The organism is Psychrobium sp. 1_MG-2023 (genome assembly GCF_030689115.1).
In the GTDB taxonomy this organism is placed as follows: domain Bacteria; phylum Pseudomonadota; class Gammaproteobacteria; order Enterobacterales; family Psychrobiaceae; genus Psychrobium.
In genome coordinates, this window is the sequence record NZ_JAUYVJ010000004.1 from 115,344 (window position 1) to 173,014 (window position 57,671).

General features: G+C 41.7%; 49 protein-coding genes (2 of these 49 cut by a window edge). 19 read left to right on the forward strand and 30 right to left on the reverse strand.

Translation table 11 applies throughout. The features are described from left to right. The 3 genes in view from Q8W26_RS03445 to Q8W26_RS03455 are tightly spaced (at most 21 nt apart) and all read right to left on the reverse strand, a layout consistent with a single transcriptional unit that may run on beyond the window. On the reverse strand, positions 1-369 hold the start of the coding sequence (locus tag Q8W26_RS03445) for a hypothetical protein (protein ID WP_101214104.1). The gene continues 915 nt to the left of window position 1, outside the view; 369 of the gene's 1,284 nt are visible here — the first part of the coding sequence; the start codon lies at positions 367-369; its stop codon lies off the left edge, out of view. 2 nt (positions 370-371) lie between these two features. Further along, positions 372-1,181 (reverse strand): outer membrane lipoprotein-sorting protein, encoded by an 810-nt coding sequence (locus tag Q8W26_RS03450; RefSeq protein WP_101214105.1) that lies wholly within the window; start codon positions 1,179-1,181, stop codon positions 372-374. Positions 1,182-1,202: 21 nt separating this feature from the next. Next, on the reverse strand, positions 1,203-3,716 hold the full coding sequence (locus Q8W26_RS03455) for an RND family transporter (protein ID WP_305472291.1): 2,514 nt from the start codon (positions 3,714-3,716) through the stop codon (positions 1,203-1,205). 261 nt (positions 3,717-3,977) lie between these two features. On the opposite strand from Q8W26_RS03455, the gene sohB reads away from it, so the two are divergent. Next, entirely contained in the window at positions 3,978-4,988 is a 1,011-nt protein-coding gene (sohB, locus tag Q8W26_RS03460) for a protease SohB (protein ID WP_101214107.1), read from the forward strand. 121 nt (positions 4,989-5,109) lie between these two features. Here the strand turns inward: sohB and Q8W26_RS03465 are convergent, their stop codons facing one another. Further along, positions 5,110-6,399, reverse strand: coding sequence for a dicarboxylate/amino acid:cation symporter (locus Q8W26_RS03465; protein ID WP_101214108.1), 1,290 nt, complete (start codon positions 6,397-6,399; stop codon positions 5,110-5,112). Between the two features lie 222 nt (positions 6,400-6,621). Between Q8W26_RS03465 and Q8W26_RS03470 the strand changes: the two genes are divergently transcribed. Both Q8W26_RS03470 and topA read left to right on the forward strand, forming a co-directional pair. Then, positions 6,622-10,146: a hypothetical protein gene (locus tag Q8W26_RS03470; RefSeq protein ID WP_101214109.1), complete on the forward strand. Its 3,525-nt coding sequence runs from the start codon at positions 6,622-6,624 to the stop codon at positions 10,144-10,146. A gap of 189 nt (positions 10,147-10,335) precedes the next feature. After that, positions 10,336-12,990 carry a type I DNA topoisomerase gene (topA, locus tag Q8W26_RS03475; protein ID WP_101214110.1) on the forward strand — a complete coding sequence of 885 codons (2,655 nt, stop codon included), beginning with the start codon at positions 10,336-10,338 and terminating at the stop codon, positions 12,988-12,990. A 426-nt stretch (positions 12,991-13,416) separates the two neighbouring features. Here the strand turns inward: topA and Q8W26_RS03480 are convergent, their stop codons facing one another. Continuing rightward, entirely contained in the window at positions 13,417-14,181 is a 765-nt protein-coding gene (locus Q8W26_RS03480; RefSeq protein WP_101214111.1) for a hypothetical protein, read from the reverse strand. Positions 14,182-14,200: 19 nt separating this feature from the next. After that, positions 14,201-14,902, reverse strand: coding sequence for a sensor histidine kinase KdpD (locus tag Q8W26_RS03485; protein WP_101214112.1), 702 nt, complete (start codon positions 14,900-14,902; stop codon positions 14,201-14,203). 272 nt (positions 14,903-15,174) lie between these two features. Here Q8W26_RS03485 and cysB point away from each other — a divergent pair, with 272 nt between their 5' ends. Next, the gene (gene cysB, locus Q8W26_RS03490; protein WP_101214113.1) at positions 15,175-16,158 is read left to right on the forward strand and encodes an HTH-type transcriptional regulator CysB; all 984 of its coding nucleotides are present in this window, start codon (positions 15,175-15,177) and stop codon (positions 16,156-16,158) included. A gap of 75 nt (positions 16,159-16,233) precedes the next feature. On the opposite strand, the gene Q8W26_RS03495 is transcribed toward cysB, so the two are convergent. Then, on the reverse strand, positions 16,234-17,607 hold the full coding sequence (locus tag Q8W26_RS03495) for an L-serine ammonia-lyase (RefSeq protein ID WP_101214114.1): 1,374 nt from the start codon (positions 17,605-17,607) through the stop codon (positions 16,234-16,236). 151 nt (positions 17,608-17,758) lie between these two features. Here Q8W26_RS03495 and nagZ point away from each other — a divergent pair, with 151 nt between their 5' ends. Beyond that, positions 17,759-18,787 carry a beta-N-acetylhexosaminidase gene (nagZ, locus tag Q8W26_RS03500; protein ID WP_305472296.1) on the forward strand — a complete coding sequence of 343 codons (1,029 nt, stop codon included), beginning with the start codon at positions 17,759-17,761 and terminating at the stop codon, positions 18,785-18,787. Positions 18,788-18,831: 44 nt separating this feature from the next. Here nagZ and Q8W26_RS03505 read toward each other — a convergent pair whose 3' ends face one another. The 3 genes from Q8W26_RS03505 to purU all read right to left on the reverse strand — a co-directional run bounded on the left by Q8W26_RS03505 (position 18,832) and on the right by purU (position 22,225). Then, positions 18,832-20,451, reverse strand: coding sequence for a LysM peptidoglycan-binding domain-containing protein (locus Q8W26_RS03505; RefSeq protein ID WP_101214116.1), 1,620 nt, complete (start codon positions 20,449-20,451; stop codon positions 18,832-18,834). Positions 20,452-20,559: 108 nt separating this feature from the next. Further along, positions 20,560-21,357 carry a hydroxyacylglutathione hydrolase gene (gene gloB / locus Q8W26_RS03510; RefSeq protein WP_305472298.1) on the reverse strand — a complete coding sequence of 266 codons (798 nt, stop codon included), beginning with the start codon at positions 21,355-21,357 and terminating at the stop codon, positions 20,560-20,562. 16 nt (positions 21,358-21,373) lie between these two features. After that, on the reverse strand, positions 21,374-22,225 hold the full coding sequence (gene purU / locus Q8W26_RS03515) for a formyltetrahydrofolate deformylase (protein ID WP_101214118.1): 852 nt from the start codon (positions 22,223-22,225) through the stop codon (positions 21,374-21,376). Between the two features lie 324 nt (positions 22,226-22,549). Between purU and Q8W26_RS03520 the strand changes: the two genes are divergently transcribed. Next, positions 22,550-22,816, forward strand: coding sequence for a DUF1289 domain-containing protein (locus Q8W26_RS03520; protein WP_101214119.1), 267 nt, complete (start codon positions 22,550-22,552; stop codon positions 22,814-22,816). 23 nt (positions 22,817-22,839) lie between these two features. Here Q8W26_RS03520 and Q8W26_RS03525 read toward each other — a convergent pair whose 3' ends face one another. After that, the gene (locus Q8W26_RS03525; RefSeq protein WP_101214120.1) at positions 22,840-23,583 is read right to left on the reverse strand and encodes a YciK family oxidoreductase; all 744 of its coding nucleotides are present in this window, start codon (positions 23,581-23,583) and stop codon (positions 22,840-22,842) included. A gap of 410 nt (positions 23,584-23,993) precedes the next feature. On the opposite strand from Q8W26_RS03525, the gene Q8W26_RS03530 reads away from it, so the two are divergent. Then, positions 23,994-26,540, forward strand: coding sequence for a VolA/Pla-1 family phospholipase (locus Q8W26_RS03530; protein WP_101214121.1), 2,547 nt, complete (start codon positions 23,994-23,996; stop codon positions 26,538-26,540). A gap of 436 nt (positions 26,541-26,976) precedes the next feature. Here Q8W26_RS03530 and Q8W26_RS03535 read toward each other — a convergent pair whose 3' ends face one another. From Q8W26_RS03535 to Q8W26_RS03550, 4 genes are all read right to left on the reverse strand, one after another. Continuing rightward, the gene (locus tag Q8W26_RS03535) at positions 26,977-28,815 is read right to left on the reverse strand and encodes a methyl-accepting chemotaxis protein (protein WP_101214122.1); all 1,839 of its coding nucleotides are present in this window, start codon (positions 28,813-28,815) and stop codon (positions 26,977-26,979) included. 241 nt (positions 28,816-29,056) lie between these two features. Continuing rightward, complete coding sequence (locus Q8W26_RS03540) at positions 29,057-29,491, reverse strand: hypothetical protein (RefSeq protein ID WP_101214123.1); 435 nt, start codon at positions 29,489-29,491, stop codon at positions 29,057-29,059. Next, positions 29,484-31,634 carry a phosphate acetyltransferase gene (pta, locus tag Q8W26_RS03545; RefSeq protein WP_101214124.1) on the reverse strand — a complete coding sequence of 717 codons (2,151 nt, stop codon included), beginning with the start codon at positions 31,632-31,634 and terminating at the stop codon, positions 29,484-29,486. Before pta ends, Q8W26_RS03540 begins: the two co-directional genes overlap by 8 nt. Before the next feature lie 3 nt (positions 31,635-31,637). Further along, complete coding sequence (locus Q8W26_RS03550) at positions 31,638-32,837, reverse strand: acetate kinase (RefSeq protein WP_101214224.1); 1,200 nt, start codon at positions 32,835-32,837, stop codon at positions 31,638-31,640. Between the two features lie 278 nt (positions 32,838-33,115). Between Q8W26_RS03550 and yfbV the strand changes: the two genes are divergently transcribed. The 3 genes from yfbV (at position 33,116) to Q8W26_RS03565 (ending at position 35,571) form a co-directional block, all read left to right on the forward strand. Further along, positions 33,116-33,553: a terminus macrodomain insulation protein YfbV gene (yfbV, locus tag Q8W26_RS03555; protein ID WP_101214125.1), complete on the forward strand. Its 438-nt coding sequence runs from the start codon at positions 33,116-33,118 to the stop codon at positions 33,551-33,553. Between the two features lie 6 nt (positions 33,554-33,559). After that, on the forward strand, positions 33,560-34,627 hold the full coding sequence (locus Q8W26_RS03560) for a hypothetical protein (protein ID WP_101214126.1): 1,068 nt from the start codon (positions 33,560-33,562) through the stop codon (positions 34,625-34,627). Positions 34,628-34,695: 68 nt separating this feature from the next. Beyond that, positions 34,696-35,571 (forward strand): SMP-30/gluconolactonase/LRE family protein, encoded by an 876-nt coding sequence (locus Q8W26_RS03565; RefSeq protein ID WP_101214127.1) that lies wholly within the window; start codon positions 34,696-34,698, stop codon positions 35,569-35,571. 83 nt (positions 35,572-35,654) lie between these two features. Here Q8W26_RS03565 and rlmA read toward each other — a convergent pair whose 3' ends face one another. From rlmA to Q8W26_RS03625, 12 genes are all read right to left on the reverse strand, one after another. After that, on the reverse strand, positions 35,655-36,461 hold the full coding sequence (gene rlmA / locus Q8W26_RS03570; protein WP_101214128.1) for a 23S rRNA (guanine(745)-N(1))-methyltransferase: 807 nt from the start codon (positions 36,459-36,461) through the stop codon (positions 35,655-35,657). A gap of 61 nt (positions 36,462-36,522) precedes the next feature. After that, positions 36,523-37,020 (reverse strand): GNAT family N-acetyltransferase, encoded by a 498-nt coding sequence (locus Q8W26_RS03575; protein ID WP_101214129.1) that lies wholly within the window; start codon positions 37,018-37,020, stop codon positions 36,523-36,525. A gap of 112 nt (positions 37,021-37,132) precedes the next feature. Further along, positions 37,133-37,942, reverse strand: coding sequence for an exodeoxyribonuclease III (gene xthA, locus Q8W26_RS03580; protein ID WP_101214130.1), 810 nt, complete (start codon positions 37,940-37,942; stop codon positions 37,133-37,135). Between the two features lie 59 nt (positions 37,943-38,001). Continuing rightward, entirely contained in the window at positions 38,002-39,261 is a 1,260-nt protein-coding gene (locus Q8W26_RS03585) for a DUF3391 domain-containing protein (RefSeq protein ID WP_101214131.1), read from the reverse strand. Positions 39,262-39,264: 3 nt separating this feature from the next. Further along, a complete protein-coding gene (locus tag Q8W26_RS03590; RefSeq protein ID WP_101214132.1) occupies positions 39,265-39,564 on the reverse strand; it encodes a YciI family protein in 300 nt (99 codons plus the stop codon). A 1-nt stretch (position 39,565) separates the two neighbouring features. Then, positions 39,566-40,120: a septation protein A gene (locus tag Q8W26_RS03595; RefSeq protein ID WP_101214133.1), complete on the reverse strand. Its 555-nt coding sequence runs from the start codon at positions 40,118-40,120 to the stop codon at positions 39,566-39,568. 139 nt (positions 40,121-40,259) lie between these two features. Continuing rightward, positions 40,260-41,069, reverse strand: a complete 810-nt coding sequence (gene trpA, locus Q8W26_RS03600; protein WP_101214134.1) for a tryptophan synthase subunit alpha — start codon at positions 41,067-41,069, stop codon at positions 40,260-40,262. Beyond that, on the reverse strand, positions 41,069-42,274 hold the full coding sequence (gene trpB / locus Q8W26_RS03605; protein ID WP_101214135.1) for a tryptophan synthase subunit beta: 1,206 nt from the start codon (positions 42,272-42,274) through the stop codon (positions 41,069-41,071). The genes trpA and trpB overlap by 1 nt, the downstream gene beginning before the upstream one ends. A 72-nt stretch (positions 42,275-42,346) precedes the next feature. Beyond that, positions 42,347-43,765, reverse strand: a complete 1,419-nt coding sequence (trpCF, locus tag Q8W26_RS03610) for a bifunctional indole-3-glycerol-phosphate synthase TrpC/phosphoribosylanthranilate isomerase TrpF (protein WP_101214136.1) — start codon at positions 43,763-43,765, stop codon at positions 42,347-42,349. Beyond that, a complete protein-coding gene (trpD, locus tag Q8W26_RS03615) occupies positions 43,765-44,784 on the reverse strand; it encodes an anthranilate phosphoribosyltransferase (protein WP_101214137.1) in 1,020 nt (339 codons plus the stop codon). Before trpD ends, trpCF begins: the two co-directional genes overlap by 1 nt. Then, the gene (locus Q8W26_RS03620; RefSeq protein ID WP_101214138.1) at positions 44,781-45,392 is read right to left on the reverse strand and encodes an aminodeoxychorismate/anthranilate synthase component II; all 612 of its coding nucleotides are present in this window, start codon (positions 45,390-45,392) and stop codon (positions 44,781-44,783) included. Before Q8W26_RS03620 ends, trpD begins: the two co-directional genes overlap by 4 nt. Beyond that, positions 45,385-46,920 carry an anthranilate synthase component 1 gene (locus Q8W26_RS03625; protein WP_101214139.1) on the reverse strand — a complete coding sequence of 512 codons (1,536 nt, stop codon included), beginning with the start codon at positions 46,918-46,920 and terminating at the stop codon, positions 45,385-45,387. The genes Q8W26_RS03620 and Q8W26_RS03625 overlap by 8 nt, the downstream gene beginning before the upstream one ends. A gap of 360 nt (positions 46,921-47,280) precedes the next feature. Here Q8W26_RS03625 and Q8W26_RS03630 point away from each other — a divergent pair, with 360 nt between their 5' ends. From Q8W26_RS03630 to Q8W26_RS03655, 6 genes are all read left to right on the forward strand, one after another. Continuing rightward, positions 47,281-48,147: a PHP domain-containing protein gene (locus Q8W26_RS03630; RefSeq protein WP_101214140.1), complete on the forward strand. Its 867-nt coding sequence runs from the start codon at positions 47,281-47,283 to the stop codon at positions 48,145-48,147. Positions 48,148-48,156: 9 nt separating this feature from the next. Further along, positions 48,157-48,777: an L-threonylcarbamoyladenylate synthase gene (locus tag Q8W26_RS03635; RefSeq protein ID WP_101214141.1), complete on the forward strand. Its 621-nt coding sequence runs from the start codon at positions 48,157-48,159 to the stop codon at positions 48,775-48,777. Between the two features lie 24 nt (positions 48,778-48,801). Beyond that, positions 48,802-49,647, forward strand: coding sequence for a ScpA family protein (locus Q8W26_RS03640; protein ID WP_101214142.1), 846 nt, complete (start codon positions 48,802-48,804; stop codon positions 49,645-49,647). A 9-nt stretch (positions 49,648-49,656) separates the two neighbouring features. Next, entirely contained in the window at positions 49,657-50,208 is a 552-nt protein-coding gene (gene scpB, locus Q8W26_RS03645) for an SMC-Scp complex subunit ScpB (protein ID WP_101214143.1), read from the forward strand. Between the two features lie 8 nt (positions 50,209-50,216). After that, the gene (gene rluB / locus Q8W26_RS03650; RefSeq protein ID WP_101214144.1) at positions 50,217-51,128 is read left to right on the forward strand and encodes a 23S rRNA pseudouridine(2605) synthase RluB; all 912 of its coding nucleotides are present in this window, start codon (positions 50,217-50,219) and stop codon (positions 51,126-51,128) included. Positions 51,129-51,272: 144 nt separating this feature from the next. Next, the gene (locus Q8W26_RS03655; protein WP_101214145.1) at positions 51,273-51,698 is read left to right on the forward strand and encodes a GNAT family N-acetyltransferase; all 426 of its coding nucleotides are present in this window, start codon (positions 51,273-51,275) and stop codon (positions 51,696-51,698) included. 58 nt (positions 51,699-51,756) lie between these two features. Here the strand turns inward: Q8W26_RS03655 and Q8W26_RS03660 are convergent, their stop codons facing one another. From Q8W26_RS03660 to cmoA, 3 genes are all read right to left on the reverse strand, one after another. Beyond that, entirely contained in the window at positions 51,757-52,779 is a 1,023-nt protein-coding gene (locus Q8W26_RS03660; protein ID WP_101214146.1) for a hypothetical protein, read from the reverse strand. 259 nt (positions 52,780-53,038) lie between these two features. Next, positions 53,039-54,040, reverse strand: a complete 1,002-nt coding sequence (gene cmoB / locus Q8W26_RS03665; RefSeq protein WP_101214147.1) for a tRNA 5-methoxyuridine(34)/uridine 5-oxyacetic acid(34) synthase CmoB — start codon at positions 54,038-54,040, stop codon at positions 53,039-53,041. 35 nt (positions 54,041-54,075) lie between these two features. After that, complete coding sequence (gene cmoA / locus Q8W26_RS03670; RefSeq protein WP_101214148.1) at positions 54,076-54,810, reverse strand: carboxy-S-adenosyl-L-methionine synthase CmoA; 735 nt, start codon at positions 54,808-54,810, stop codon at positions 54,076-54,078. Between the two features lie 246 nt (positions 54,811-55,056). On the opposite strand from cmoA, the gene aspS reads away from it, so the two are divergent. The 3 genes from aspS to ruvA all read left to right on the forward strand — a co-directional run. Beyond that, positions 55,057-56,844, forward strand: coding sequence for an aspartate--tRNA ligase (gene aspS, locus Q8W26_RS03675; RefSeq protein ID WP_101214149.1), 1,788 nt, complete (start codon positions 55,057-55,059; stop codon positions 56,842-56,844). 135 nt (positions 56,845-56,979) lie between these two features. Then, entirely contained in the window at positions 56,980-57,534 is a 555-nt protein-coding gene (ruvC, locus tag Q8W26_RS03680; RefSeq protein WP_101214150.1) for a crossover junction endodeoxyribonuclease RuvC, read from the forward strand. Continuing rightward, positions 57,531-57,671, forward strand: the start of a protein-coding gene (gene ruvA / locus Q8W26_RS03685; RefSeq protein ID WP_101214151.1) for a Holliday junction branch migration protein RuvA. The gene runs 486 nt beyond the window's last position; 141 of the gene's 627 nt are visible here — the first part of the coding sequence; the start codon lies at positions 57,531-57,533; its stop codon lies off the right edge, out of view. Before ruvC ends, ruvA begins: the two co-directional genes overlap by 4 nt.

Genomic DNA, 57,671 nt, shown 5'->3' on the forward strand with positions numbered 1-57,671 from the left:
TGATTCATTGGCAAACGTCAATTCATTGAGGTTAAACGAGGCGGTCAACTGCCTGATAGAAACATCACTCGACTGACGATTGATGTTATAGCTAACATCGAGCTTGCCTTCTAACTGGCCAAAGTCATAATCGACATGGCTTTCTGAGCGAACGATTGCTGCCGAAGGAGCTCGTTGCTGCGGTTTTTTTGTATTAGAACGACTCAACCAAGGTGTGATGTATAAACGCGCAAAGCCATTAATAGTTTGCCATGCAGTACTTTGCTCCTGCCATTCATCTTCCCATTCATCTTGTGATTGTGAAAACCCAGTGGCAGGTAGTGTAGTTAGCAATAGTACAACGGTAGAGTATGTTAGATATTTAAACATGGCTATTTCAACCAACGTGTTGGAGGAGCTTTAAAGCTACGTTCGCTAAAAACATGGTTTGGAATATCGTTATTGTAACTAATCCGTCGAAATTGCATTAGGGTGTAGCCGCCAGTCAGTAAGTCTGACACTTTTGAACTCGTGACTGTGGCAATATCATCGACATATTGAATTTTTAGCGCCTCAATACGTCGATATAGTTTGTGTTGTTTATTAGTATATTCAATCATGGTTGGCACAAATGTATCTTTGGCAATGGTGATTTGATAGTGGTCAAATTCAACTAAATCAGGCTCTTTCGGACTTGCTTTAATGATGTAGGCTGTCGATGTTGAATCGATAATTTCAAAGTTATCTAAGGCTATATTTCTGCCAGATATGTCTTCATAGAAAAAATGAGAGCCGATGAAGCTCGTTCGTTTATCACTTGCTGCAATTCGTTTAACCAAATCTAAGGCTGGTAAGAATAACCAACGGTCATCATCAGCAGATACATGCTTAGCAACACGAAACATCATGCCTTTGACGTCATTTGGTTTGCTAAAGCGAATAAGAAAGTGTTGATCCTGGCTTTGAGCAACATTCTGACGAATAATAGAAAATAAGCGTGTTTGGTTTCGACTTTGTGCATCGACAATTTTCATTCTAACTTGAGCTTTGGCATCCTTCCCTTGATAAAAAGCAGCATGGTTGGCTTTTTCGATAATTTGTTCGACTGTCAGTGTCTGCGCAGCGGCTACTTTCCCGAATATGCCAATTGCTAACGCTAATGGTATAGTGATGACTAAAATTTTTTTTATGAATGTTGGCATTACATTATCCTCACTATTCGCTTAGTGGTTAAGGTTGAGTGTCTTGATTAGTGTTGGTAGCAATATGAGTGTCGCTATGGCTGATAACACCATAATGCTTGCTAGAAAGGCACCGACAGTGACGTATGGCACTAATGGTGCAAATAATAACGGCGTGAACCCGAGCGCAATCACACTCGCATTACGTGAAATCGCCCGAGCTGGTTCTTGGTACATTGCCTCAATTGCAGCGGCTATTGTCTGCCCTTGCTTCCTTAATGAACGAAAGCGCTCAATAAAGTGGATCGCAAAGTCAACGGATAGGCCAAGGGTCAATGAAGATAATACAGCAATTGGCATATCATAATCTTTACCAGTCCAACCAATTACACCGTAAATTGCTGCAATAGTCAGTGTTAGTGGCAGCATAGCGAGCACACCATAGCTAAAAGATCGAAATAACAGCACCATCATAATAAACACTATGACGAATGCACTGATAAGTGATTCAAGCATGCCTGCCACCATTTGCTGCTGCCAAATATAGTTAATATAAGCTTTACCTGCCCAATTAACACTGACCCCATTAGGTAGGGGAGATTGGCTAAGATAATTGTTGGTAGCCTGGAGTACTTGTTCCATGGTTTGATTATCGCCACTGCTTAATTGTAACCATAACAAGGTGGAGCGTTTATCTGGTGTAACAAAATGGCTAAGATCCTGTGGTCGGTGAGATGACTGGTATTGCATGAGTACTTGTGCAACGCCATCGCTAGAAATTGGCATGGTAAAGTCAGCGTCATCGCCACTAATTAATTCCCTATTGACAGTTTTAATAATGTCAGTAAGGCCATTGACCTTTCCAACTTGCGGCTGTAAACGGAGGTGCTCCATGAGTAGCTCAATACGTGATAGCAGTTGAGGTTGATAAAAATGTAAGTCATCTTTTGTAAATTGATGCGTCAATTCTTCGGTTACTTGTTCAAGGAATTCTTGCTGTTGAGTAGTCAAGTCAAGGTCAAATAGCATTTGCTCAACATCATCGCTCCATTGGGTAAGGATATGGGGGATTGACTGTTGAGCTAATAATAAGTCTTGATTAATTTTTGGTAGGCTCAGTGATAAGTTATGTGCTCGTTGTTGTGCTTTATCTAATGCTACATTTAATAGGTCTATCGATGATGCATATGTCGCCTTAGTGTGAACTGACTGTTCAATATCTAAGATTAAATAGGCATTGTAAGTTCCTGAGAAATGTTTGTTTAATGTACGATCCGCAATGCTTACCTCATGGTCTGATTTGAACCAGCGAACAGGGTTATCATTAATAGAAATGCGTTCAATCCCGATAACACTAATAATCGCGATGACAATAAATATCGCTAAAATGGATTTAGTATTGCGGGTAGTCAATTGGGGCATTTTGACTAACACGTGATCGAGTTTATTCGTACGGTGCTTACAGCTAATGACCTGCTCAATTGTTGCTATTGGAATTCTTGATAAATAGGCGGGTAATACAGTCATGGTTAATATAAAAGCGGCAAAGATCCCGAAACCCACAAATGCACCAAATATCTGTACTGGGGGGATGGGCGTTAACATTAATGATAAAAAACCAATCGCTGATGTACATGTCGTAAATAGCATAGGTTCAAACAACTCATCGATGACCTCACGAATAAGCTGTTTAATTTGTTGCTGATTGATTGCGGCTTTGTGTGATTGCTTGAGCTTGTCATTAAAAGCAGACAGAATATGTATCGAGTCGACGACAGCGATTGGCATTAAAAAAATCGCAATCATTGATGATAGAATATGAACAGAATAGCCGAATGTCACTAGCAGTCCCATGGTAATGACAACCGTTGCCATTGCAACAATCATTGCCCCCATGACGAGTTTAACCTGCCTAAAGAACCACCACATAATCACAAATATCATTAAGCCTGCAAGCGGTGCGCTAATGGCCATTTGTACAAACATTTCACTGCCAAATTGATCTTCAGCGATTGGTAAGCCAGTGATGTAGTAATTGTGGCTTTGTGGCAGAGTATCAATAAAGCTACGGATTTGCTCGGCAACCTCATAACTGACGGTTTTGTTAACTAGCGGCACATAAATAGCGATGGCGTGTTTATCGCCTGACACCAAGGTATTATTGAGTAGCGGTAATCGTTGAATTGCAGCCCCAATAGCAACAGCCTCTTGCTCGGTATTCGGGACCTGTGCCATTAGCCAAGAAAAGGCCAAGGTTCCTTGGCCTTGGTTGGTGATATTATCGACCGTAGTCGGAGCAATAACTTCGTTGGCAACCACATCATCCAGACTAACGATAAAATCTGTTAGTGAGTTAATGATGGTTAAACTCTCAATATTGAAAATACTCTCATGATGGACCACGCCGAGGACCATTGCGTCATGTAATAAAAATTGCTGTTTGATCTGTTGATGATAGAGACGAGCTGGGTCATCTTTACTGAGCATATTTTCAGGATCTGTATCGATGGTCATTCGTGGTATTTGCGAAAGTAGTGCAATAACTATAATAGACACTATAAGGTAAAGCCTTACAGGGAAATTAAGTGACGCATTAAGTAAAGGTTGTAACAGATGGCTTTTGATCATGACGGCTCAATAGTTATATAGCGGACTCTCTCGAAAACGCTATATTAGTAATTTCTAATGTATGTATTGTATATCGAATTAAACGAATATTCAAGTGGCCGTACTAAAGTGTGACAAATTGATGTAAAAAATTATCAACTTGCTAGAATTAAGTTTTTGATATTTCATTTGATACTAATAGGATAAATTTTGGAATTTTTATATCAGTACGGCTTGTTTTTAGCAGAGATTGTAACCATCGTTGTAGCGATTATTATCGTGGTAGTAGCGGTCATAGCTGCAGCGAGCAAAGGAAAAAGCGAAACTGGCACCCTTGAAATCATAAATTTGAGTGAAGGATTAACACAGTCTAGTGACATGTTGCGTAGTGAAATCATGAATAAGGATGACTATAAAGCCTTTACTAAAGAACAAAAAAAGCAAAAAAAATCAGGCCAAGTGTTGCAAGGGAATACTTACGTGATTGACTTTAAAGGGAGTATGGACGCCCATCAGGTGGACTCATTACGCCGTGAGATAACCGCCATTGTTCAAGTGGCGACAAAAAATGATGAGGTACTATTACGTTTAGAAAGCCCAGGAGGGGTCGTTCATGGCTATGGTTTAGCGGCGAGTCAGTTACTACGTATAACACAGCGAGAGATCCCGTTAACGGTTACGGTCGATAAAGTAGCAGCAAGTGGTGGCTATATGATGGCTTGTATCGCTAATCGCATTGTCGCTGCACCATTTTCAATTATCGGTTCGATTGGTGTTATCGCTCAAATACCTAACTTTAATAAAGTTTTGAAGAAAAATGATATAGACTTTGAACAAGTGACTGCGGGCGAGTATAAACGCACGTTAACAATGTTTGGTGAAAATACGGACCAGGACAGAGAGAAGTTTCAAAGTGAAATAGATGATGTTCACGGCCTATTTAAGCAACATGTTAATCGAAATCGCCCACAGCTAGATATCGATAAGGTGGCAACAGGAGAAACTTGGTTTGGTGAGCAGGCTATTGGCCTTGGCCTAATCGATGAGCTATCGACCAGTGATGATTACTTATTGGCACGGGCTAAAGAAAAGAATGTATATCAAATTAAATATGTTTTACCAAAAACATTATCTGAAAAGCTAGGTAAAGCAGCCTCCGTATCACTTGAGAGTAGTTTATATAACGTTTGGCAGCGATTAAGCCAATGGCGTAGTTTTTGATGCTAAAGAAACGTTAACGGCCTTAAATTTAAATAAAAGGCACTGATTACGTAAACGTCGAGTTATAAAAAAACCGCACCATGACTACCATGGTGCGGTTTTTTATTGGATTTAGGGTTAGTTAGAGAGTCTCTGTAGTCTTACCTGCAGCTGGGTTATTGAAAGTGTCGACATCAACTTCTTTCTCTGATTTACCGACGATTAATGTCACCATACTATCACCTGTCACGTTCACCGCTGTACGTGTCATGTCTAATAAGCGATCAACACCAATAATCAACGCGATACCTTCAACTGGGAGACCGACCTGCTGTAGAACCATTGCTAACATTATTAAGCCAACACCAGGAACACCTGCAGTACCAACCGATGCTAAAGTGGCCGTTAAGATAACCATTAGGTAGTCGGTTATGCCAAGCTCAACGCCAAATACTTGGGCAATAAATACCGTGGCCACACCTTGCATAATAGCGGTGCCATCCATATTAATCGTTGCGCCTAATGGAACGGTAAATGATGCCACATTGTTATTAACCCCTAGTTTTTGAGTTGCTGTTTCCAGCGTGACAGGGATTGTTGCGTTAGAGCTGGCAGTACTAAAAGCAAAAAGCGCTGCATCACGCATCTTTTTAATAAAAGTGACAGGGTTTAAACCCGTCAGTAGTTTAAGTAACAGAGGATATGTAATTAAAGCATGTATTCCTAAGGCAAATAAAACGACTAAAAAGTACTTACCTAGACTAAATATAGTGGTTACAGACACTTCACTAAATAATTTAGCCATTAAGAAAAAGACACCGTAAGGAGCTAAGTTCATTAAAATGACCACAAGCTTCATTACAACTTCGTTCAGGTCATTAAAAAGGCTAGCCACACGTTTACCACTTTCACCAGAAAGAGAGATTGCTACCCCAAGAAGTAAGGCAAATAAGATAATTTGCAGCATGTTACCCTGTGCCATTGCTTCGATTGGGTTGCTTGGCACAATATTAATTAACACCTGAGATAGTGAAGGGGCTTGTTTCGCGTCAAATGTTGCTTCTGAAGTTAACGGTTCACCGTCGGTAACACCGGGTGAAACAACCAGGGCTAGCGAAATGGCTAGTGTGATCGCTATAGCCGTGGTGCTTAGGTAAAGTAAAATAGACTTTCCCCCTAAGCGACCGAGCTTACTTGGATCGGATAATGAGCACGTACCACATATAAGTGAAATAAAAACTAGTGGAACTACGAGCATTTTCAAACTGTTTACAAAGATCTTACCACCGACCAAAAATAGGCCTTCAACGATATACTCTTTTACAAAAGCGTTGTCTGCTAGGGTAAATTGAATTAGGGCGCCGATTACAATGCCGAGCAGCATACCGATGACGATACGCATGGTTAGGCTCATTGGCTTTTTATCACTCATGAATTTCCTTAATTATTGTTTTTAATGTTCATGTGGGGTTGGCACAAAATCTTTATATTAAAAATTTGTACTATTTAGAATGCTAAATCTTATCAAAATCATCAGGAGTTTAAAATAATGTGTTGAAATTTCGATAAGATCTTTTGCATCTTGTGTTTAAATTATCTAACATCAAGACTTAATATAGTTTTAATGCATTAATTTTGGCAGGGAGAATGCCCAATGCGTCAGTCGTATCAATATTTTTATATCTTTATTTCGTGTCTGTTCCTCATGGCTTGTGGAAGTGGTAACGAACTTTCCGATGGTTCTGGCGGCGGTGGTACGGATCCAAACCCTTCTGCTGTTGTGTTATCTATTGCTCTGGTTGATGATAGTGGCAATACCATTAGTAATGTTGATGGTCAATCACCAGGTAACATAGTGGTCTCTGCTACTTTAAATGATGAACCAGTACAGGGTAAGAAAGTTAATTTGCAACTGACTGATGAAATAGGTGAGTTACTCATTACCAGTGCATTAACTGATAGTAGTGGAGTCGCTACAGTAAAATTATATGCAGGACAAACTGCAGGAGCCGGTACGGTGACTGCAACAGCTGATGATGTTTCAACTTCCCTAGATTTCTCTACCTCTAATCCTGATTCCGTTGTTGTTAGTCCATTAAAACTAACTTTGTCTTTACAGGACAAAACGACAGGTGCGGTAGTAACCAATGTTGATGGCAAAGAGGCGGTCAGTTTAACAGCGACGTTTTTAGACAATGATCAACCTGTAACAGGAACGAAAGTAAGCTTTAGTTTATTGGATAACGTTGGTTCATTAACAGTGACCACGGCATTAACAGACAGTAATGGTGTTGCACAGGTTGATCTATTCGCTGGTCTTAACGCTGGTGCCGGAACAGTTAGCGCAACAATCAATGAAACGACTGCAACATTAGACTTCTCGGTATCAAACCCTGTAGTGGTGAGCCCAACACAATTAACGTTAGCGTTAGTGAATAAAACATCGGGTGCGACAGTGACCAATGTTGATGGCGCTGAGGCCGTGAACTTAACCGCGACTTATCTAGAAGATGGCGTGGCTGTTGCTGGGGCTAAAATGACCTTCGCGTTACTTGATAATGTCGGTCTATTAACAGTAACCACAGCGTTAACTGACAGCAGTGGTGTGGCGACGGTTGATTTATTTGCTGGTCCAAATGCGGGCGCGGGTACTGTTATTGCAACGGTGGGTGAGGCGAGCTCGTCATTAGACTTCTCTGTATCAAACCCAGTGGTGGTGAGTCCAAGTCAGATCGATATTGTGTTACTTGATGATGTAAACAATGTCGTTACCAATGTTGATGGCAGTAATCCCGTTAATGTGAGAGCGACGTACAGTGTTAACGGGGAAGTTGTTCCAACAAAAAAGGTCACTTTTGCCTTAGCAGATAATGTTGGACAAATATTAGTCTTTAACGCTTTAACTAATACGCAAGGTATCGCCTCAATAAAGTTATTTGCTGGTGATGTCTCTGGCGCCGGTACAATATTTGCGTCAGTCGGGTCAACTTCTGCATCATTAGATTTCTCAGTCACCAACCCTGTTGCGATTAGTCCGATTGACTTGAAGTTAGGTCTAATTGATCAAGATGGTAACGCAACACTTAATGTTAGTAGTGCAAACCCAGCAACATTACAAGCAACGCTAACGCAAAGTGGAGAGCCTTCCGCTGGTGTTAAAGTGATTTTCTCATTAGCCGATGAAATAGGTGAATTAAAGACAACAACTGCGTTAACCAATAGTGACGGTATTGCCTCTGTTGTATTGTTTGCTGGCGCGAATCAAGGAGCAGGTACTGCTACTGCTGTGATTAATAATTTGTCTTCAGCGCTCGATTTCTCTGTTTCTGTTTCAGCCGTTAATGTGACGATGGATGCTATCGCGTTAACGCCATCAAGTATCAGTGCAAATGGCACTGCGACAGTTGCAGCAACCATTAATGAAACAGGAATTGATGGTGTGATTACACCTCTTGCGCAATCGGTTGATGTACAATTTACTTCTATCTGTGCACAACAAGGTAAAGCAGAACTAGATACTGATGTTGCAACGATAAATGGTGTTGCAATTTCAACTTACAAAGATAATGGCTGTGGTGATACAGATACAATTTTTGTTACAACGACAATTGGTCAAACATTACTATCGCAAAGTGCTGATTTAACTGTTGCGGCAGCAGGGTTAAGTAGTATTCAATTTAAATCAGCAACACCAACAACAATTGCGTTACGTGGGACAGGTGGTGCTGGGCGTAGTGAGACGTCTAGGGTAACATTTACTGTTCGCGATGAGATTGGTAATCCTGTCGCTGATGCATTAGTGGATTTCGAATTAACTACCTCGGTCGGTGGTATTACTATGCTACCTAGTGCGCCATCACAAGCGAAAACAGACTCGAACGGAGATGTTGATGTTGTGGTGCAAGCGGGTAATGTTGCAACACCGGTACGTGTAATTGCTAAGCTTAATGCTCAACCGATTATTTCTACTATTTCCGGTGAATTGTCTATCTCAACAGGGGTTGCTGATTACAATAGTTTAAGTCTGTCAGCTTCTGAGCTAAATCCTGAAGCATGGACCATTGACGGGGTCGAAGTGGATGTAACAGCGCGTCTGGCCGATCACTTTAATAACCCAGTACCTGATGGTACAACAATTAACTTTACTACCGAGTATGGGGCAATCGATCCGACTTGTTCAACTGAAAATGGTGTCTGTTCAGTCAAATGGAAAAGTCAGTCACCAAAACGTCCATCGCCGGACTATCGTGATCCATTAGCAATCACACGTATTTTAGGTTCTGCAACTTGTTATGACAGTTCAGGAACGGCTACTGGTTTAAGTCTGGCTGGTTTACCGTGTTTTTATAACAATACAAAGAGCAACGATAATGCCTATAGCAATCGATTTGGTGGTTTAGGGCAGGTCTATGGTAACCGCGTTACTATCTTTGCCCACGTAATTGGTGAAGAGTCATTTGCGGATTCAAATGGTAATGGTCGTTTTGATGATGGTGAAGCGTTTACAGACTTAACTGAAGCGTTTCGTGATGATAATGAAGATAGCCTATTTGGTGGTCGCCTTGCTGATGGTTCAGTGATAACTGGTGCTTCTGATGCTTCTCCGGACCGTTCAAGCCCAACGACCGGGGCCTGTTATAATTCTCCAAGCAATGAATGTTTTGAGCCTGGGGGTGATAATGAAGAGTTTATCGATTTTAATATTAACCAACAGTTTGACAAAGAAAACGGTATCTACAACGGTGTGCTGTGTAGTGATGAGGATAATGATAGTGGGTTATGTTCAAAAGAGTTAGTTACTATCTCTAAAAATATCACTATCTTGCAAGCAGGAACTGGTGCAAATATTGGCATGATTGAAGCGGGTTTAGATAGAAAAGTGCCTGGGAATTATTTCAATACTGTTGATATCTCGACTAGTTCAAAAACTGTCATTGCTTATGTTAGTGATTTACATAATGGCTTATTACCAGTAGGAACAACGATTGAGTTTACTGCTGGTAATGGTGAGATTGTAGGCCCTAACTCTTGCATCGTTGCTAATTCAAGTGCATTCGCTATCGCTGGATGCTCTGCGACAGTTAAAGCAGATGATGAGTCTGATTCAGGAATATTAGTGGTTGCTGTTACTGTGCCAAGTGGCGCTGTTTCAACCGCCTCGGTTAGTTTGATTGATTAAATCGACCAACGGCGCCTTCAAGGCGCCGTTTTTATTTTTGTATAATTCTCGTTCAAAAAAGCAGTAAATAGTAAAAAATCTTAGTTTTATTGAGTTTATTTTGCTTAACGTCTTGAAATGTTCCTTGTTACGCTCTATAAATTGAAAAATTACTAGTACAACGCTAATCCATACGGACAATATAAATCTATGGGAAGATCATTAGTGATAGTGGAGTCGCCAGCCAAAGCGAAAACTATCAATAAATATTTAGGTAAAGATTTCATCGTTAAATCATCGGTGGGACATATTCGTGACTTGCCAACTTCTGGTGCCGTTAAGAAAAATAAATTTACCAAGACCCCAGCTGAAGTTCGTAAGATGGAACCTGAAGCTAAAGCTATTTATAAAGCTGCTCGTGATAAGCAGCAGTTAATAAACCGAATGGGTATCGATCCTGAAGGTGGTTGGGATGCTCACTATGAAGTTCTCCCAGGTAAAGAAAAGGTCGTTAACGAACTTAAAAGCTTGGCTGAGAAAGCTGACCACGTCTATCTAGCGTCGGATTTGGATAGAGAAGGGGAAGCGATTGCTTGGCATTTACGAGAAGTTATTGGTGGTGATGACGAGCGTTTCAAACGCGTTGTTTTCAATGAGATCACCAAAAATGCGATCACAGATGCTTTTGAGCAACCAACAGAGTTAAACATTGATGGCGTAAACGCTCAGCAAGCACGACGTTTCCTCGATCGTGTTGTTGGCTATATGGTTTCTCCACTATTGTGGAAAAAGGTCGCCAGAGGCCTTTCTGCGGGTCGTGTTCAATCGGTTGCCGTTAAATTGGTTGTTGAGCGTGAACGAGAAATTAAAGCGTTTAATCCTGAAGAATATTGGGATCTGCATGCACAGTTGCTAACGGTTGATAAGTCGCAACTGTTAATGAAAGTTACTAAGCAATTAGGCAAAGCGTTCAAACCTGTCAATCAGAAAGATTCTGACATCGCGGTTGCTGCATTAGAAAAAGCAGTCTTTAAAGTGCTATCTCGTGAAGATAAGCCAACGAAATCTAAACCAAGTGCTCCTTTTATTACTTCTACACTTCAGCAAGCAGCTAGTACGCGTTTAGGCTTTGGTGTAAAGAAGACCATGATGATGGCTCAGCGTTTGTATGAAGCAGGTTATATTACCTATATGCGTACAGACTCAACTAATTTAAGTGCAGATGCAGTCGCGTCGGTACGCGATCATATTGAAAATGAATACGGTAAGAAATATTTACCAGAGAGCCCAAACCGCTACGGTAGTAAAGATGGTGCGCAGGAAGCGCATGAAGCTATCCGTCCAAGTGATGTTTCAAGAACATCAACGTCACTCAATAAAATGGAGCGAGATGCCGAACGTCTTTATGAGTTGATTTGGCGTCAGTTTGTTGCTTGTCAAATGACACCTGCTCAATACGATGTCACCACATTGAAAGTACAGGCAGGAGACTACGAGCTAAAAGCGACAGGTCGTACTATTCGTTTTGATGGTTGGACTAAGGTACAAACCGCAGTGAAACGTAAGAGTGAAGAAGAAGCGGTTCTTCCTGCAATCGATGTAGGTAATGAACTTAATCTTGAACAGCTCGACCCGAAACAACACTTTACTAAACCAACCCCGCGTTTCAATGAAGCGTCGTTAGTTAAAGAATTAGAGAAGCGTGGTATTGGTCGTCCGTCAACGTATGCATCAATTATTTCTACTATCCAAGACCGAGGTTATGCTCGTGTCGAAAACCGTCGATTCTTTGCTGAAAAAATGGGAGAGATTGTTACTGATCGTTTGGATGAGAATTTTAACGAATTGTTGTCTTATGATTTTACCGCACAAATGGAACAAGAACTCGATGCCATTGCGAACGGTAAGATGGACTGGAAAGATTCATTAAATAACTTTTATGAAGGTTTTACAAAGCAACTCGACCAAGCTAATTTAGAACCTGATGAGGGTGGTATGCGCCCTAATCAAATGGTTTTAACAAACATTGAATGCCCAACGTGCGAACGGAAAATGGGTATTCGTACGGGGACTACTGGCGTTTTCTTAGGTTGTTCCGGTTATGACCTACCACCAAAAGAACGCTGTAAGACGACTATCAATCTAACGTCTGGTGACGATGTTGTTGCAGTTGATGAAGAAGCCGAAACACAGGCTCTTATGCAAAAACGCCGTTGTAAGGTATGTGATACCGCGATGGACTCTTACTTAGTTGATGAAACTCGTAAGCTACATGTATGTGGTAATAACCCAGCGTGTGAAGGGAACGAAATCGAACAGGGCACCTTCAAGATTAAAGGTTATGATGGCCCTATTATCGAATGTGATCGCTGTAGCCATGACATGGAGCTTAAGAATGGTCGTTTCGGTAAGTACTTTGCCTGTACTAATGTCGATGAGTGTAAGAATACACGTAAGTTACTCAAAAGTGGTGAAGTAGCGCCGCCAAAAGAAGACCCTGTTCACCTGCCTGAACTAGAGTGTGAAAAGAGTGAGGCATACTTTGTACTACGTGACGGTGCTTCGGGTATTTTCTTAGCGGCTCATACCTTCCCTAAGGCTCGCGAGACTCGTGCGCCACAAGTTGCGGAGCTTCATCGCTTTAGAGAGCGAATTTCACCTAAATTCTATTATTTAGCTGACGCACCGCAACAAGATCCTGAAGGGAACCTAGCCATTGTTCGCTACAGTCGTAAGAATAAAGAACAGTATGTGATGACTGAAATCGAGAAGAAAGCAACTGGCTGGACCGCTCATTATGAAAACGGTAAATGGGTAGAGCACCAAAAACAGAAGCGTACTCCTAAAAAAGCTAAGAAAGCTTAGTTAGCCACTAGTATTTTAACTCTATAAAGCCGCATTTAGCGGCTTTTTTATTTATTGTCGTCATCATTGATTTGTTATAGCGTAACTATCACTGATGATCTGATACACAATTGGCTAATTAAAAGTCTTTGAATCAACGGATTAGGCCACAGATTTATCGCTATTACAGAGCCAAAGTGTCGACAACCATCTCGCTAAGGCACTTGTCAGCTATTATTAGAAGTTTACTTAATAGAAAGATGGCAAACGTAGGGTTCAAAATGATAAGTCAAATGAAGCTATAGCATCTTATTACAGAGGCATGGCAGGAGATAACGACTAAGTTAATTTAAATAAGGCACTGTGTTGTTCTTGTTACAGTGCCTGTAGATCGATAAAGGATTTAATATAAGGATAACAGCGTTGACAAGGCGCTAAACTAAGCCATTACCACTTTTTCTTCGGTTGGAATAAAGCGTCTAAATCCGTACTCGATTTTTCTTCTTGCTCTTCTCGTTGGCGTTCATCGCGCTCAATTTTAACTTGATCTAGTTGCTGCATTAGTGCCATGGCTTCATCGAGTTTTTCTTTAACAAAACTGTCGCCATCGCTATTTATCGCTTTCAACGTTTTGATTGCTTTATCTAGGTATGTCCGAGCTGAACCTGATTGTTTGGCATCCATTGCGATTTTTGCTCGTTTAATAATCGAATTGATATTGATGCGAATTTGCATTAAATCAGCTCGTTTGATCTCATTAGTAAACACTTCAGGGTTAATTCGTCCACGTTTATGCTCTGAATTTACAACGCCTTTGAGTTTTTTAATCAACTGTACCATTTGAAGTACTTCACGGTCATCATTAGGTAATCGAAATGATTCGAGGCCTTTAGACTGAAATGTTTTCCCGATTGACTCAATGAGTGTTTGACGATCATTAATTTGTATCGCTAGGTTTCGATCATTGGTAATTTGCTGCACCGATTTAATAGTCTCAAGAATCCTATTATGAAGAATGATCATTAACCCTTTAGTCACTGGTATGTTGACGACACGAGATAACAAATCTTCCGTTTCATCGATAACTAATGTTAACCGTGCAACCTCTATCCGTTTTTCTGAATCCTGTTTTTTGCGTTGTTGTTGCATAACGGTAACTACGATCAACAAAATGACTAAGACCGCGATCCCGATAATGATAAATAATGACATCAATAAACTTCCGAATTGATTATGGTAATTTTATTATGAAAGAGCTACCGCCTAATTGACTATCATTTGATAATTCAATCTGGCCGTGTAACGTCTGATTTTTATGTGCAAAAACGATTAACTTAGAGAATAGCAGACCAATGCCCATTCGACCAAAACTACTGGTTAATTGAGTGATGTCTGTTGATTCTGCGGCAGCGTCCAGCATTGCCTTTGGGTAACCTGGTGAGTCATCCAATATTTCAATGGTTAGCATGCCATCGACAATATCTACTTTGATAATGATCTTTTGACGGCTGTAACGAATTGCATTACTTAATACATCGTCAATTAAAAATGACAATAAATCTTGGTCAAAGCACCATGTTAAATCGTCTGGTGCGATGAGTTCAATACTGATGCCTTTTGCAGAGCTAAACAAATCATTTTGACAAATAACAGACTCTAACATGTCTTTGACTAGCTCAGTAGTCACATTAATTGCGAGTTTGTCATCATCAGCCGAGTGTAAGGACATTAGTTGCGTTAACCCACCATTAAGACGTTGAACTTGGTAATTCATATCAACGATTTCTTCGGAGGTGAGTTGCTGGTTGTTCTCTAACTGACTAGCAATATTTTGCAAGGTTTGGAACATGAGCGTCAGGGAATTACGCATATCGTATGCTACAGACGACAGCACTTTATTGTAATTGATTTTGTCATTTGCTGGTGTGTTCATAAAATATGTCTTATAAAAACAAAGGTTACATGTTAGATCATCATATCATACCGTTTCAGAAGGGCAAAAACTTAACATCATTGATCTTGCTCAGGCCGAGTAAAAATAAAGCCCATCATATTATTTAACGCTATCCTTTATTCCAAAATTGTAGTATCTTTTAATTATATATAACCATTTGTCATAGATGTGTAGCTTTATTACATTCTCAATAAGATAAATATTGCCAACGCTATTATTATGTAAATGCCATTTCAGCACAGGAAGACCAGATGAAATTACAACAACTGAGATACATTGTTGAAGTCAATAATAATGATCTAAATGTTTCAGCAACGGCTGAAAGCTTATTTACTTCTCAGCCTGGAATTAGTAAACAAGTACGAATGCTTGAGGATGAACTAGGGATTCAAATCTTTGGCCGCAGCGGTAAGCATTTAACCCATGTAACTAAAGCAGGGCAAGATATTATTAACATTGCTAATGACATCTTATCAAAGGTTGAAGGTATTAAAGCTGTCGCATATGAGCACACCAAACCTGACCAAGGGGCGTTAAATATTGCTACGACACATACACAAGCACGTTACGCACTCCCTGATGTAATTGGTAAGTTCATTAAGCATTACCCAAAAGTTTCGCTGCATATGCATCAAGGAACACCAGCGCAAATAAGTGAAATGGCCAATAAGGGTGATGCTGATTTTGCTATTGCAACTGAATCGATGCATTTCTATGAAGATTTAATTATGCTGCCTTGTTACCACTGGGGTCGCTCTGTGGTTGTTAATGCCGACCACCCACTTGCCATCCTGTCGAAAACTAAAAAGCTAGAAATTGCGGATATCGCTGCATTCCCACTAGTAACTTACGTATTTGGCTTTCAAAACAAATCAGACTTAGAAGTTGCCTTTAATAAGGCAGGTTTGGAGCCTAACGTTGTCTTTACAGCAACGAGTGCTGATGTGTTAAAAACTTATGTACGTTTAGGCTTAGGTGTTGGTGTGTTAGCCTCGATGGCCATTGACAAAGAAGTTGATAAAGATTTAGTTGCTATTGATGTTAATCATTTATTCGGTTACGCCACAACGAAAATAGGCTTTAGAAAGGGAACGTTTTTGAGAAGTTATATGTATGACTTTATCGAAGAATTTGCACCACATTTAACACGTAATGTTGTATCTGAGGCATCTAATATGCGCGATCATGACCAAATTGATAAGTTATTCAAAGATATTGAATTGCCAATGCGATAAATCTTCGCCAAGCGTTACTTGCGAGTCAGCATAAAAAAGGGGGGTGAACAAATCACCCCCCTTTTTTGTCTCTTTCTAACACTCGACAATATTAACGGCGAGTCCGCCGCGAGCAGTTTCCTTATATTTACTCTTCATGTCATTTCCAGTATCCCACATTGTCTTGATAACTTTATCCAGAGATACTTTGTGGTGTCCGTCCCCTCGAAGTGCTAGACGAGAAGCGTTGATCGCTTTAACTGCACCCATAGCGTTACGTTCAATACAAGGCACCTGAACGAGACCGCCAACAGGGTCGCATGTAAGGCCTAAATTATGCTCCATGCCAATTTCAGCAGCGTTTTCAACATTCTCAGCTGTGCCGCCCATAATTTCAGTTAAACCTGCCGCTGCCATTGAACACGCCACACCGACTTCACCCTGACAGCCAACTTCTGCACCAGAAATAGAAGCGTTCTTTTTATAAAGAATACCGATAGCTGCAGCGGCCAATAAATAACGTACTGCAATTTCATTAGTCACTGGCTGAATGAACTTATCGTAGTAACAAAGTACTGCGGGGATAATACCTGCTGCACCGTTCGTTGGCGCAGTCACAACTTGTCCACCAGCTGCGTTTTCTTCATTGACTGCCATTGCAAATAGGTTTACCCAGTCGATAGCAGATAATGGATCGGCATTAGTACCGTTTTCAGCAGATAAGCGGCGACGTAATGAGGCAGCACGACGACGTAACTTGAGCCCGCCCGGTAAAATCCCTTCACGGCGCATCCCTCGGTCGACACAGTTTTTCATTGCTTGCCAAATGCTAACTAGGCCATCCGTGATAGCTTGTTCAGACGCTATTTGACGCTCATTTTCCATCATCAGCGCAGAAATACTTAAGCCATGCTCGTGACATAAGCTAAGTAACTCATTAGCACTATCAAATGGGTATTTTGCTAAATCTTGCTCTGGTTGCTGTTCTTTTAGTGCGCTTATTTCTTGTTCATCGACAATGAAACCGCCACCAATAGAGTAATACACTTTGCTATATAAAAGTTCTTCGCCGTTATAGGCAAATAGTTCCATTGCGTTTGCATGAGTTGGTAAACTTTTTCTTCGGTGAAAAACAATGGCATCTTTACGAGGAAAAGCAGTGCTATGCTTACCTAAAAGTTTGATTGTTTGTTCACTTTCTACTTGCGCCAAAAAATCATCAACAATTTCTGGATCGATTGATTCAGGCTCATATCCTGCTAAACCTAAAATGACCGCTTTGCCAGTACCGTGACCAATACCAGTTTGTCCTAACGAGCCATAAAGCTCTGTTTTAACGTGCGTTGTTACATTTAACTGACCTTGCTGTTCTAACTCTTTAATAAAACGTACAGCTGCGCGCATAGGGCCAACAGTATGGGAGCTCGATGGCCCGATACCAATACTGAACATGTCAAAAACACTTATCATTATTTTCTCTTTGTGAAACTTGAAATAAAACTATTAGACAATGGTACACTAACATCTCGTGATAGCCCAAATACATTGTATAAAATATATGAGGGCGTTCAATAATTTAATTAATTTTTCGCAGGAATAGGAGTGTGTTGTGGGACCATTGATGCTTGATATACAAGGGTTATCTTTAAGTGACAAAGAAAAGGAGCAACTTGCACATCCACTGGTCGGTGGACTCATATTGTTTAGCCGTAACTATTCCGACATTAAGCAATTGACTTCACTAATTGCGCAAATACGTCAAGTGACAGGACCGGATTTTATCATTGCAGTGGATCATGAAGGCGGACGAGTTCAACGCTTTAGAGCGGGATTTACAGAAATACCTGCAATGGGGGCTATATTAAAATACCATCAAGGTGATATACAAAAAGCAATAGAATCTTCAACTGAGTTAGGCTGGCTAATGGCTAGCGAGCTACTAGCATTTGATATTGATATCAGTTTTGCGCCAATTCTTGATCTAGATATTTGTTCCAATGTAATTGGTCAACGAGCGTTTTCAGGTCAGCCTGATGAAGTTATCCAGTTGGCACGTGGGTTTATTAATGGCATGAGTCAAGCTGGAATGGCATGTACAGGTAAACATTTTCCGGGACATGGCAGCGTAGTGGCAGACTCACACATCGACTTACCTGTTGACGATCGGAGCAAACAACACATTAAATCTTTAGATCAATCGGTTTTTGATTCATTGATAGAAGCGCAGGCCATTGATGCATTAATGCCCGCGCATGTGATTTACCCGCAATTTTGTGATAAGCCTGCTGGTTTTTCTAAGTATTGGTTACAAGAGGTATTACGTACTGAACTGGCTTTTGATGGTGTTATTTTTAGTGATGATCTTGGGATGGAAGGTGCCAGTGTAGCGGGGGACTTTTGTCAGAGAACCCAAGCAGCATTGTCTGCTGGCTGTGATATGGCACTCGTTTGCAATAACCCCGACGCTGCTCAAGAAGTTTTATCATTTGCCGAGCATCGCTATAACGAGATTGTGTCATTGGATGCACAGAAATCATCACAACAGCGCTTACGAAGAATGTTAAAAAGTAAGCAGGTAAACCTAAAAAGTTTACAACAGAGTGAGCGCTGGGACGGTGCAGTTGCAATGGCGGCTAAGATTAGGAAATAACAACGAAGAAGCTGGTAAGTCACACTTACCAGCTTCATTTACAATTAAGCATTACTCTTAGTGACATCAATATGAAGTTTTAATTTTTGCCCGGGTTGAATAAAGCGCTGTTTATCAAGTGCATTCCACCTAACAACATCGGAAACTTTGAGGCTAAATTTTTGCGCAATCCGTGCGATTGAGTCACCGGCTCTTACTTTATAAGTAATAGTGCGTGTATTTTTAGCGACTTTAATATCACTTCCATGCCAAATTACTAACTTTCTACCCAGTTTTAAAGTATCTTTAAGGCCTAGGCTGTTCCACTTGGCAAGGCTCTTGTGGTTTACCTTATACTTCTTGGCAATCGTCCACAAGCTATCACCTGCTTTTACGGTATAGTTACTCTTACTGCCTCGGCGAGATGTATTACTTTGTTTCGCGATGCGGTTGAGCGATGAAAGGGTATAGACAGAGCCGTCTGCAGCAGAAGTTGGTATGAGTATATGCTGACCTGCTCGAATGTTATTAGATGATAGGTCATTCATCTTCTTAATGACAGAAACCTTGGTTTTGTGGCGGTGTGCTATCGTGCTTAGACTATCACCTGATTTTATTTTATAGCGTAACCACTTCATACGATCAGACTTTGTGGTATTGGCAATTGCTGTTGTAAATGCTGTTGCGTTCGCAATTGGTAACATCAAGAGGTGATCACCATCAGGATCCGTTGCCCATTGGCTAAATCCAGGATTGAGTTTATGTAATTTCTCTAATGGCAATTGTGCAAACTCAGCTGCTGTGGCCAAATCGATTTGACTTTTAGAGTCAACCCGAGTCAACACGGCTTGATTATCAAGGTGTGGCCATTTCATACCGTGCTTTTGAGGTTCTCGAATTAATTCTGAAAAAGCCAATAACTTTGGCACATAATCACGAGTTTCTTTCGGCAGTTTTAATGACCAAAAATCTGTTTTTTTACCTGCCTTGCGGTTTTTATTGATTGCTCGACGAACTCTTCCTTCTCCTGAGTTGTAAGCTGCAAGGGCATGAAGCCAATTCCCATCAAAATATTTATGGAGATATTCCAAGTAATCAAGTGCAGCATGGGTGGATGCATAAATATCACGTCTACCGTCGTACCACCAATTTTGATCTAAGCCAAAACGTTTGCCTGTACCAGATACAATTTGCCACATCCCAGAAGCTTGACCATGGGAATAGGCAAAGGGATCGAATGAACTTTCAACCACGGGTAACAATGCGATTTCAATCGGTAGATTGCGTTTCTCCACTTCTTCAACGATGAAATGGAGATAAAGCTCCGCACGTTTTGATATGCGAGTTATATAGGTTGGATGTTTCTTATACCAATTTAGCTGTCTCAGGATTTGCTCATTTTGAGGGTGTTCGAGCGCAAACTGCATATTAATCCGTTGCCACAAGTTTTCTACTTGGTGTGGCTCTAGAGGCTTTAAAACTGCCTCTTGCTTAAGCTGTTCCACTGCTAGTACAGCACTTTCCTGACTTTGTTTTTCATCAACTTGGGAATTAGTGTCGATAGGTTGAGGCTGCACTGTGTTCTGTTGAGTGGTTATTAACTCTGGCGCAGTCGAGGTTAATTGACAACCTGTTAGAGAGAGTAATGCCACGGAAAGCAGGGAATAGGTAGAAACTTTTGACAAAGCGGAGCCTTTAAAACGACTAAAATGGGTGAAGCATTATACATCAAGCGTAACGAATATGTAACTTGATGGATAATCGCCAATAATCAGAGGGTTAAAGTATTTTTTCTAGAAGTCATCTTTCCATTTACGTAACAGAGCAAAAGATTCACATTGCTTGATTTTTTGTGGTGCTTGAAAGTGCTGAATGATCTTATTGCGTACTTCGGTAACATTGAGACGTAAAAAAGGATTTACTTTAAGCTCATGACCAATGGTGGTTGGTATGGTGGCTTGATTATGCTCCCTTAGCGTTTTACAAAGCTGCTGATAATGCTGCAACTCCTGATTATCAGGCTCTACTGCTTGCGCAAATGTGATATTACTGAGTGTGTATTCATGAGCACAATATACCAAGGTAGATGGGAGTAACTTAGCCAGCTTATCGAGCGATTGGCTAAATTGTTGTGGTGTGCCTTCAAACATTCTGCCACAGCCAACCGAAAAAAGAGTGTCTCCGCAAAAAAGACTGCTTTTATCGTAGAAGGCGATATGGCCTTTAGTGTGTCCTGGGATATCAAGGACAGTAAATGTTGCTGCAATGAACTCTAATACAAGGACATCATCTTGCTTCAAGGGTTTGGTGACAACTTGTTGCGCTTCAATAGTAGGGCCATATACAGGGATTTCACGGTTTAATTGAGTTACAAGCTCACTAACGCCCCCGACATGATCGTTATGATGATGAGTGATTAAAATAGCTGATAACGTTAACTGGTGTTCATTAATCGCTTGAAGAACAACAGCGGCATCGCCAGGGTCGACGACTACGCAACATTTTGTATCATCATTAACTAACAACCAAATGTAATTATCGTTAAATGCAGGTAATGCGACTGTGCGGTAGGGTGCTGTAGCTGTTGTCATGGAAGTAACCGTTTAATTAATCAAGAATAACTGTTTTATTATGGTGGACGATAACACGATCTTCAAGATGCATTTGAAGCCCTCTAGCTAGCACTAGCTTTTCTACGTCCTTGCCTAACCTTACCATATCATGCGCCTGCATGCGGTTGTTAATTCTCGCCACATCTTGTTCGATGATAGGACCTTCATCAAGGTCTTCCGTAACATAATGGCAAGTGGCACCGATCAGTTTGACCCCACGTTCATAGGCTTGATGATATGGCTTAGCTCCGGCAAATGACGGTAGGAAACTGTGATGTATATTAATAATTTTATGTTGATATTGTTGGCATACTGTCGGTGGTAATATCTGCATATACCTTGCTAAAACGATTGTCTGCGCCTTGTGCATCGCAATAATCTCACTGACTTTGGTAAAATGTTCACCTTTATCCTCGCTTATCGGTACGTGATAAAAGGGGATACCGTACCAACCTACTAAGTCTTTCAAGTCAGGGTGGTTTGAGATAACACAGGGGATGTCACAATCAAGGTCCCCACTGTGCCAGCGATTTAGAATATCAGCGATACAATGTGACTCTTTACTACACATAAGAATGACGCGAGGCTTTTGGTTGCTATCACTGATGTTCCACTGCATTTGTAAACTATTGGCTATGGGTGAAAATGCCTCTTTAAATGTTTCTAAGCCAAAAGGGATGGAGCTAGCAGTGATCTCATGGCGCATAAAGAACCATTGACTCTGGGTATCAGTATGATGATTTGCTTCCAGGATAGAGCCATTATACTGGGCGATAAACTGACTTATTTTTGCGACAATGCCGACTTGATCTGGGCAAGACATAGTCAGTCGATAAACTTGCTCCATTGAGCTACCTCTGAATGATTAGATAAATGAACTATTGACCGTAGCACAAACCATTGTAAAATTTCACTAGTGGTGTTGTTTTTTTGCTCGGTTATCCCTACACCTTTAGTCATAGCCATTGCATTAAATATTTAATCACTAGAGCCAGTAAAAACAAACAGGAACGGTATTGCTCTTAGCCTCAATAACCAGCTATAAGCTAATCAATCGCCTTGCCCAATAAGGCCCCTAGGTTTGTTTATTATATGCGTTTTATCTCTAGGCTAGCATATCGCAACAGAGTCGGGATTTTTCACTTAGGGTGACATTAAAGGAGGGCAGAATATGAATGATGAATTGCGTGATCAATTGCAATTATTCACCATTGATAGCCCTTGCATCGGTGTATGTGAGGTGAATAACCGAGGCTATTGTAAAGGATGTTTTAGAAGCAGGGATGAACGATTTTATTGGCAACAACTGAGTGATGGTGATAAAAGTAAAGTTCTTATGTTGTGTCAGCGTCGGCGTAAGCGTATTGAAAGGGATAAAGCAAAAAAAGAGCAGCAAGTCCTCCCAAAAGGGGCGAACTTGTCGCTTTTTGATAAGTAGGTGACCCTTACCTATTTTTGCTATTATTTGGGTTGTGCATCAATAGATTGGCCTGTGACATCCGCACTCTCATCGGCCATTAAAAATAACCAAGGGGCGATGATTTGTTTTGGTGTTTTTAAAAGTGTCGCGTCTTCGCCTGGATAAGCTCGCGCACGCATGTTTGTTTGAGTTGCACCTGGGTTAATTGCGTTAACACGAACAGAAGTATTTTCTAGTTCATCGGATAAGGTTTCCATCATACCTTCAGTGGCAAACTTAGAGATAGCATAACTTCCCCAATACGCTCGGCCTTTTTTTCCTACACCACTTGATGTAAATACAATTGAGCTGTTTGAAGTTTTCTTCATTAAAGGAAGCAATGCTTTAGTCATCAGAAATGGTGCTTTGACATTAACCTGCATTACATCATCAAAACTATCTTGTTCAATTTGTTCAAAAGGAGATAACACCGTTAAAATTCCAGCATTATGTAAAAGTCCATCTAAACGCTGGTATTGTTGTTCGATGGTCGTTGCCATATCAATGTAGTGTTGTTCTGTAGCACCTTTTAAATCGAGTGGAATGATGGCAGGTTCTGGGTAACCAGCATTAATGATTTCATCATAGACAGCTTCGAGCTTACTGACTGTCTTTCCTAGTAAAATAACACTAGCCCCTTGTTCTGCATAGGAAATTGCTGCTTGTCGGCCGATGCCGTCACCAGCACCAGTCACTAGGATTACTTTGTTTAATAAGGCGTTTTCTTTTATTGTATAATCTAACATTAATCTTCCTACTCGAAAATAATTAGAGCTTTTTATCTAATATGTAACTCACATTTAAAATGGTTGTTTTAAATGTGCGGATGAAATCGGTGCGCTTTTTAACAAAAAATGTACCACTAAGGTATAGATTATTAGCTTCCTTTAGGTTAAGTTGGCGCTATTAGCAAACAAAATGACTATAATCGATTGTGTTATATTATTAAATCGAAATGCAATTGTCTGATGTTCAGTTTCTACAAGCGACTAGTTTGATTGCTAAGGCTTGTAACAAACGTGTGTTTTAAAGGTGACTCATGGAGCCAGCGGTCACGTTTTGTTATTTTGATCATGCTAACTCTCTAAATTTTTAGCTATTCTAGCAAGCTTAGCGAAGAAATTAAAAATAATAACTATAGTAAACGGGGAATTTTATGAAAAAATTATTGCTAAGTGTTGCAGTGGCTAGTGCGCTAGGCCTGACGGGCTGTAGTGGTGATAGTATCGAAGATATTAAAAAAGACGTCGAGAAAAGTGGTGAACAAAGCCAACCACTATCACGTATTGTTTTCGACCCAGCCAATGCAGTAATGGCTATTCCTAACGATTTGCTATTTAGTGGCACAACCGATGGCACGATAAATGTACCAAGTGAAACTGTTGCAGCTGGACAAGTGATTGATTATACCGATCCAACCACAGCGGTGGGTGCGTTAGACGGATGGTCAACAGTAGCCCCATTTAAAATTGAAGTTAGCACTAAAGACGGTGTGTCATTGCTTGCTGAGACGGCAGAGCAACCTGGTGCGGTTCGATTATTCAAAGCTGTACTTGGTGGGCCACTATCCCCAGATGCAGAGTGTAGCGCTCAACCGTCGGTAAGTGCTTGTAAGGTAGGTGAGGAATTGACGTTTGGTCAAGACTTTATCACGACAGCTAAAGGTAATAGCATTGTTATTGTGCCTCGTAAGCCTCTGGCTGCGAGCCAAGGTTATATTTTGGCTATCACAAACTTGATTCAAGATAGCAATAATAATCCAATTGCCCCTTCATCAACGTATGAATCTGTTCGTATGGATGTAGCAACAGCACCATTACCTTTACCTAGCCAACTTACGTTACAAACTCTGGTAAATTCATATGAGTCAGGTTTAGCTAATGCCGGTGTTGATAAAAATGACTTAGTTTATACTGCTGCATTTACCACACAATCTAGCCATGATGTATTATCTACTGCCAAAGCGTTAATGCTTGTTAACCAGCCGGTGATTGAGCCTTTGGTAAATACAATGGCTAACGCTGGTGATTTACTGGTAAATGCTGGTCAAATTGACCCGATGACACCACAAGGTATGGCCGTTTATACAGGTGCAAGCCGCGCGAGTATTTACACATCGACCTTACATGCGCCTTATTACTTAGAAAAACCATCGGCCGACAACTGTCAATTGACTAACCAAGACAGTACCATTTCTGCAACAACGTGTTCTGGTTTATATAGCCGTTTTCATGCCATGGGTGATAGCCCGATTACTGTGTTGGGTGCGTTAGCCTCTGGTGCACTATCGCAAGAGTCATTTGCAACACAATATGCTGCCCAACAGGCCGCTTTTGGACGACCTGACTTTAACGGTAATCCGGCGTTACTTGCTGGAATGACGTTTACTGTGCAAACGCCAGTGGGTCCAGTTCAACTAGACCAAAGCCGACACACAACCAAATTCAATCCGATTCCTGCTGTTCAATCTATTGAACAAAGCCCTGTGCTAGTTTCTTTACCGAACCTTGATAAGATTAACGCCTTGCGCGTTGCCAGTGATAAAGAGCTTCTTGAAATGCCTGACTCTGGCTGGCCTGTATTAATTTACTCCCATGGAATTACGAGCACCAAAGAAACCTTGTTAAGTTTTGCTGGTAGTATGGCTGAAGCTGGTATTGCTGTCATTGCAATTGACCATCCACTCCATGGTGATCGTGCAGGGAGTGTAAAATTACCTGAGGCGATGGGCGGTATCGAGGTGCCACTATCAGCATCTGGTGCTGATGGTAAACCTGAGGCTTACCTTAATGTGGCGAGTTTATTGACGGCACGAGATAACTTACGTCAATCAGAACTTGATTTACTTGCACTACGTTTAGCGGTTAATAAATTGCCTGAGCTTGGCACAGCAATTGACCCATTTAATGTGAGTTTCTTAGGTCAATCACTGGGTTCAGTCACTGGTATTACATTTACTGCCGTGGCAAATCAGCCTGTGATTGACCCGGCAACAGGCCAAGCGATACCATTTAACCCGTATACTATTAAGGCGGCTTCTTTTGCAGCGCCTGGCGGTGGTATTGCTGGATTCTTATTGGAGTCTCCTGGTTTAGGCGGCCCAATTAAAGAGGGGTTAGTTGCGTCAAGTCAATTCCAGTCACTATTAATCTCTACTGCTGCTGATCAAGGGATTGATGAAGTAACCCTTTTAGCAATGAAAGATGCTGGTGCACCAGAGTATAACGCTTTAGTCGACGCTGTTTACGGACCGTTTTCGCAAGAGTTTGCTGTTGCTGCTCAAACATTGTTAGATTCAGGGGACCCGATTAACTATGCTACAACCATCAGCCAAAATACCGATGCTATCCATGTGATGGAGTTTGTCGGGACACCGGGGGATGATACACGCTTACCTGACCAAGTTATTCCAAATACAACGGTTAACTTTATGCTTTCAGGCACCGAACCTTTGGTTGAAAATATGAACCTTGATCCAATTAATAGTTCTGTTATGGGTGAGAATGGTGCTCAAGTTGCTGGTGTTGTTCGTTTCACTGATGGGCATCATAGTTCGTTATTAACCAATAGTACGTTATATGGTGGTAGTTCTGTAGACGCTAACACAGTAGTACTGACGGAGATTCATACTCAATTAGCTTCTTTTATAGCTTCAGGTGGCACGATGATTAAAGTGACTTCAAATTCACCCGTTATTAAATAGTGTAGTTTGATAGGCTCAATTTTAAAATACCGCTCATTGAGCGGTATTTTTTTGCTATGAACTGCTGGACGCTCTGTCGCGAGGTAGCATTTATCGCAATTCCACTAATTACCTGAACACTTTTCGCGGTTTAAACGAATTATCTACTATCAATGCCGAAAGATTACAAACACCAATCTATGTCTTGCACAGATAGGGGAGCGCTACGTAGCAAGCTCTGTCTTTAACACAGAGCCTGCTCGCGAATCTGTTTATCCTCGTTACAGCATTATTCACTTTATTGACGCAATTGATATTAACCAAAAGAGTGTATTAATAACTGCCTGCAATTATGGTGTCGATATAGATGTTGTTTGTTAGGGAAATTAAGCATAAAAAAAGAGCTGTAAGAACAGCTCTTTTTAACGTTATATATCCTAGATTTGAACAGCTAGGGTTACACCTTAAATTGCTCGACTGCGTTATGTAAATGATCCGCTTGTCTTGAAACCTCATGACTCATTTGTTCATTTTGCTCAGCTGACTCAGATGTTTGATCCGTGACATCACGAATTGAAACAATATGAGTATTAACCTCAGCAGCGACGGCACTCTGCTCCTCAATAGCTGCAGCAACAGATGTGGTCATGCCTAAAATTTCTGAGATATCATCTGTAATCTCTCTCAGCATTTTTCCTGTGCTAGCTGCTTGTTCAGCACTGACTTTACCTTGATCACGACAGGCGGCCATTAACGCAACTATTTCAGTAGTGCGTCCTTGGAACTGTTCAATAATCGTCTCAATTTCACTGGTCGAGTCTTGTGTCTTACTTGCTAATGATCGTACCTCATCCGCAACAACCGCGAAGCCACGGCCTTGCTCGCCGGCTCTTGCCGCTTCAATGGCCGCATTAAGCGCTAACAGGTTTGTTTGCTCGGCGATACCACGAATGACATCTAATACTGAGCCAATGCTCTTACTGTCGGTTTCAAGCTGGGTGATCACACTTTCTGAGTTAAGCAGATTGCTTGAAAGTTGATTGATTTGTTCAATCGTTTGCTCAACACCAGCTCGGCCTAATTGTGCATTTGTATTTGTGTCTTCAGCTTTATTTGCCGTATCTGTTGTGTTCCTCGCTATTTCATCGACTGTTGCAACCATTTCAGTAATTGCTGTTGCCACCATGTCTGTTTCAGACATTTGGGACTGAACCCCAGATGAGGTGATCTCAACATTTGCTGCGAGACTATCTGTGGTAGTATTTAGTGTTGAAACCGATGAATTAACATCAACAATCAATGTTCTAAATTGGGCAATCATATCGTTAAAATGATGGGCCATATCAGAGATTTCATCAGACTGATTCTCGTTTGCTCGCAGGGTTAAATCCTTCGATTGTCTAATGGTTATCATTAGATCACGTAAAGCATGTATTGGTCGTAAGATACTGCGGGTTGTATACATCGATAATGAAACCGCAATGACGAATATCACGGTAAAAAGGCCGTACAGTAAAAACGTTACTTGTTGGGTCGTGTCGTCTATTTGTTTGCTATTAATTTCGATGACTTTATCTAATAAGGTTTCAGTCGAATGGATGGTTTTACGAAGCTCTCCTAATGAACCTTCATACGCTGTTAAGCCAAAGGTTTTAGTTGCATCAACGTAGCCGTTAAAGCTTTTGTCGTATTCAACAAGTGGCGCAGTTGTGAGATTGTTACTCACCAAGTGGCGTTTAATCACCTGTATCTGTTTGTTGGCCTTATCAACATACTTAGGGTCGAGGCGAAGCATAAAATCTTTTTCGTGACGGCGTAGCTGAAGTACATTAGTTACTAACACTAAATCCTGTGAATCAATGCCTGTTTCAAGACGGTGTGCAGCATTGCGAAGCTTTTTATTTAAGCCGTCATCCTTACTATAACCAATGTGCTTTTGTAACTGGTTGAGGGCATGAAACTTCTTTTGGTAGTCTTTTACAACCAGTTGCAGTTGTTTGATTTCTGTATTTGGCAAATCAAAGTCTGCAAACAGAGTTTCAAGCTCTTGGGTATGCGTCATTAGCTTGGAAATATTCTTATCAAACTTCTTGACGTATTTTTCATCTTTTCGTGCGAGAAAGTCCTTTTCATTGCGGCGTAGCTGTAAAACATCCTTATCAATGGCGTCTGCAGTTTTGACCCCCTCGACTAAGCGATTCATCGTATTAATACTGTAGGTTTCTAGTATTAGCATGATGATTAAGCTTAAAACGAGTAGTGCCGTACTTAGCGTTAGTTTATGTTTTATTTGCATAGTTGTCCCAACTTTCAGTAACCAGTTAAAGTAAGCCGTTTTTTTTATTTTCCGCATTTGCAGATATTTATAGTATAAGAGAGATTCAAAGAAATTACTCTATGGTGACTCTTTGAATAAACGGCACTCCTTTACTATATCGACATATTGTAATAAATCTGTAATAAATAATTAATTATAAATGAAAAAACCGAACTGAATGTTCGGTTTTTGAGCAATTACTTTAAAACGAGTCTGTTAATTACGATTTAGTAACTTTCTTGACTTTCCAGCGACCATCTTGCCAAGTCATTAAAATGAAACGGTCATCGGCTTTTTTATTACCTTGAAAGTCTCCTCGAATATGGATTTCAACTTTATTATCTTTTTTAGATTTTCTAAAAAAGTCACCGCCGACATCCGTCACTTGAATTTTAGCTGAATCTAACGTTAAGTCCATTAAGTGTCGCTGAATCATCTTAACGGTACGGTAGTGTTCAATTAAATCTAACACTTTGTCTGACGAATGCTGTTTAATTACCGAAATATCTTTGGTGTTGTATACGGCATTAATAAACTCTTCTGCAACATCCTCAGGGAGTTTTTTTGAATCTGCACCGCCACAACCTGTGAGCGTAAATGTAAGTAATAGTGTTGCTAATAATGTAATAGCTTTAACAGGGAGTAGGTTAGTCATTATATTCATTTTCTTCCGCTTGTTGTCCTTGAATTGCTGTTAGCGCAATAGTGTAAACAATATCATCGACTAATGCACCACGAGATAAGTCATTAACTGGTTTTTTCATCCCTTGCAGCATTGGCCCAATACTAATGAGGTCAGCACTACGCTGTACCGCTTTGTAGGTTGTATTACCGGTATTAAGGTCAGGGAAGATAAAAACGTTCGCCTGACCTGCAACAGGACTATTAGGTGCTTTAGATGCTGCAACGTTTTTCATGACAGCGGCATCGTACTGTAATGGTCCATCGATCACTAAGTCTGGACGTTTTTGTTTAGCAAGTTCTGTCGCTTCACGGACTTTTTCGACATCAGAGCCTGAGCCAGATGTACCCGTAGAATAACTAATCATCGCTACTTTAGGCTGGATGCCAAACGCTGTCGCTGAGTCGGCAGATTGTATTGCTATTTCAGCTAATTGTTCCGCTGTTGGATCGGGATTGATGGCACAGTCACCGTAAATTAGCACTTGATCAGGCAGCAACATAAAGAAAATTGATGACACCAAACTAGTATTAGGTGCTGTTTTAACCAACTGCAATGGAGGGCGGATAGTGTTGGCCGTTGTATGGACTGCGCCAGACACCAGACCATCGACTTCCCCTAAGGCCAGCATCATAGAACCAAGGACAACATTATCTTGCAGTTGCTCTAAAGCGATGATATCTGTGATGCCTTTATGTTCACGCAGTTTAACCATTGGGGCGACATATAATTGGCGCACTTGCTCAGGGTCAATAATACTCACGCCAGGGCCAAGCTCTAAGCCTTGTTGCTTTGCTGTTAACTCAATCGCTTCTGGGTTACCCAACAAGATACAGTTAGCAATATTACGCATAGAACAAATAGCAGCGGCTTTAATCGTTCGAGGTTCTTCACCCTCAGGTAACACAATTGTTTTACCTGCGGTACGGGCCATTTCAGTTAATTTGTAACGGAAAGCCGCTGGAGAAAGGCGACGCTCACGACTGGATACTTGAGTTAAGGAACTGATCCAATGTTTGTCTATGTGACTGGCCATAAACTCTTGGACGTTATAAATACGTTTGGTGTCATCGATAGGCACTTCGTGATTAAAACTTTGCAAATCAATCGACGTTTGCCAAGTATTCGTTTCAACGAGCAAAATTGGTAGGCCGGTAGCCATTGCTTGTTCGCATAATTTCATGACTGGCTCTTCAGGTTCATAGCCATTGGTGAGTAACAACGCACCAATTTTAACGCCGTTCATCGCAGCCAAACACACTGAAACAATAACATCAGATCGATCACCTGAAGCAACCAGCAGTTTGTCAGCGTTAAAGTTGTCAACCATATTGGGAATACTTCGTGCGCAGAAACTAATGCTGCGCAGTCTACGCGAATGCAGCTGTCCTTCATTGATGACTTTGGCTTTTAAGTGATTAGCTAAGTCAATCACTCTTGGTGCGATAATCTTCTCGTTCCATGGTACATAACCCAGAACACGAATCGGACTGCGGCCAAACAGTTGGAAAACTTCCATTTGTTTTTGATGTGTTCCTGATAAGCTTCCAGCTAAGTCCGGTCGAATAACGCCATGTTCATCGATAGGGGCATTAATTTGGTTAACGATACAGCCTAAAATACGCTCTGAGCTCGTGCCCCCAAAACTTTGACAAGCAATTTCAATCCGCTCTTTTTGTTGAATAGCACTATCTGCACCCGGAGAGGTGACGAAAACAACCTCGGCATCAAGTGCCGTAGCAATTTTATTATTGAGTCTTGAAGAGTATTGTTGCTTTCGAGTGGGGACCATCCCTTCTATGACTAAAATATCATTACCTTCAAGGGCTTTATTAGCACGCTCTACGATTTCTTCAAGCAGGGTATCGGCTTTATTACCACTCATTAAGTTGGCAACATAGCTCGGTGCGAAAGGCTGCGGTGGTTTAATGTTTGGGTTAAGCCCAATGATGGCGGTTGAACGCTCAGGCCCTGTATCACCGTTACTTGGCTGGGCAATGGGTTTAAAGAAATTCACTTTAATACCGTGACGCTCTAAGGCATGAACAATCCCCATACTCACTGAGGTCAAGCCGACACCAAACCCAACAGGGACTAACATTATCGTTCTAGCCATAACTTATTGCTCCTGTTGAATTAAGCGAATTGAGTCTTGGGCAATGACAAGCTCTTCATTAGTCGGGATGACGATTGCCTGCGGACCTGCATTATTAGTGATGATGCCAGAAGCGCCAAAACGTGCGGCTTGGTTTTTGTCGTGATCGACTTTAAAACCAAAGATTGAGAGTTGTCGTAACACATTTTCACGAATCATGTCTGAGTTTTCGCCGATGCCTCCTGTAAACACCACTGCATCGAGCTGACCTAGCGGGACAGTATAAGAGGCAATGTATTTTGCCAGACGATAACAAAATATGTCTAATGCAAGACGAGCCCCTTCGTGGCCTTGTTCAGCTTCCTCTTCCAATACTCGGCAATCATTAGATAGCTGAGATAAACCAAGTAAGCCACTCTCTTTATTGAGCAGTTGATTAACCTGTGCTTGCTGATAACCGAGTTGGTCAATCAAAAAGTGGGAGATTGCAGGGTCTATATCACCACAGCGAGTTCCCATCACTAAACCTTCTAACGGCGTTAGACCCATACTTGTGTCAACACTTTGCCCGTTTTTTATCGCAGTGACACTTGCCCCATTACCAAGGTGAGCGCTAATGATGTTGAGTTGATCACGTTCGATTCCTAATAATTGAGAAGCTTGCTGGGTCACATAAAAATGGCTAGTACCGTGAAAACCATAACGGCGGATACCGTGTTCTTCGTAAAGTGAATAAGGCAAAGGGTACAGGTAAGCCTTTGCAGGGATCGTTTGATGGAAGGCCGTATCAAAGACCGCCACTTGCGGTAATTGATTAAATGCTTGCTGCGCTGCTTTGATACCTATGATATTCGCTGGGTTATGCAATGGGGCTAGCTGTGAAACTTGCTCTATCTGCGATAATACTTGCGGGGTAATAATGACAGACTCTGTAAAGGCTTCACCGCCATGCACGACGCGATGACCTACGGCGACAACATGAGTTGCAAGTTGATGCTGTTGCAAAAACGCAACTACAGTGTCTATGGCCTGTTGATGAGCGGCTTGGGCAGGCAATGTAACACGGTGTTTATTGCCTTGATATTTTATCGTGATAATAGGAGAGTCACTTGCCAACGAATCTGCCAATCCGCTTAATATTTGTTGTTGGGTTTGGGTGTCAATCAATGCGAACTTCAGCGAGGAGCTGCCGCAGTTTAATATAAAAACAAGCTTATCTGTCATTATTACTACCAGTAAATTAAACGTTTCAATAACCGCACACATTTTGTGCTTGTATTGTGTTGAAGGTGAACTAGTTATGGACTGTTGATTGTGTATTGCGATACAGTATGTTGAAACTTCGAAGATATTTAGCAAAAATAGCAAACACAGCACATAAAGTGTGTAAGCTGTATTATACTATGGGATAAGAGATAAACTAGTTCCACTTAGAGTTTTATTAATTTAAATCAACTGTAGACTATAAAAGATTGCTTTAACACCAATTGTTAGGAAAAAATATGCATGAATTAAAACAATTGATCGAGCAAGGACGACTTTATCAACACTTATGGCCTCAACAACGCGAGTTGTCGGCTATCTTCCCTGAAGGTCGAATTATCGCGCTGTGTAAATTATTACAAAAAGTTGCACCAATGATCGCAAGCCTTTCTTTTGTTGTTCAATTTCTTTATTTTGGTGAAGATGTGATTCCACGCGCACTGGCGATGTCTTTATTAGTGCTAAGCATTCCCTACCAAGGGCTTATCTGGTTGGGACATCGCTCAAAACAACCTTTATCTAGGAATTTATTATCTTGGTGTAGTGAAGTTCGCACTCAAATGATAAATGCTGGTATGTCAGTGAAGCCTATTCATGCCAAAGCAAGTTACATGGATATGGCTCAGTTGTTAAATGATGCTTATTCAAAACTCAATAAAGCCTTTGACTTACCTTAATACTTGATGCCGCTCCTCGACGTAAGCGCTGGTTCAACAGCGCTTAGCCATATTCATCGCCATGGCCTACACCCTGATTATTTCCATACCATGCTCGGCGCGAGCGGTGGGCCCAAATGGTTCACACTGTTTGGCTTAGACTGCTATTTATTTGGTGAGTTTTTTAACGGCCGCACCACACCTCTTCGACTTATAGGCTCATCGGCGGGGGCCTTTCGTTTTTCAGCGCTCGCTCAGGCCAATCCGATTGCAGCGATAAGACGTTTGGCTGATGACTATGCCGCTTTAGATTATCCAAAGGGCGCAACGGCACAAGAAATTGAGCTAAAAAGTATCGCGTTGGTCAACAAAACGTTGGGCGACACGGGTATCAAGGAAATACTAGAAAACCCTATATTTAAAGCCAACTTCATTACCGCGCGCACCCAAGGCCTCCTGTCGAGTGAGGTCTCGTTATTACAACTGTTTGGCTTGCTCAACGCATTCTGTGCAAATAGAATTGAGCGTTCAAGGCTTAATAAGCATTGTAAACGCATTGTTATTGGCGCTGATGTGAAGAGTTTAGTTATCTCAGATTTACATGGTTTAGACACTTGTTACGTTGAACTAACACCTGATAATATAAAACAATCACTTCTTGCTTCCGGTGCTATACCGATGTTGCTGCCCGGAATACCTCATATTAATGGGGCACCGCCCGGTGTCTTTCGAGATGGTGGATTAATCGATTATCATTTTAATAGTAAATTTGAAGGGAGTGAAGAGCAGCCTCTAGTGTTGTACCCTCACTTTACTAATCAACCAAAAGCAGGATGGTTTGATAAAAATCTTAAGCGTAAGCCTCTCGACGCACATTATGATAATGTGGTTATGTTAACACCGACAAAAGATTTCATCAGGCAGTTACCGTTACAGAAAATTCCAGATAGAAATGACTTTAAAACCATGAGTTTAACTCAGAGGCAAACCTATTGGGGCGAGGTGATGAAACAAAGTCATCTACTCGCGCAAGAATTTCATACGCTAGTCACTAAACAACAGCTAGATCATATTAAACCATTGAAATTGAATTGATTAGGCTTTTTTTTGTCAATACTTTGGTGCTAGTATCAAGAGCATTATATTTCTCAACAGCTAATTTTATGAATCATAATCTGAAATACCGTGTTGCTTTCGTTCTTTCATCATTTATATCGATTTCTGCTTTTGCTAATTCACCAAAGCCGGTGAGAGACAGTATTGATCTAGTCGCAGAGTCGACGTTTACCCAAGGTGTTGAAGGACCGGTTGTTGGCCCTCATGGTTACTTATACGCGGTTAATTTCTCAAAGCAAGGTACCATTGGCAAGATAGACTCGAAGGGAAGCGCGCAATTATATGTAGCATTACCTGAGGGAAGTACGGGAAATGGATTACAATTTTCTCCATCAGGTTTGTTGTATGTTGCCGATTACACTGGACACAACATTTTAATGGTTGATCCAAAAACAAAAAGTGTTTCGGTTCATGCTCATAATGCAGAAATGAATCAGCCCAATGATATTGCGATGATGAGCGATGGGACTTTGTTTGCCAGTGATCCTAATTGGTCGAAAGGAAATGGTCAACTGTGGCGTATTAGCCCGGATGGGCAAACGCAACGAATGGCGGAAAACCTAGGAACGACTAACGGTATTGCTATCAGCCCAAACGAGAAAATATTATATGTTAATGAGAGTGTTCAACGTAAAGTATGGGCATACGATCTTGATAAGAACCATAATATTAGTAACAAGCGCCTGTTGATCGAATTTAACGAGCATGGGCTTGATGGCATGCGTTGTGACAAACTTGGCAACCTCTATATCGCCCGCTATGGAGCTGGGGTTGTATTAAAAGTAACGCCGCAAGGGCGCGTGATAAAAGAGTTTCGTCTTAAGGGCTTATTTCCAACAAACGTCGCCTTATCAAATGATCAGTCACGCCTTTATGTCACAATGCAAAAGCGTGGGTCTGTTGAGTATCTCGTATTAAACTAGTCACGCTGTTTATTGTAATGTCCCGATGTCATAACCGGAGTTACGTCCTGTCAGGGGAGGTTAATTGACACTAATAGCTTAAACTACTCCAGAGTCTGATAGAGGTTAATCACGAAATCCAATTCAATATTAAGATTCTGAGCCTGTTGGATTTGCTCGGTGATTACTTCATTTGCTTTCCACGCAAATGGCGTCATTTGTAATAGGGCGACACGATGTTCATCAGTTGGGCAAATTGTGAAACTGAAATTTTCGCTGCTCATGCGTTTAAAACCTTTAAACACTGTGTCTTGAGTATCATGAGCCCTAACATCTTGATAAATATACTCTCTGAGCTGCCAGAGGTGGCGAGGACCAGGGGTAATTGTCAGTAGCAGCCCTTTGTCAGTTACTACACGCTTTAACTCATCCTCATTTGCTGGTGCATAAACCTTTAAGATTAAGTCGATACAGTTATCAACTAATGGTAATTTATCTGAGCTAGCGACACTATAATGCCCTTGTTTGTCTTGCTTAGCAGCTTTAATAATCGCGGGTTTGGATATATCGACCCCGTAAGTGTCTAACGATGTCACTCTTTGCTTAACCTGTCTTGTGTAGTAGCCTTCACCACAACCTAAATCGAGTAGGGTAGACACTTGCTGCTGCTTAATTATTTGGGCAATTTTTTCAGCTAACGGCTGATAATAGTCTGCATTAAGAAAGTCATGACGAGCGCTAATCATTTCTTTACTATCTCCAGGTTGCTTTGACTTTTTACGTTGAACGGGTAATAGATTGAAATACCCTTGCTTGGCTCGATCAAACTGGTGGTTGTTACTACAACTTAGGTTGGTATGGCTTGGTGATAGCACGAGCTGCTGATCGCAAATAGGACAGGCGTAAAACATAGACAAAGATGTTCTCAAGATGGAAAAACAGGCGCATTGTAGTGTAAAAACGCCTGTAGTGCTAGTTAAGTGCTTTTTCTAGGATAGCAACGTCATGATATTGAGCAAATTTCAAACCTGATTCGGTTAAAGTGCCAATATGCTTAAAGTCGAAGTTCTGGTGTAATTTGACTGACTCTGGGTTTGGCAAGGTGATTAAGCTGTATGCTCTGTGGAATTGGTGTTTTTCGAGCGCCTCAAACAAATAACGGAACAAGATTTTACCGACGCCTTTAAGTTGGCAAGCTGGAGATTTATAAATAGTGATTTCGGTCGAGTTAGCATAAGCGGCTTTTAGGTTGTAAGGACTATTAAACGCAAATGCAACCACTTGTTCATGGTGCACAGCAACTAATACTTCGTTGCGAGGGGAGCTTTTAATATGTTTAAACCAAGCTTGTCGCTTCTCTGAAGGCCAAGGTTTTAAATCGAAAGTTGCTGCTGAGTGACGAATATAGTGATTATAAATTGAATCAATTTCAGTGAGATCATCGAGGGTGGCTTGACGGATTTTTAGCATATCTTTAATAGGTTCCTCGTTGTTTATTGACAGCTAAATCTTGAACAAAAGGTGCTCAATTGTCAATAAACAAAAAGGATAAATTGATTAAACCATGGAATAGGGAATCAGCCTAAAATTCGAAGCTAGACCAAATCGGTGCATGATCTGATGGTTTGTCAATACCACGAAGCTCATAATCAACATCCGATTCAGTACAATATTGACTAAGGTTTTGTGTTGCTAGAATAACATCAATACGTAGGCCACGGTTATCATCAAAGCCACGTGAACGATAATCAAACCAGCTATAGCATTCTTCTCTTTCTGGGTGTAATAAACGGAACGTGTCGTCTAAGCCCCAGCCTTGTAAAGTCCCTAGCCATTCGCGCTCTTCGGGTAAAAAGCTGCACTTACCAGTGCGTAACCAGCGCTTCGCGTTATCTGGTCCAATACCAATATCGATGTCCGCTGGAGAGATGTTAATATCACCCATCACGATCACATTTTCCTCATTGGTGTGATTAGTGGTCAAGTAGTGTTGCAAGTCTTGATAGAACTTTTCTTTTGCAGGGAACTTGGTTTCGTGGCTACGGTTTTCCCCTTGTGGGAAATAGCCATTTAACACGCGAACTTTATTGCCGGCTTTTGTTGTGACAGTGGCCATGATCATACGACGTTGTGCATCTTCTTCATCGGTTGGAAAGCCATATTGCACATCTTCCACCTCAAGGTTAGTCATAAGTGCAACGCCATAGTGGCCCTTTTGACCGTGATAAAATACTTTATAGCCCATTGCCTCAACTGCTTCTAAAGGAAACTGTGGGTTATCGACTTTGATTTCTTGCAGGCCAATTACTTGTGGTTGATGTTTTTCGATGAGAGCTTCTAACTGATGAAGACGAGCCCGCAGACCATTAATGTTAAAAGAAATTGCTTTCATAATGCTTAACCTTGATAAATAGTTACTGTGAGGGTTAATCACAGCATGATAATAATTGTTTATTCGATGAAAAAGCTGATTCGTGAACGAGGATTGAGGTAACTTCTTACCTGCTCAGGTAAACCTTGCCCGGAGATTGCCGATTCAATGGCAATCCCTTCTTCATCTTCAATATTAATAATGGCGGCATCATCGCGAGGGATGTTTTCATCATACACCATTACATTAGGGTAAAGTAATTTATTCGAATTAACAGTAATTACAATACCAATTTGATCGGTATTTAATCGAACAAAAGTACCAGGAGGGTATACGCCCATGGTTTTAACAAAAGCACCAAGCTGTTGCGGATCAAATAAATGAGCTTTATTTTTAAATAAGAAAGATAAAGCTTGTGAAGGTGACTTGGCTTTTGATTCATCTAGCGGATAGCACAAGTTATCATAATAGTTAACCAGTGAAATAACCAATGATAAAGGGTTTAACTTATCAGCAGTCAATTGACTTGGGTAGCCACTTCCATCAGCGAATTCATGGTGCTCGAGAACAAGTTGTTTTACATTATCAGAAATATTTGGCGCGTTATTGAGATATTCAACAGAGTATTCAGTATGCTTTTCAGTAACAAATTTACGTTTTGCTGGAGACACATCTTTGCCGGTATAAAATTGGCTTGGTATTTTCATTTTACCAATATCATGGAGTAAACCCGCTGTACCTAAATCTTCAATTTGCTGTTTGTCATACTTTAAGTAATTGCCGATCATCATCGACAATAACGATACTGAGATTGCGTGCTGGTGGATATCGATATCGTCTCTGTCATCTCCGACTAAATGAAGAACAAGATCATCTTTAGCCATTAGTGCTTCAGCCATCGAACTGATCACTTCTTCCGCTTCCTGCATCGCGAGTAAAGGGCGGGCTTTTATTTTACTGGTTAAAGACCGAACCTGACTTACTGCTATTTGGTAGGCTCCTTCACATTTTTTTAATGAACGACGGTAACCCTGCATAGCTTCAATCTGCTTTTGCTTTATTTTGGTTAACTCATCGAGTTGTGGCTGCATATTAACATTGCTGTTAATCGGGGGTTGTGATGACTCTTCGATGGCCGGTAAAGGGTTCGCAGTACTCTTGTGAGGAATGGCATAAACATGGCTAATATTAGCCTGATTTAACATCGCTATTTGTTTTTGTGACGTTATCTTAAAGCGGTTGAACATAAACGGATGTTCATTCCAGCCAACTGGGATTTCGATAAAAATCCCTGGTTGTAATCGCTGAATGGTGAGTTTTATACGAGCTTGGTTGGCCATGGACTAAGGGAGTACTTTCTTATACGGCTTAACAGTAACTTGTTGATATACACCGGCAGTAATATACGGATCAGCGTCTGCCCATTGTTGGGCTTGTGTTAGCGAATCGAATTCGGCAATAACCAATGAACCAGTAAAGCCTGCGGCGCCTGGATCTTCACTATCGATGGCAGGGGTTGGTCCGGCGACTAATAGACGACCCTCATTATTTAATATTTGTAGACGCTCAAGATGTGCAGGTCGTGCTGCAAGGCGGTTTTCTAAACTGTTTTCAACATCTTCTGCATAAATGACATACCACATGCTATTTTTTCTCCTGTTCTGAGGTTTCTTCATCTTCAGGCATATATTTATACAAGTAGATACCCGTGACAATAAATAAGACAAAAGTTAAGGCGGTTAGGCCAAACACTTTAAAATTAACCCAAGTATCTAGACTTAGATTAAATGCAATATAATAATTAGCGATAGCACTAACGATACAGGTCAGCGCCCAGCCGAGAGTTATATTTCGCCAAACACTGTCGGGTGCATCAATTTCAGTACCGAGTAATTTCTTAGGAATAGGGTCAGACATTACTTGATAGGCAAGTAATACGACGGCAAAAATACCGTAAATTATGGATACCTTCCATTTAATGAAAGCATCATCATGGAGGTACAGTGTGAGCGCACCAAAAACACTAACAACAGCAAAGGTAATCCAATGGCTTCGCTCAATTTTTTTAAAAATGATTTGTAACAATGCCAACTGAATGACTGTGGCAGCAATTAACGCGCCTGTTGCGGCATAGACATCGATAAGGTAATAGGTAATAAAAAATGCCAATAGTGGCAGAAAATCGAGTAACTGTTTCATAAGACTTACTTATTAAAATTTAAAGCTATTGTAATAAAATATCATTCGGGCCGCTATAACTTATTGGTGCTTAGATAGAAAAAGCCCATGATTTAATACTAAATCATGGGCTTTAAGTTAGGGCTTTGTGAAAAACCTCTTAGCTTAATGTGGCTTGCTTCATGCTCGAAATGAATGCGGCTAATTGTTCTAGCATTATTGTCGGTTGGTCTAGGTTATTCTCAATAATCTTAACTACTGCTGAGCCACTAATAATACCATCAGCACCGGCGGCCAAACCGGCTTTAGCATCATCGGGTGTTGAAATCCCAAACCCTAGAAGAAGGGGTGCAGCTTGATTATCTTTCAAGGTGGTTATCAAATCTTCAACGGGCATTTTTACCTTTGACTCTGTGCCTGTTACACCAGCACGGCTTAATAGGTAGGTATAGCCTTGTGTTTGCTGTGCTACCTGTTTAAGCGTCTCTTCGCTGCCATTAGGAGGTGCGATAAAAATACTTTGAATACAAGCCTGCTCAGCTGCTGCTTTGAATGGCGCGGCTTCGCGAAGTGGAACATCAGCGATTAGAACAGAATCAACCCCAGCGGCTTGACACTGTTGATAGAACTCACTGATACCATTACAGGCTACTAAATTGGCGTAAAGCAACAACCCAATTGGTACTTGAGGGTGCTTACGACGAATGTTAGCGATAATGTCAAAGCACACCGCTGGTGTAGTGCCCGCTTCAAGTGCACGATCACTCGCGGCTTGAATTGTCGGGCCATCGGCACTTGGGTCAGAGAAGGGAATGCCTAACTCAAGTGCATCCGCACCAGCGGCAACTAGCGTATCAATAACCGCTAGTGATTGCTCCGGGTTTGGATCGCCTATGCAGACAAACGGAACAAAAGCACCTTGTTTTTTTTCTTTTAAATCAGCGAAAAGCTGTTGATAACGGTCACTCATTATTGTGCCTCCTGAGAATTTTCGCTGCTTTTATTATCTAGAATAGTGGTCACATGGGCTAAATCTTTATCGCCACGGCCTGATAAGTTAACCAATAAGGTTGCTGGCTTATCTAGCTGATTTGCTAACTGGTAAGCATAGGCAAGAGCATGCGATGACTCGAGGGCAGGGATAATGCCTTCACTGCGAGCTAAGCGCTGAAATGCTTCTAATGCTTGATCGTCAGTGACTGACTCGTAACGGGCACGGCCAATGGCGGCGAGGTGGGCATGCTGAGGTCCAACGCCCGGGTAATCTAGGCCTGCTGACACAGAATAAGACTCCTCAATTTGCCCATCTTTATCTTGCATTAAATAAGTATAAGTCCCGTGGATTATTCCTTTGCGCCCTTTACCGATCGTTGCGCCGTGATGGCCTGAATCAACGCCTAAACCCGCAGGCTCTACGCCAACAAGTTCAACTCCACTCTCTTCGATAAAGTCATTAAACATACCTATAGCGTTCGAGCCGCCGCCAACACATGCAATAACAGTATCAGGTAATTGGCCTTCAGCAGCCAGGATTTGCTGTTTTGCTTCTTCGCCAATCATCTTTTGGAATTCACGAACCATAGTCGGGAATGGGTGAGGCCCAGCAGCGGTTCCTAACAAGTAATGGCTGCTGTCATAGTTTGCTGACCAATCACGTAGGGCTTCGTTCACTGCGTCTTTTAACGTACCGCTACCTGCCGTTACAGGAATAACTTCAGCGCCCATCAACTTCATGCGAAATACATTCGGTTGCTGACGTTCACAATCTTTAGCCCCCATGTAGATTCGGGCCTTTAAACCAAGAAGGGCACAAGCTAGTGCCGTAGCAACGCCGTGCTGGCCAGCGCCCGTTTCGGCAATTATTTCTTTTTTGCCCATACGTTTAGCTAGCAGTGCTTGACCTAATACTTGGTTAGTTTTATGTGCACCGCCATGCAGTAAATCTTCGCGCTTTAAATAGATTTTGACTAATGGATTTGGACTGAAGTTACGGCACAAAGTTAATGCCGTAGGACGCCCTGCGTAGTCCTTTAACAAACTCATAAATTCGTTTTGGAAGCTTTCGTCACTTTGGCTATCGACGAACGCTTGTTCTAACTGTTCTAATGCTGGCACAAGGATCTCTGGCACAAACATACCGCCAAAGTCGCCGAAATAGGGTGAAACTGTACTCATTTAGGTATCCCCAATTATACTGATTTATGTTAATCGTATTCTAAAAGTAAAATGGCATTAATCCGTTGTTGATTAATACGCTCTAATTTGTTGCATCAAACGCTTGATTTGCACTAAATCTTTAACCCCTGGGCTAGATTCGACTCCAGAGTTAACATCTAGGCCCAAAAATCCGCAATTGGCCGCGAGTTTTATATTGTCTGGACTTAAACCACCTGCCAGCATCGCTTGCTCACGCGTAGGTTTGGCGACTTTTTCCCAGTCAAACGTATGGCCCGTACCACCAAACTGAATATTATGATCAGTGGTTACAGCGCTGTCGATCAGTAAGCGGTCAACGATTTGATAATGTGTGTCTTCACAGAGCTTATCGCTACGCAGCGCCAACCAAATTTGACAGCTAGCGGGTAATAATGGCTTGAGTTGTTCGATGTAGGCTTGATCTTCTCCACCGTGTAATTGAACAACATCTAACGTGAGTTCATTAGCGATTTCAGCGACTTTTTCCACCGCTTCACTCACAAATACTCCAACAAAGCGAAGCGCGGCGCTGTCTATAATTTCTCGTGCTGTACCTACTGTAATGTAACGAGGTGACTTAGGCGCAAAGATTAAACCACCATAGACAGCACCAGCGGCTGCTGCGGCAATTGCTGTCTCTGGGTTGGTCATGCCACAGATTTTTGTTTGACCATAAATAAGCTCACGGCAAGCAAGATCAATATTTGGTTGCTCCATTAACGAGCTACCAACCAAGAAGCCTTGAACAAATGGAGACAAGTTAAGGATTTGCTGGTGAGTTGATATACCTGACTCAGAAATTATCACTCTGTCATCACCAATTTGTGGTGCCAATTTCTTGGTCGTATTGAGATCGATAGATAGGTCACGCAAATCACGATTATTAATACCGATAATCTTAGCATCAAGCGCTAAAGCACGTTCGAGTTCTTCTTGGTTGCTGACCTCGGTTAAAATATCCATGTGGTACTGTGCAGCAAAATCACTAAGGGCACGATATTTATCATCATCAAGTACAGAGAGCATTAAGAGTATTGCATCTGCACCCATATATCTTGCTAGTAAAATCTGATAAGGGTCGATGAAAAAATCTTTACACAGAATAGGTTGCTCGATAAGGGCTCGCACTTCACGAACATACTCAAAGCGCCCTTGAAAATATTTTTCGTCAGTGAGCACAGATACACCACTGGCATAATGCTGATAAGCACCGCAGATTTCACCAAGGTTAAACTCATCACGAATTAAACCTTTTGAAGGTGAAGCTTTTTTGCATTCTAGGATGTAACTGGCATTAGGCGCATTAAGCGCATCAAACAAGCTACGCTTTGATGGTTCAAGCCCTTGACTGATGTCGGCCTTAGGATATTCATTTTCTAGACGCGCAAGTTGTGGTGCTTTATCTGCGACTATCTGATCTAATACGGTGCCGGTAATTTTAGTGCCGGCAATGATACGTTCTGAATTCATTAGGCTGTAAACTCCTGACTGGCGGCAGCTAATTGCTCTACAACTTGGTAGGCTTTTCCGCTTGAAATAATTTTGTTCGCTAAGCTAACCCCTTCGGCTAGGCTGGTCACGTTGTTGCTAAGATATAAGGTAGCCGCAACATTGACTGCCACCGCATTTTGGTGCGCGGGTGCCCCTTGGCCTTTTAACAACGCTGTAATGAGTGTCGCATTTTCTGCTGCATCACCACCGCGTAGTGCTTCAATAGGTGTTGTTTCAACACCTAAGTCATCTGGCGTGACTTGATAAGTCGTGATCACACCATTGTTTAACTCAGCAACATCACTGGGACCATGAATGGCAAGTTCATCAAGACCCGAGCCATTGACGACTAATGCCCGAGTGACGCCGACTAACTGTAGTGTCTTTGCAATAGGTTCAATGAGATTTTTATCGTACACCCCCATTAATTGAGTCTTTGGCGCTGCTGGGTTGATTAACGGGCCTAGGACATTAAAGATGGTGCGTGTTTTGAGTGCTTGACGCACAGGGACTGCAAAACGAACACCTTGGTGGTATTGCACAGCGAATAGGAAACACAAGTTGTATTTATCAAGACACTCGCGTGATTGTTCTGGCGTCATATCTAGCTTGATACCTAAGGCTTCAAGTAAGTCAGCTGAGCCGGACTTTGATGACACACTGCGGTTTCCATGTTTGGCAACCTTAATTCCGCAAGCCGCGGCGACAAACGCACTGGCTGTTGAAATATTGATGGTGTCTGAACCGTCGCCACCGGTACCACAACTGTCAATAAAATCATAATCAGGGCTTGGAAAACTCACTGCCGCTTCTTTGAGAGCGAGGGCTGCACCTGCGATTTCATCGGGTGTTTCGCCTTTCATTTTTAATGCGGTTAAAATCGAGCTAAGAACGATAGGCTCAACATTCCCTTGAACAATTTGGCTAAATAATTGTTGGCTTTGTTCAAGACTTAATGACTCGCCTTGATAAAGTTGTTCTAAAATTGAATGGATCATAATCTTTCCTTGCTGGTCATTAAATGATTAAGCGATTGAATTAATAGTTTCTCACCATCCGGGGTTAGTATCGACTCTGGGTGAAATTGAAAACCTAATACCGTTTTGTTGCGATTAGTTATCGCCATCACAATATCGTCGATGGTTGCAATGACCTCTAATTGCTCTGGTACGTGATGAGCCATCAAAGAATGATAGCGCGCAACGGGCATTGGGTTAATTAAATGAGCAAAAGGGCCTGTATTGTCGTGAACAATGGCAGAAGACTTACCATGAACAGTTTGCGGAGCTAAACCGATTTTACCGCCAAATGCTTCAACTATAGCTTGATGCCCGAGACAAATACCTAGCATTGGTACTTTATCGATACAGCGGCTGATTAAATCACATAAACAACCTGCTTCACTGGGTGCACCGGGTCCTGGAGAAAGTACTAGGACAGGCGGTAATTCGCTGGCATTCATTTGAGCGATAATAAACTCGGGATCGATATCATTACGGTAAATCGTTACTGTTGCGCCCATAACACGAAATTGATCAACCAAGTTATAGGTAAATGAGTCGAAATTATCGAGTAAGAAAACATGACAATCGATTAAATTAGGCATAAAAACCTCCTTTTGCCGCAATGGCACTAATCACAGCTTGTGCCTTTGAGCGGGTTTCATCGGCTTCTGCTTGTGGGTCTGAGTCAAATACCACACCAGCTCCGGCTTGAATCACCGCTTTTCCATTGCTGACAAAGGCAGAGCGAATAACGATACAAGTATCCATGTCGCCCGCGCTGTTAATGTAACCAACAGCACCACCATAGCTACCACGGCGCTGTTGTTCTACGTCGCGAATTAATGCCGAGGCTTTAATCTTAGGCGCACCCACTAAAGTACCCATATTCATACAAGCTTGGTAAGCATGCAAAGCGTCTAGGTCGTTGCGAAGTTGACCAGTAACACGAGAAACGAGGTGCATCACGTGAGAATATCGATCGACCTTAAGCAGTTCCGCGACTTGGCGTGTGCCAGCTTCGCTGATGCGTGCAACATCGTTTCGAGCAAGGTCAACTAGCATAATATGCTCAGCTAATTCTTTCTTATCAAGACGTAAATCTAATTCCATGCGCCCATCTAAATCGGGGTTTATACTACCGTCACTATTAAAACCACGACGTCTAGTGCCCGCAATGGGATAAACTTCAACTTGATTACTGAGTTGTTCATACTTAAGCGCACTTTCAGGGGATGCGCCAAATAACACAAAATCTGCATCCTTAATGTAAAACATATAAGGTGATGGGTTCGTGGCTTTAAGTTGGTTATAGGCGGCAAATGGGTTGGGGCAATCCATCGTAAATGCGCGCGATGGCACGACTTGAAAAATATTGCCCTGTATAATTTGCTGTTTCAAACCATTAACGATGCCTTTAAATGAGTCATCATCGATATTAACTTGTACCGGAGTTGTTATCGGTGCGCCAACTAACTCATTAGGTTCAAAGTTATTCACCTGCTCGACAAGGGCTTGGTGTTTTTGATTGATTACATCGGTTAGAGCAGGGTTAAATTGATGAGAGATCACCACCGACTCTCCCCCTTGATGGTCCAGCATCACCATATCTTCAATTAAGTAGAAAACAAAGTCGGGACAATGGTTATTGTTGCTCTGTACTTCTGGTAGGTCTTCGATACTAGCAATCATGTCATAAGCAAAGGTGCCAGCAATAAAGCGATGTTGGTCATGACTTCCTTGACTTAATAGTTGTTGCAAATCACGCAGAGCACTAAATGGTGACGGTGCTTTAAGGCGTAGATCTTGGTCTAGCTCAATGGGTGGTTGTGGGTATTCAATGGTTAATAGGTGTTGGTCACTCGCTTTGTGATAATCAGTGAAGTGCTGTTTTAATTGGACAATAAGTGGCAGGCCATTGTCATTCAGTGCGGTGAAGGTAACTTGTCGGTGTTGGCAGGTAATTTTCAGTGCACTTGAGACAAGCAAGAGGCTTTTTAAGTTATCTTTGCTATTGATCTCCGCAGATTCGAGAAGCATAACATCGTGTTTGTCCTGCGTTAACTGGGCAAATAGCTCGGTAGGGCTCTGACTGTAACGACAAGTGGTTTTACTTATTTGACTTTGTATCATCGGTTTAATTCACTGTATTCCGTGTTAATGCTTGAAGCGAATTTATCTATAAAAAAACCCGCTATGAGAAGCGGGTTTAGTAGTTGTTTGGGTTATTTTATGCAACAACAGACTGGTCCCGCGAAAATTGATCGCGCCACCACCATAAATTTGTAAGGATAGTCTGTACGTTTTGTTGCATAATAAGCTCTAATTCGTTTTTAGTGTGCTTTGTCGGTATTTATTCAACTGTTAATTGGTAATCGTTGATAAAATTGTAAACACCGCAAGCTAAATAGTCGCTATAGAAGATAATATTTTGGTTCTATTGTCAAGTAACATTTTCGCGTCTGTGAAAACTTCTTATAAGGTTTAGAGTAAATGATTTTTGATCTGCACTGCCATAGCACAGTCTCTGATGGCAAGTTAACACCACAACAGCTGCTAGAACGCGCTGTAGAAAGGGGTGTCGACGTCTTAGCTTTAACCGATCACGACACCACTGATGGCATTCCTTTAGTCCAAAAAGCTATAGCTGATAACAAATTAGACATACGTCTAATTAACGGTGTTGAGATATCAACCTGCTGGGAAAACAAAGATATTCATATCGTTGGCCTACACTTTGATCGTGAGCATCCGGCGATGATTGACTATTTGACTAAGCAAAGTGAGATCCGTGAAGCCCGTGCAAAAGAGATTGCTAGGCGTTTAGAAAAGACTGGTTTGGTCACTGATGTATATGACGGTGCTAAGCGCATTGCGGGAGAAGGGCAGATTGGCCGTGGCCATATTGCCCGTTATTTAATTGAGCAAGGAGTGGTAAAAGACAATGCCACAGCGTTTAAAAAATACCTAGCGCGAACCAAAGTTGGTTATGTGCCTAGCCCTTGGCCTGATATGAAGTCTGCGATTGATGTGATACAACAAAGTGGGGGCTTAGCCGTGTTAGCCCACCCGATGGGGTACAAGCTCTCTGGGAAATGGCTACGTAAGCTTACCGTGGCATTTAAAGCCGCTGGTGGTGATGGCTTAGAGGCCGCAGGTTGCCAGTTAGCACCGCCACACCGTCAGCATTTAGCATCGTTGGCCCAAGAATATGAGCTACTCGCCTCAGCTGGCAGTGACTTTCACTTTCCTTCAAGCTGGATAGAGCTTGGGCGAAACCTTTATTTTGCTAAAGGGGTAACTCCTATTTGGCAACGATGGCCAGAATACGCGCAGCCTCAAGAGGCTAGCGCACACTAAGGAAGAAGTATGAGCCAATTTTTTTATGTTCACCCTGAGAATCCGCAACAGCGTTTGATTGATCAAGCAATTGAGATTATTAATAAGGGGGGCGTGATTATATACCCGACGGATTCAGGTTATGCCATCGGTTGTCAGTTGGATAACAAAGGGGCACTTGAGCGTATTTGTCGAATTCGAGATTTAGATAAGCAGCATAACTTTACTTTGATGTGCAGTGATTTAGCGCAAATATCCAATTATGCAAAGTTCGATAATCAGTGTTATCGTGCACTACGTAACAATACGCCAGGCGGTTATACGTTTATTTTTCGCGCCAATAAAGAAGTGCCTAAGCGGGTCCAAAATCCAAAACGTAAAACCATTGGTTTACGGGTGCCAGATAATAAGATTGCTCATGCGTTATTAGATGCATTAGGTGAACCTATCCTGTCGACGTCACTAATCCTTCCAGGAGAAGATATCACCGAGTCTGATCCTGAGCTTATTCGTGATAAGTTAGAAAAGCACGTTGATTTGATTGTTAATGGTGGTCATTTAGGTGAACAACCGACCACAGTTATCGATATGTCAGAAGGTAGCTTTGAAATTATCCGTGTTGGCGCTGGCGATCCTAGCCCGTTCGAATAACGTGTTGAACATAAGTGTAATTTAATGTCTGAGCAACAAACGTCGAATAAGATCGACAATACAGCGTTAATTGAGCAATTAACTAAGCCACCAATAGCTATTGTTGACGGCGAGCCGGTGGCGGATAAGCCACAAGATTTATTTATACCCCCTGAAGCGTTAACCGTATTTCTTAACGCGTTTGAGGGACCGCTTGATTTGTTATTGTATTTAATTCGTAAACATAAATTCGATATTTTAGATTTACCTATTAGCGATATAACCGATCAATACATGGAATATGTTGATTTAATGAAAGGGTTAAACTTGGACTTAGCCGCTGAATATCTATTAATGGCGGCAATTTTAGCTGAGATTAAATCGCGGATGTTATTGCCCGTTGAAAAAGAAGTCGAAGAGGTAGAGGATGATCCTCGGGCTGCCTTGGTTGAACGCCTCAAAGAATATGAGCAATTTAAGCAAGCCGCACTTGATATTGATTCGCTGCCACGTATTAATCGCGATTATCATGCCGCGAATGCTGACAAGGCTGATAATCTAACCGAAGTCGTACTCGCACCGCAAGTGACGCTACAGGATTTAACCGCAGCCTTTGCCCGTGTGGTTAAACATATTGATGTCAATGCCCACCATCATATTCAACGGGAATCGTTATCAACTCGAGAACGCATGAGCCAAATTATGCTACAGCTACAATCACAAGAGCAGCTGCAATTTAACCAACTGTTTAAATTCGAGGAAGGGCGTAGCGGTGCCATTGTTTCATTTTTAGCTATTTTGGAGCTATGTAAGTCAAAACTTATCGGCATTGCATTATTAGACAGCGAAGAACAACTGGCTATATTTTTATTACAGGCGCAAGATGAGTAACTCAAGTCAATGAACACACCAGAAAAGCAATTAATCGAAGCTGCCTTATTTGCCGTGGATAAACCCTTAACAATTAAACAGCTCCAAGAATCAGTGCTGGCATCGTTTCAATTAAAAAAATCTCAAGTCTCAGACATTCTGAATGAATTAGACCATGAGTATAAAGATCGTGGGGTTTTGCTACAGCAAACGGCGTTAGGCTATCAATTTATCACCAATCCGGCACTCAGTGACCAGCTTAGTTGTCTTTGGACTGAGAAGCCTGCCAAATATTCGCGAGCTTTACTTGAGACTTTAGCCTTAATCGCGTATAAACAGCCGATTACACGTGGTGAGATAGAGCATCTTCGTGGTGTGGCTGTTAGTAGTCATATCATTAAGACCATGACTGAGCGACAATGGATTAAAATTGTTGGACATAAGGAGATACCGGGTAAGCCCGCTTTATATGGAACGACTAACGGCTTTTTAGATTATTTTGGCTTAACTTCGTTATCGCAACTACCACAATTAACAGAAAACCAACTCGATGCTGCCATTAGTAGTTTCGAGCAACAATAGGCATCACGATGAGTGAAAAATTACAAAAAGTATTAGCACGCGCAGGCCAAGGCTCACGCCGAGAATTAGAAAAAGCGATCAGTGAAGGCAAAGTCAGCGTTAATGGCGAGATAGCTTCCCTAGGTGCGCGTGTTGAAACATCGGATGCGATTCGCTATAACGGCATTTTAGTTAACCTTGAAGAGTCTGACAAACAGATTTGCCGTGTCATTGCTTATCATAAACAAGAAGGTGAACTTTCAACACGTAAAGATCCCGAAGGTCGTGATACTATCTTCGATCGTTTGCCAAAAATTCGCAATAGCCGTTGGATTGCTATTGGTCGTTTAGACACTAATACGTCCGGCTTAATGTTATTTACCACTGATGGTGAATTAGCTAACCGTTTAACTCGCTCAAAAATGGAAATTGAACGTGAATATGCGGTGCGAACGTTTGGCGAAGTGGTTGATAAAAACATCCAACACCTGCGTTCGGGTGTTGAGCTAAAAGAAGACGGCAAAGTTAACTTCACTAAAGTTAAACTACAACCGGGTGAAGGCTTAAACCGTTGGTATCACGTGATCATGACTCAAGGGCGCGATCGCGCTGTACGTCAAATGTGGGAGCATGAAGAAATCCAAATTAGCCGTTTAATACGTTTGCGTTACGGAAACATCGCGCTAGATAAATCGCTGCCTCGAGGCGGTTGGCAAGATCTGGAACTAGCTCAAATTAATTACTTACGCGGCTTAGTTGGGTTAGCTGATGAAACTGAATCGTTTCTAAATTTACGCGAAGAACACCGTAACAAAACGGCGCGTATTCGCCGTGCTGTGCGTAAACACGCTGCGTTTAAAAAAGCGGATGAACAACGAGCAGGAAAACCAGCGAAAAATAAGAAGCACCGCCAGAAACAAAAACCACGTACGCGCTCTTAACCTCATTTCTTCGCTTAGTTTAAGTATAAATGATGGGTTGCTTTGTTTGATTTAATTTATCAAAGCCGCTCATCGCATTTCTTTTTCTCTGTATCAAATCTTTTGTCCAATAGACTCTTTGTTACTCGCCATTTAAGGACTGTCATGAAAATTGAAGTGACGACCTCACCGCAGACATCAGACTTAAAAACGATAAGTGAAGGTATTCAACGCTATAATCAACGCTTCCTAGCTGATGACGTTGTGTTTGAGCCTGACACTCGCTTTGCTGTTTTTGCTAAAGACAACCAAGGGGTGGTTGTTGGCGGCATACGAGCCACTGCCTTTTGGAACTATTGTATTATTGAACTGTTGTGGTTATCAGAAGATGTTAGAGGGCAAGGGGTTGGCGTAGACTTGATGGTCGCTGCAGAAGCCTTTGCTCGTGATAATGGCTTTAGCCATGTACGCACTGAAACCTTAAGTTTTCAGGCAAAACCTTTTTATGAAAAGATGGGCTATAGCGTGTTCGGCGAGTTAGTTGATCATCCCAAAGGTCACACTACCTATTGTTTGGTTAAAGCGCTTTGAGTTATAACCATACTTCGGGCTGTATTGGACCCGAAGTATAGAAAATTACAAGGTAAGTTTACTTTTGAATAGGTGGCTCTGTTATCGTGACACGACAACTAGTACATTCAAAGCCCTCATCAATCATTATAGCGAGGCGGCGCCATCGCATCATGCCAGTTCGGTTGGCAATAGAGTGAACGTAAGGTGCACTTGCGTGAGTCCATGAGTAAGTGCCTTCCTCTGCCAACTTATTTAATTTTTCAAAATCAATAAATCCTTCCTTACTAACAGGGATATCATTCTCAGGTGGAATTGTAAATCTTATATACTCAATTGAGCCATCCAAAGTTGGCTTAGTAAGAACAACGGTTCCATCGAAGCGCTCAAAGCGAAGTGGGCCACCGAATGATTTGGTGATATTTTCACTTCTTTTTATGCCTAGGTTCAGCATACCCTCGAGAGTCGATTCAATAATACCGACAGTAGCATTAATAGTTTGGGTTAACCCAAGTTGTCCCAACAATTCATTCTGTTCCGATTTCGTTAAGTATGTTTCTTGCCAGTATTTATTAGCCCAGAGAGCTTTTTCACACCTCTGAAGCATTGTAGAAGGGTTAACCTCTGTGTGACTGACCTCACAAAAATCCACTAAATCTAAAGCCCCATTATTATTTGTAGGGAGGTTGTGTTTATTTGCGAAGTGCTTAGTCGCGTATTTAGGCGATACAAATTTATTCACCGCTTGGCTAAGGGAATAATTAGCAGGGTACTGACGTGTAAGTCGCACTGCGGTGTAAGGGTTGGACATATCACCACCATCAAAGCCTTCAACGATATGATAGTCTTGATAGAGCTGAAAATCATAAACGTTAACGCTGTCATTGGCATCACTTTGAATAACAACTTTATATGTCCCTGGTTGATTTGTTCTGGTCGCATACTGTCTTGCGGCTGATAAAGCAAAATCTTTTTGTAATTTTGTGTCGGTACATTGATTATCTTGACCAACACAAGTAGTGACAAACGCAGCACTTGTGGCGAAAGCCGCTGGTGTGGCTAACAGACCTAACGCAAGTAGGGAGATTTTTAGGGGGGTCATAAACATCCTTTTATGAAGAAATTAACTTTAAAACGAAGTTTAATTCTCAAGGAAACTAACATGTACATTATTAATATACAATAAGTTATACCGGGAAGGGGGTGTTGTTAGAGTTAATAGGGTATGTTAGTGGATTACACTGTTGATTGTTTATATGTTGCGAAGTTGAGAGATTATTGTAGGTCAAATGGTAATACATTCACGTTGCGATGTAATTTATGCCAGCAAACAAGTCTTGCCGCTGGCATTTGCATCAATTCTAACTTTCTTGACTGGCGATCTCTGTATCAAACGGCTTATTAGCAATAATCACCGCGCGTTTTGGCGCTGGGTGACCCTCAATGGTCTTCGTTGGATCGTTAGGGTCTAAGAAATCACTCAGTGATTCAAAGTCCATCCACGGTGTTTTACGTTGCTCTTCAACGCTAGTATCACACACATCAACGGTGCGCACGTTTTCAAAGCCAAGTTTGGTTAACCATAGTTCTAATGCGGCAGTGCTTGGTAAAAACCACACATTGTTCATCTTGCCGTAACGACCTGCGGGAACCAATACTTGGTTTTCATCACCATCAATTACCAGAGTTTCTAACACCAGCTCGCCACCGGCGCGCAACTGATTTTTTAATTGCTCTAAGTGGTCAATCGGTGATTTACGGTGATAAAGCACGCCCATCGAAAAAACCGTATCAAAGGCTTTAAGGGCAGGAAGCTCTTGAATTCCTAATGGCAATAAGTGAGCACGTTGATCATTGTTAGCAAGGTGCCTGATAATCTCAAACTGGAATAAAAACAGCGTTGATGGGTCAATCCCGACAGCAAACTTAGCACCATCGCCGAGCATGCGCCATAAGTGATAACCACTGCCACAGCCAACATCGAGAATGGTACGGTTATGTAATGGAGAGATATGCTCGCGTAAACGCTCCCACTTCCAGTCACTACGCCACTCGGTATCAATATGGATGTCATGAACGTGAAACGGGCCTTTACGCCACGGCGTAAACATCCCAAGTAAAGATTCTAATTTTTTTAATTCACCCGGTGCTACTGATTGGGACGTATTAATAGTGACACTATCAGTAAAATCAATTTTATCCGCTTCAATGGTCGGCAGTTTTTCAATGCATTTTTGCCATTTAGGGAACTGACCGTGTTGACGCTCTTTTTGCCACGTGGCCAGTTGCGCCGGTAATACTTCTAGCCAATGGCTCAATTGATTTTTGGCGATGTGTTGATAAAAATTACTAAAATCGATCATGTTAAAAGGAAAATCCTGTAGTCATTGGCTGTGGGTTAGGCTTTGATGGCTATCATCGAGCTAAAGTTGAAACACTGGAACCATAATTCGCTGGTAGCAAACCCAGCATTGGCAAAGCGCTGGCGATGAATATCTAATGTATCTGTTAGCATGACATGCTCTAGGGCATTACGTTTTTGGCTGATTTCTAATTCACTGTAACCATTGGCACGTTTAAAGTCATGGTGTAAGTCTGTCAATAATTGCTGTGCGGTCTCATTTTCAAAACGTAGCTTCTCAGAGACCAGCAAAATGCCGCCGGGACGTAAGCCTTGATAAATGTTATTGATTAACGCTTGGCGATCTGCAGGGTCAATAAATTGTAGCGTGAAATTAAGCACCACGACGCTGGCGTTGCTGATGTCTAACTGTTGAATATCTCCACAAACAACATCAACGTCCGTATCACTTTTAAACGCGTTAACGTGCAGTTTACAGCGCTCAATCATCGCAGGGGAGTTATCAACGGCGATAATGCGACAATTAGTTTTATCAAGATGGCGGCGCATCTCTAATGTCGCGGCACCCAGACTACAGCCGAGATCGTATAACGACGAGTCATCTTGAGCGAAACGTTTAGTCAACATGCCAATCGCAGTAATGATATTACTATAGCCGGGCACCGAGCGTTTGATCATATCAGGAAAAACTTCAGCAACTTGCTGATCAAATTGAAAATCGCCCATGTTTTCTAACGGGGCGGCAAAGATATTATCGCGTGATTGGCTCATAACTAGGTAGAATTAGACAAAAGAGCTATTTTAACCCAGTGCGTAGCGAGTGTCTCTTAGTAATTATTATTGCACTTAAAAATGTTAATTGAATCATCTCGGTTGTGTATAAAAACATCGATTAAGTCATCGCGTATCAACAATTGGTAACATATCGCCTTAGGGTCTTACCTAATAGTCAATTTTTCATTATACTTATCGTCATTTCGACAATAGCCCTTAGGGCAACCATCAGGAAGTATATCAATGCGCAGTCATTATTGCGGTGAATTAAACGAGTCATTAATTGGTCAACAAGTAGAACTTGTTGGTTGGGTAAACAAGCGTCGCGACTTAGGTGGCGTTATCTTTTTAGATTTACGTGATCGTGAAGGGTTAATCCAAGTTGTTTATGATCCAGACCTAGAAGAGTCATTCGCTATCGCAAACAGTCTACGTAATGAGTTCTGTGTTAAAGTAACAGGCATCGTACGTGGTCGCCCTGAAGGCCAAGTAAATAAAGACATGCCTACTGGTGGCGTAGAAGTATTAGGTAAAGCGTTAGAAATTATTAATCGCGCAGAGCCACTGCCATTATCGTTAGATGATCACCAAACAAACTCTGAAGAACAACGTTTAAAGTACCGTTATTTAGATCTACGTCGCCCTGAAATGACTGAGCGTTTAGTATTCCGTTCTAAAGTGACTGGTTTTGTTCGTCGTTTCTTAGAAGATAACGGTTTTTTAGATATCGAAACACCTATCTTAACGAAAGCAACACCTGAAGGCGCGCGTGATTACTTAGTACCGAGTCGTACTCACAAAGGTAAATTCTTCGCATTGCCGCAATCACCACAGTTATTTAAACAACTGTTAATGATGTCTGGTATGGATCGTTACTATCAAATCGTTAAATGTTTCCGTGATGAAGATTTACGTGCTGACCGTCAACCTGAATTCACACAGATTGATATTGAAACGTCGTTCATGTCATCAGATCAAGTACGTGCTAAAACCGAAGAGTTAGTGGTTAATTTATTCAAAGAGCAACTAAACGTTGATTTAGGCACATTCCCAACGATGAGTTATGCTGATGCAATGCGTCGTTTTGGTTCTGATAAGCCAGATTTACGTAATCCGTTAGAGTTAGTTGATGTTGCTGATATCTTAAAAGAGGTCGAGTTCAAAGTATTCTCTGGCCCAGCTAACGACCCTAAAGGCCGTGTCTCAGTTATTTGTGTACCGGGCGGCGCATCATTAAGCCGTAAGAACATCGATGACTACGGTAAGTACGTTGGCATCTACGGTGCTAAAGGTTTAGCGTGGATGAAGGTTAACGACATCGATGCGGGTATGGAAGGTATTCAATCGCCAATCCTTAAGTTCTTAAACGAAGAAGTAGTGACTGAGTTATTAAAACGTACTGATGCTAAATCAGGCGATATTATCTTATTCGGCGCAGATAACTACACAGTAGTGACAGAAGCAATGGGCGCTTTACGTCTAAAATTAGGTGAAGACTTAAACCTAACGTCAGATGAGTGGAAGCCGCTTTGGGTTGTTGACTTCCCAATGTTTGAGGAAATTGATGGTCAATACCACGCCTTACATCACCCGTTTACGGCGCCTGTCGGCGTAACGGCACAAGAGTTAGAAGCAAACCCTGCTGCTGCATTATCAGATGCTTATGACATGGTTTTAAACGGTTGTGAATTAGGTGGTGGTTCGGTACGTATCCACAATGCACCGATGCAAGCCTCTGTATTCCGCATCTTAGGTATCTCTGATGAAGAAGCCCAAGAGAAGTTTGGTTTCTTACTAGAAGCATTACGTTACGGTACGCCACCACATGCTGGTTTAGCTTTCGGCTTAGACCGCTTAATTATGTTAATGACAGGCGCAAGCTCAATTCGTGACGTAATGGCTTTCCCGAAAACAACGACTGCTGCATGTCCACTGACTAATGCGCCGGGTGTAGCAAATACTGCCCAGTTAACTGACTTAAACATCGCTTCATTAGTAGCGGAGTCAGATAGCGAAACAGACGCAGAATAATTTTCTGTTATTCTAGAATTCAGTGATGAAAAAGCGAGCTTAGGCTCGCTTTTTTTATGCTTTCTATAATACTGTACTTGCAACCAGTGGTTTGATTGCTTACTCTATAGCAATAGATTGGCAAAGGTGTAGGCAATGACAATTATTTTAGGTATTGACCCTGGTTCCCGTGTCGCGGGTTATGGGGTGATCCGTAAAGAGGGTAATAAGTTAACCTACCTTGCTAGCGGCTGTATACGTGTTAAAGAAAAAGAGTTACCGCAGCGGCTCAAACAAGTTTTTGATGGCGTGACCCAGTTGATTGCGCAATACAAACCTGACGAGTTTGCCATTGAACAAGTGTTTATGTCACGTAATGCTGACTCTGCGTTAAAACTAGGCCAAGCTCGTGGCGTTGCGATTGTGGCTGCGTGTAATGCTAACCTCCCCGTGAGTGAGTACGCCGCGCGTTTAATTAAACAAGCGGTTGTTGGCACTGGAGCTGCAACTAAAGATCAAGTGGGTCATATGGTCACCCAAATGCTTAAGCTGCCTGCAAAGCCACAGGAAGATGCCGCCGATGCACTAGCAATTGCCATTTGTCATGCCCATGCCCATCAAGGGTTAATTTCAAAGTCTGGTAAAAGACGCAGTAGTTCGATGCGCACGTTACCGAGTCATTTAAAAAATCGATGTAAGGAAGTATTGTGATAGGACGATTAAACGGCATTGTTGCTGAAAAGCAAGCACCACTGTTGCTATTGGAAGTGAGTGGAATTGGTTATGAAGTACAAATGCCAATGACCAGTTTTTATCAAATGCCAGAGGTGGGTGAGCAAGTCATCATT

What these genes read in the sequence shown, in the direction of transcription:
- Q8W26_RS03630 (WP_101214140.1), top strand. Translation starts at nt 47,281, where the DNA reads ATGATTTTTGATCTGCACTGCCATAGCACAGTCTCTGATGGCAAGTTA.
- Q8W26_RS03625 (WP_101214139.1), bottom strand. Translation starts at nt 46,920, where the DNA reads ATGATACAAAGTCAAATAAGTAAAACCACTTGTCGTTACAGTCAGAGC.
- Q8W26_RS03480 (WP_101214111.1), bottom strand. Translation starts at nt 14,181, where the DNA reads ATGTCATTATTTATCATTATCGGGATCGCGGTCTTAGTCATTTTGTTG.
- Q8W26_RS03525 (WP_101214120.1), bottom strand. Translation starts at nt 23,583, where the DNA reads ATGTTAGATTATACAATAAAAGAAAACGCCTTATTAAACAAAGTAATC.
- Q8W26_RS03540 (WP_101214123.1), bottom strand. Translation starts at nt 29,491, where the DNA reads ATGACTAACCTACTCCCTGTTAAAGCTATTACATTATTAGCAACACTA.
- xthA (WP_101214130.1), bottom strand. Translation starts at nt 37,942, where the DNA reads ATGAAAGCAATTTCTTTTAACATTAATGGTCTGCGGGCTCGTCTTCAT.
- Q8W26_RS03620 (WP_101214138.1), bottom strand. Translation starts at nt 45,392, where the DNA reads ATGCCTAATTTAATCGATTGTCATGTTTTCTTACTCGATAATTTCGAC.
- Q8W26_RS03450 (WP_101214105.1), bottom strand. Translation starts at nt 1,181, where the DNA reads ATGCCAACATTCATAAAAAAAATTTTAGTCATCACTATACCATTAGCG.
- rluB (WP_101214144.1), top strand. Translation starts at nt 50,217, where the DNA reads ATGAGTGAAAAATTACAAAAAGTATTAGCACGCGCAGGCCAAGGCTCA.
- purU (WP_101214118.1), bottom strand. Translation starts at nt 22,225, where the DNA reads ATGGAGCAAGTTTATCGACTGACTATGTCTTGCCCAGATCAAGTCGGC.
- trpA (WP_101214134.1), bottom strand. Translation starts at nt 41,069, where the DNA reads ATGAGTGACCGTTATCAACAGCTTTTCGCTGATTTAAAAGAAAAAAAA.
- Q8W26_RS03635 (WP_101214141.1), top strand. Translation starts at nt 48,157, where the DNA reads ATGAGCCAATTTTTTTATGTTCACCCTGAGAATCCGCAACAGCGTTTG.
- nagZ (WP_305472296.1), top strand. Translation starts at nt 17,759, where the DNA reads ATGCTTGATATACAAGGGTTATCTTTAAGTGACAAAGAAAAGGAGCAA.
- Q8W26_RS03640 (WP_101214142.1), top strand. Translation starts at nt 48,802, where the DNA reads ATGTCTGAGCAACAAACGTCGAATAAGATCGACAATACAGCGTTAATT.
- ruvC (WP_101214150.1), top strand. Translation starts at nt 56,980, where the DNA reads ATGACAATTATTTTAGGTATTGACCCTGGTTCCCGTGTCGCGGGTTAT.
- Q8W26_RS03495 (WP_101214114.1), bottom strand. Translation starts at nt 17,607, where the DNA reads ATGATAAGTGTTTTTGACATGTTCAGTATTGGTATCGGGCCATCGAGC.
- Q8W26_RS03660 (WP_101214146.1), bottom strand. Translation starts at nt 52,779, where the DNA reads ATGACCCCCCTAAAAATCTCCCTACTTGCGTTAGGTCTGTTAGCCACA.
- Q8W26_RS03575 (WP_101214129.1), bottom strand. Translation starts at nt 37,020, where the DNA reads ATGCTAAAAATCCGTCAAGCCACCCTCGATGATCTCACTGAAATTGAT.
- aspS (WP_101214149.1), top strand. Translation starts at nt 55,057, where the DNA reads ATGCGCAGTCATTATTGCGGTGAATTAAACGAGTCATTAATTGGTCAA.
- trpB (WP_101214135.1), bottom strand. Translation starts at nt 42,274, where the DNA reads ATGAGTACAGTTTCACCCTATTTCGGCGACTTTGGCGGTATGTTTGTG.
- topA (WP_101214110.1), top strand. Translation starts at nt 10,336, where the DNA reads ATGGGAAGATCATTAGTGATAGTGGAGTCGCCAGCCAAAGCGAAAACT.
- trpCF (WP_101214136.1), bottom strand. Translation starts at nt 43,765, where the DNA reads ATGAATTCAGAACGTATCATTGCCGGCACTAAAATTACCGGCACCGTA.
- cysB (WP_101214113.1), top strand. Translation starts at nt 15,175, where the DNA reads ATGAAATTACAACAACTGAGATACATTGTTGAAGTCAATAATAATGAT.
- gloB (WP_305472298.1), bottom strand. Translation starts at nt 21,357, where the DNA reads ATGACAACAGCTACAGCACCCTACCGCACAGTCGCATTACCTGCATTT.
- Q8W26_RS03535 (WP_101214122.1), bottom strand. Translation starts at nt 28,815, where the DNA reads ATGCAAATAAAACATAAACTAACGCTAAGTACGGCACTACTCGTTTTA.
- Q8W26_RS03585 (WP_101214131.1), bottom strand. Translation starts at nt 39,261, where the DNA reads ATGGCCAACCAAGCTCGTATAAAACTCACCATTCAGCGATTACAACCA.
- Q8W26_RS03655 (WP_101214145.1), top strand. Translation starts at nt 51,273, where the DNA reads ATGAAAATTGAAGTGACGACCTCACCGCAGACATCAGACTTAAAAACG.
- rlmA (WP_101214128.1), bottom strand. Translation starts at nt 36,461, where the DNA reads ATGTTTTACGCCTGTCCTATTTGCGATCAGCAGCTCGTGCTATCACCA.
- Q8W26_RS03565 (WP_101214127.1), top strand. Translation starts at nt 34,696, where the DNA reads ATGAATCATAATCTGAAATACCGTGTTGCTTTCGTTCTTTCATCATTT.
- cmoA (WP_101214148.1), bottom strand. Translation starts at nt 54,810, where the DNA reads ATGAGCCAATCACGCGATAATATCTTTGCCGCCCCGTTAGAAAACATG.
- scpB (WP_101214143.1), top strand. Translation starts at nt 49,657, where the DNA reads ATGAACACACCAGAAAAGCAATTAATCGAAGCTGCCTTATTTGCCGTG.
- Q8W26_RS03520 (WP_101214119.1), top strand. Translation starts at nt 22,550, where the DNA reads ATGAATGATGAATTGCGTGATCAATTGCAATTATTCACCATTGATAGC.
- Q8W26_RS03485 (WP_101214112.1), bottom strand. Translation starts at nt 14,902, where the DNA reads ATGAACACACCAGCAAATGACAAAATCAATTACAATAAAGTGCTGTCG.
- Q8W26_RS03465 (WP_101214108.1), bottom strand. Translation starts at nt 6,399, where the DNA reads ATGAGTGATAAAAAGCCAATGAGCCTAACCATGCGTATCGTCATCGGT.
- Q8W26_RS03560 (WP_101214126.1), top strand. Translation starts at nt 33,560, where the DNA reads ATGCCGCTCCTCGACGTAAGCGCTGGTTCAACAGCGCTTAGCCATATT.
- Q8W26_RS03530 (WP_101214121.1), top strand. Translation starts at nt 23,994, where the DNA reads ATGAAAAAATTATTGCTAAGTGTTGCAGTGGCTAGTGCGCTAGGCCTG.
- Q8W26_RS03470 (WP_101214109.1), top strand. Translation starts at nt 6,622, where the DNA reads ATGCGTCAGTCGTATCAATATTTTTATATCTTTATTTCGTGTCTGTTC.
- yfbV (WP_101214125.1), top strand. Translation starts at nt 33,116, where the DNA reads ATGCATGAATTAAAACAATTGATCGAGCAAGGACGACTTTATCAACAC.
- trpD (WP_101214137.1), bottom strand. Translation starts at nt 44,784, where the DNA reads ATGATCCATTCAATTTTAGAACAACTTTATCAAGGCGAGTCATTAAGT.
- Q8W26_RS03595 (WP_101214133.1), bottom strand. Translation starts at nt 40,120, where the DNA reads ATGAAACAGTTACTCGATTTTCTGCCACTATTGGCATTTTTTATTACC.
- Q8W26_RS03550 (WP_101214224.1), bottom strand. Translation starts at nt 32,837, where the DNA reads ATGACAGATAAGCTTGTTTTTATATTAAACTGCGGCAGCTCCTCGCTG.
- pta (WP_101214124.1), bottom strand. Translation starts at nt 31,634, where the DNA reads ATGGCTAGAACGATAATGTTAGTCCCTGTTGGGTTTGGTGTCGGCTTG.
- Q8W26_RS03590 (WP_101214132.1), bottom strand. Translation starts at nt 39,564, where the DNA reads ATGTGGTATGTCATTTATGCAGAAGATGTTGAAAACAGTTTAGAAAAC.
- cmoB (WP_101214147.1), bottom strand. Translation starts at nt 54,040, where the DNA reads ATGATCGATTTTAGTAATTTTTATCAACACATCGCCAAAAATCAATTG.